The sequence below is a fragment of the Modestobacter sp. I12A-02662 genome, from assembly GCF_041028325.1.
In the GTDB taxonomy this organism is placed as follows: Bacteria; Actinomycetota; Actinomycetes; order Mycobacteriales; family Geodermatophilaceae; genus Modestobacter.
In genome coordinates this window covers 1-56,554 of sequence record NZ_JABGDE010000016.1, presented here as the reverse complement: position 1 = coordinate 56,554, position 56,554 = coordinate 1, and the positions used below count along the sequence as shown (strand labels likewise).

General features: G+C 76.0%; 51 protein-coding genes (1 of these 51 cut by a window edge). 30 read left to right on the top strand and 21 right to left on the bottom strand.

Features of this window, described 5'->3' with window-relative positions; translation table 11 throughout:
- On the bottom strand, positions 1-86 hold the beginning of the coding sequence (locus HL189_RS20935; protein WP_369135667.1) for a hypothetical protein. 343 nt of this gene lie to the left of the window's left edge; 86 of the gene's 429 nt are visible here — the first part of the coding sequence; its start codon is at positions 84-86; its stop codon lies beyond the left edge, outside the window.
- Between the two features lie 163 nt (positions 87-249).
- Complete coding sequence (locus HL189_RS20930; RefSeq protein WP_369135666.1) at positions 250-861, bottom strand: TetR/AcrR family transcriptional regulator; 612 nt, start codon at positions 859-861, stop codon at positions 250-252.
- A 21-nt stretch (positions 862-882) separates the two neighbouring features.
- Between HL189_RS20930 and HL189_RS20925 the strand changes: the two genes are divergently transcribed.
- Positions 883-2,118 carry an MFS transporter gene (locus HL189_RS20925; protein WP_369135665.1) on the top strand — a complete coding sequence of 412 codons (1,236 nt, stop codon included), beginning with the start codon at positions 883-885 and terminating at the stop codon, positions 2,116-2,118.
- Between the two features lie 29 nt (positions 2,119-2,147).
- Here HL189_RS20925 and HL189_RS20920 read toward each other — a convergent pair whose 3' ends face one another.
- Positions 2,148-2,375 carry a hypothetical protein gene (locus HL189_RS20920; RefSeq protein WP_369135664.1) on the bottom strand — a complete coding sequence of 76 codons (228 nt, stop codon included), beginning with the start codon at positions 2,373-2,375 and terminating at the stop codon, positions 2,148-2,150.
- A 5-nt stretch (positions 2,376-2,380) separates the two neighbouring features.
- Here HL189_RS20920 and HL189_RS20915 point away from each other — a divergent pair, with 5 nt between their 5' ends.
- The 4 genes from HL189_RS20915 (at position 2,381) to HL189_RS20900 (ending at position 6,541) form a co-directional block, all read left to right on the top strand.
- Complete coding sequence (locus tag HL189_RS20915; RefSeq protein WP_369135663.1) at positions 2,381-2,635, top strand: hypothetical protein; 255 nt, start codon at positions 2,381-2,383, stop codon at positions 2,633-2,635.
- Positions 2,636-2,676: 41 nt separating this feature from the next.
- Positions 2,677-4,065, top strand: coding sequence for an aspartate aminotransferase family protein (locus HL189_RS20910; protein ID WP_369135662.1), 1,389 nt, complete (start codon positions 2,677-2,679; stop codon positions 4,063-4,065).
- 101 nt (positions 4,066-4,166) lie between these two features.
- Positions 4,167-5,609: an NAD(P)/FAD-dependent oxidoreductase gene (locus tag HL189_RS20905; protein WP_369135661.1), complete on the top strand. Its 1,443-nt coding sequence runs from the start codon at positions 4,167-4,169 to the stop codon at positions 5,607-5,609.
- Positions 5,606-6,541, top strand: coding sequence for an alpha/beta fold hydrolase (locus tag HL189_RS20900; protein ID WP_369135660.1), 936 nt, complete (start codon positions 5,606-5,608; stop codon positions 6,539-6,541). Before HL189_RS20905 ends, HL189_RS20900 begins: the two co-directional genes overlap by 4 nt.
- Before the next feature lie 36 nt (positions 6,542-6,577).
- Here the strand turns inward: HL189_RS20900 and HL189_RS20895 are convergent, their stop codons facing one another.
- The 5 genes from HL189_RS20895 to HL189_RS20875 all read right to left on the bottom strand — a co-directional run bounded on the left by HL189_RS20895 (position 6,578) and on the right by HL189_RS20875 (position 14,117).
- Positions 6,578-7,219 carry a DUF4333 domain-containing protein gene (locus HL189_RS20895; RefSeq protein ID WP_369135659.1) on the bottom strand — a complete coding sequence of 214 codons (642 nt, stop codon included), beginning with the start codon at positions 7,217-7,219 and terminating at the stop codon, positions 6,578-6,580.
- 98 nt (positions 7,220-7,317) lie between these two features.
- Entirely contained in the window at positions 7,318-8,943 is a 1,626-nt protein-coding gene (locus tag HL189_RS20890) for a glycoside hydrolase family 13 protein (protein WP_369135658.1), read from the bottom strand.
- A gap of 156 nt (positions 8,944-9,099) precedes the next feature.
- A complete protein-coding gene (locus HL189_RS20885) occupies positions 9,100-10,095 on the bottom strand; it encodes a DUF4386 domain-containing protein (RefSeq protein ID WP_369135657.1) in 996 nt (331 codons plus the stop codon).
- A gap of 130 nt (positions 10,096-10,225) precedes the next feature.
- On the bottom strand, positions 10,226-12,955 hold the full coding sequence (locus HL189_RS20880) for a LuxR C-terminal-related transcriptional regulator (protein WP_369135656.1): 2,730 nt from the start codon (positions 12,953-12,955) through the stop codon (positions 10,226-10,228).
- Positions 12,956-12,968: 13 nt separating this feature from the next.
- On the bottom strand, positions 12,969-14,117 hold the full coding sequence (locus HL189_RS20875; RefSeq protein ID WP_369135655.1) for a YbhN family protein: 1,149 nt from the start codon (positions 14,115-14,117) through the stop codon (positions 12,969-12,971).
- Between the two features lie 52 nt (positions 14,118-14,169).
- Between HL189_RS20875 and HL189_RS20870 the strand changes: the two genes are divergently transcribed.
- Positions 14,170-14,568: a DUF6221 family protein gene (locus tag HL189_RS20870; RefSeq protein ID WP_369135654.1), complete on the top strand. Its 399-nt coding sequence runs from the start codon at positions 14,170-14,172 to the stop codon at positions 14,566-14,568.
- A 384-nt stretch (positions 14,569-14,952) separates the two neighbouring features.
- Here HL189_RS20870 and HL189_RS20865 read toward each other — a convergent pair whose 3' ends face one another.
- Positions 14,953-15,612 carry a phosphoribosyltransferase gene (locus tag HL189_RS20865; protein WP_369135653.1) on the bottom strand — a complete coding sequence of 220 codons (660 nt, stop codon included), beginning with the start codon at positions 15,610-15,612 and terminating at the stop codon, positions 14,953-14,955.
- Positions 15,613-15,723: 111 nt separating this feature from the next.
- Here HL189_RS20865 and HL189_RS20860 point away from each other — a divergent pair, with 111 nt between their 5' ends.
- The 4 genes from HL189_RS20860 to HL189_RS20845 are packed head-to-tail and all read left to right on the top strand — an operon-like array spanning position 15,724 to position 19,716.
- Positions 15,724-16,383, top strand: a complete 660-nt coding sequence (locus HL189_RS20860) for a dienelactone hydrolase family protein (protein ID WP_369135652.1) — start codon at positions 15,724-15,726, stop codon at positions 16,381-16,383.
- A gap of 42 nt (positions 16,384-16,425) precedes the next feature.
- Positions 16,426-17,397: a Gfo/Idh/MocA family protein gene (locus HL189_RS20855; RefSeq protein ID WP_369135651.1), complete on the top strand. Its 972-nt coding sequence runs from the start codon at positions 16,426-16,428 to the stop codon at positions 17,395-17,397.
- A complete protein-coding gene (locus tag HL189_RS20850; protein WP_369135650.1) occupies positions 17,394-18,503 on the top strand; it encodes a zinc-binding alcohol dehydrogenase in 1,110 nt (369 codons plus the stop codon). Before HL189_RS20855 ends, HL189_RS20850 begins: the two co-directional genes overlap by 4 nt.
- Before the next feature lies 1 nt (position 18,504).
- A complete protein-coding gene (locus tag HL189_RS20845) occupies positions 18,505-19,716 on the top strand; it encodes a glycosyltransferase (RefSeq protein ID WP_369135649.1) in 1,212 nt (403 codons plus the stop codon).
- A gap of 52 nt (positions 19,717-19,768) precedes the next feature.
- On the opposite strand, the gene HL189_RS20840 is transcribed toward HL189_RS20845, so the two are convergent.
- Together HL189_RS20840 and HL189_RS20835 are read right to left on the bottom strand one after the other, a co-directional pair.
- Positions 19,769-21,586, bottom strand: coding sequence for a glycosyltransferase (locus tag HL189_RS20840; protein ID WP_369135648.1), 1,818 nt, complete (start codon positions 21,584-21,586; stop codon positions 19,769-19,771).
- On the bottom strand, positions 21,583-22,818 hold the full coding sequence (locus HL189_RS20835) for a glycosyltransferase family 4 protein (protein ID WP_369135647.1): 1,236 nt from the start codon (positions 22,816-22,818) through the stop codon (positions 21,583-21,585). Before HL189_RS20835 ends, HL189_RS20840 begins: the two co-directional genes overlap by 4 nt.
- 78 nt (positions 22,819-22,896) lie before the next feature.
- On the opposite strand from HL189_RS20835, the gene HL189_RS20830 reads away from it, so the two are divergent.
- Together HL189_RS20830 and HL189_RS20825 are read left to right on the top strand one after the other, a co-directional pair.
- Positions 22,897-23,967 carry a glycosyltransferase family 9 protein gene (locus tag HL189_RS20830; RefSeq protein ID WP_369135646.1) on the top strand — a complete coding sequence of 357 codons (1,071 nt, stop codon included), beginning with the start codon at positions 22,897-22,899 and terminating at the stop codon, positions 23,965-23,967.
- Positions 23,964-25,049, top strand: coding sequence for a glycosyltransferase family 4 protein (locus HL189_RS20825; protein ID WP_369135645.1), 1,086 nt, complete (start codon positions 23,964-23,966; stop codon positions 25,047-25,049). The genes HL189_RS20830 and HL189_RS20825 overlap by 4 nt, the downstream gene beginning before the upstream one ends.
- Before the next feature lie 263 nt (positions 25,050-25,312).
- Here HL189_RS20825 and HL189_RS20820 read toward each other — a convergent pair whose 3' ends face one another.
- Both HL189_RS20820 and HL189_RS20815 read right to left on the bottom strand, forming a co-directional pair.
- Entirely contained in the window at positions 25,313-25,480 is a 168-nt protein-coding gene (locus HL189_RS20820) for a hypothetical protein (protein ID WP_369135644.1), read from the bottom strand.
- 64 nt (positions 25,481-25,544) lie between these two features.
- The gene (locus HL189_RS20815; RefSeq protein ID WP_369135643.1) at positions 25,545-25,778 is read right to left on the bottom strand and encodes a hypothetical protein; all 234 of its coding nucleotides are present in this window, start codon (positions 25,776-25,778) and stop codon (positions 25,545-25,547) included.
- Positions 25,779-26,090: 312 nt separating this feature from the next.
- Between HL189_RS20815 and HL189_RS20810 the strand changes: the two genes are divergently transcribed.
- The 7 genes from HL189_RS20810 (at position 26,091) to HL189_RS20780 (ending at position 34,917) form a co-directional block, all read left to right on the top strand.
- Positions 26,091-27,305, top strand: coding sequence for an ROK family protein (locus HL189_RS20810; RefSeq protein WP_369135642.1), 1,215 nt, complete (start codon positions 26,091-26,093; stop codon positions 27,303-27,305).
- Positions 27,306-27,568: 263 nt separating this feature from the next.
- Entirely contained in the window at positions 27,569-29,128 is a 1,560-nt protein-coding gene (locus HL189_RS20805; protein ID WP_369135641.1) for a sugar ABC transporter ATP-binding protein, read from the top strand.
- Positions 29,125-30,264 carry an ABC transporter permease gene (locus HL189_RS20800; protein WP_369135640.1) on the top strand — a complete coding sequence of 380 codons (1,140 nt, stop codon included), beginning with the start codon at positions 29,125-29,127 and terminating at the stop codon, positions 30,262-30,264. Before HL189_RS20805 ends, HL189_RS20800 begins: the two co-directional genes overlap by 4 nt.
- Before the next feature lie 136 nt (positions 30,265-30,400).
- Positions 30,401-31,468: a substrate-binding domain-containing protein gene (locus tag HL189_RS20795; protein ID WP_369135639.1), complete on the top strand. Its 1,068-nt coding sequence runs from the start codon at positions 30,401-30,403 to the stop codon at positions 31,466-31,468.
- A gap of 70 nt (positions 31,469-31,538) precedes the next feature.
- Positions 31,539-32,720 carry a Gfo/Idh/MocA family protein gene (locus HL189_RS20790; RefSeq protein WP_369135638.1) on the top strand — a complete coding sequence of 394 codons (1,182 nt, stop codon included), beginning with the start codon at positions 31,539-31,541 and terminating at the stop codon, positions 32,718-32,720.
- Positions 32,717-33,880 carry a xylose isomerase gene (gene xylA, locus HL189_RS20785; protein WP_369135637.1) on the top strand — a complete coding sequence of 388 codons (1,164 nt, stop codon included), beginning with the start codon at positions 32,717-32,719 and terminating at the stop codon, positions 33,878-33,880. The genes HL189_RS20790 and xylA (HL189_RS20785) overlap by 4 nt, the downstream gene beginning before the upstream one ends.
- 29 nt (positions 33,881-33,909) lie before the next feature.
- On the top strand, positions 33,910-34,917 hold the full coding sequence (locus HL189_RS20780) for a sugar phosphate isomerase/epimerase family protein (protein ID WP_369135636.1): 1,008 nt from the start codon (positions 33,910-33,912) through the stop codon (positions 34,915-34,917).
- Positions 34,918-34,989: 72 nt separating this feature from the next.
- Here HL189_RS20780 and HL189_RS20775 read toward each other — a convergent pair whose 3' ends face one another.
- The gene (locus HL189_RS20775; protein ID WP_369135635.1) at positions 34,990-36,231 is read right to left on the bottom strand and encodes a PucR family transcriptional regulator; all 1,242 of its coding nucleotides are present in this window, start codon (positions 36,229-36,231) and stop codon (positions 34,990-34,992) included.
- Between the two features lie 90 nt (positions 36,232-36,321).
- Between HL189_RS20775 and HL189_RS20770 the strand changes: the two genes are divergently transcribed.
- Positions 36,322-37,440: a ferredoxin reductase gene (locus tag HL189_RS20770; RefSeq protein ID WP_369135634.1), complete on the top strand. Its 1,119-nt coding sequence runs from the start codon at positions 36,322-36,324 to the stop codon at positions 37,438-37,440.
- A gap of 28 nt (positions 37,441-37,468) precedes the next feature.
- Positions 37,469-38,659 carry a fatty acid desaturase gene (locus HL189_RS20765; protein WP_369135633.1) on the top strand — a complete coding sequence of 397 codons (1,191 nt, stop codon included), beginning with the start codon at positions 37,469-37,471 and terminating at the stop codon, positions 38,657-38,659.
- A 118-nt stretch (positions 38,660-38,777) separates the two neighbouring features.
- On the opposite strand, the gene HL189_RS20760 is transcribed toward HL189_RS20765, so the two are convergent.
- Positions 38,778-39,302 (bottom strand): hypothetical protein, encoded by a 525-nt coding sequence (locus HL189_RS20760; protein ID WP_369135632.1) that lies wholly within the window; start codon positions 39,300-39,302, stop codon positions 38,778-38,780.
- 263 nt (positions 39,303-39,565) lie between these two features.
- Between HL189_RS20760 and HL189_RS20755 the strand changes: the two genes are divergently transcribed.
- Positions 39,566-41,011 (top strand): MFS transporter, encoded by a 1,446-nt coding sequence (locus HL189_RS20755; protein WP_369135631.1) that lies wholly within the window; start codon positions 39,566-39,568, stop codon positions 41,009-41,011.
- Between the two features lie 43 nt (positions 41,012-41,054).
- On the opposite strand, the gene HL189_RS20750 is transcribed toward HL189_RS20755, so the two are convergent.
- The 3 genes from HL189_RS20750 to HL189_RS20740 form a co-directional block, all read right to left on the bottom strand.
- Positions 41,055-41,402: a nuclear transport factor 2 family protein gene (locus HL189_RS20750; protein WP_369135630.1), complete on the bottom strand. Its 348-nt coding sequence runs from the start codon at positions 41,400-41,402 to the stop codon at positions 41,055-41,057.
- Between the two features lie 90 nt (positions 41,403-41,492).
- The gene (locus tag HL189_RS20745) at positions 41,493-42,755 is read right to left on the bottom strand and encodes a D-arabinono-1,4-lactone oxidase (protein WP_369135629.1); all 1,263 of its coding nucleotides are present in this window, start codon (positions 42,753-42,755) and stop codon (positions 41,493-41,495) included.
- Positions 42,756-42,783: 28 nt separating this feature from the next.
- A complete protein-coding gene (locus tag HL189_RS20740; RefSeq protein ID WP_369135628.1) occupies positions 42,784-43,743 on the bottom strand; it encodes a Gfo/Idh/MocA family protein in 960 nt (319 codons plus the stop codon).
- A gap of 201 nt (positions 43,744-43,944) precedes the next feature.
- Here HL189_RS20740 and HL189_RS20735 point away from each other — a divergent pair, with 201 nt between their 5' ends.
- Positions 43,945-45,159: a glycosyltransferase gene (locus HL189_RS20735; RefSeq protein WP_369135627.1), complete on the top strand. Its 1,215-nt coding sequence runs from the start codon at positions 43,945-43,947 to the stop codon at positions 45,157-45,159.
- Between the two features lies 1 nt (position 45,160).
- Here the strand turns inward: HL189_RS20735 and HL189_RS20730 are convergent, their stop codons facing one another.
- Positions 45,161-46,693 carry an ATP-dependent DNA ligase gene (locus tag HL189_RS20730; RefSeq protein WP_369135626.1) on the bottom strand — a complete coding sequence of 511 codons (1,533 nt, stop codon included), beginning with the start codon at positions 46,691-46,693 and terminating at the stop codon, positions 45,161-45,163.
- 126 nt (positions 46,694-46,819) lie between these two features.
- Here HL189_RS20730 and HL189_RS20725 point away from each other — a divergent pair, with 126 nt between their 5' ends.
- Positions 46,820-47,644: a class I SAM-dependent methyltransferase gene (locus tag HL189_RS20725; protein WP_369135625.1), complete on the top strand. Its 825-nt coding sequence runs from the start codon at positions 46,820-46,822 to the stop codon at positions 47,642-47,644.
- A gap of 53 nt (positions 47,645-47,697) precedes the next feature.
- Entirely contained in the window at positions 47,698-49,365 is a 1,668-nt protein-coding gene (locus tag HL189_RS20720) for a LuxR C-terminal-related transcriptional regulator (RefSeq protein ID WP_369135624.1), read from the top strand.
- Positions 49,366-49,369: 4 nt separating this feature from the next.
- Here HL189_RS20720 and HL189_RS20715 read toward each other — a convergent pair whose 3' ends face one another.
- Complete coding sequence (locus HL189_RS20715) at positions 49,370-50,584, bottom strand: lycopene cyclase family protein (RefSeq protein WP_369135623.1); 1,215 nt, start codon at positions 50,582-50,584, stop codon at positions 49,370-49,372.
- Positions 50,585-50,879: 295 nt separating this feature from the next.
- On the opposite strand from HL189_RS20715, the gene HL189_RS20710 reads away from it, so the two are divergent.
- Both HL189_RS20710 and HL189_RS20705 read left to right on the top strand, forming a co-directional pair.
- Positions 50,880-51,449, top strand: a complete 570-nt coding sequence (locus tag HL189_RS20710) for a DoxX family protein (protein ID WP_369135622.1) — start codon at positions 50,880-50,882, stop codon at positions 51,447-51,449.
- A gap of 46 nt (positions 51,450-51,495) precedes the next feature.
- Positions 51,496-52,335, top strand: coding sequence for a pseudouridine synthase (locus tag HL189_RS20705; RefSeq protein ID WP_369135621.1), 840 nt, complete (start codon positions 51,496-51,498; stop codon positions 52,333-52,335).
- A gap of 52 nt (positions 52,336-52,387) precedes the next feature.
- Here HL189_RS20705 and HL189_RS20700 read toward each other — a convergent pair whose 3' ends face one another.
- Complete coding sequence (locus tag HL189_RS20700) at positions 52,388-53,593, bottom strand: ROK family protein (protein WP_369135620.1); 1,206 nt, start codon at positions 53,591-53,593, stop codon at positions 52,388-52,390.
- 93 nt (positions 53,594-53,686) lie between these two features.
- On the opposite strand from HL189_RS20700, the gene xylA (HL189_RS20695) reads away from it, so the two are divergent.
- The 3 genes from xylA (HL189_RS20695) to HL189_RS20685 form a co-directional block, all read left to right on the top strand.
- A complete protein-coding gene (gene xylA / locus HL189_RS20695) occupies positions 53,687-54,874 on the top strand; it encodes a xylose isomerase (RefSeq protein WP_369135619.1) in 1,188 nt (395 codons plus the stop codon).
- A 25-nt stretch (positions 54,875-54,899) separates the two neighbouring features.
- Positions 54,900-56,315 carry a xylulokinase gene (gene xylB / locus HL189_RS20690; protein ID WP_369135618.1) on the top strand — a complete coding sequence of 472 codons (1,416 nt, stop codon included), beginning with the start codon at positions 54,900-54,902 and terminating at the stop codon, positions 56,313-56,315.
- Between the two features lie 96 nt (positions 56,316-56,411).
- Positions 56,412-56,554 (top strand): ATP-binding cassette domain-containing protein (locus HL189_RS20685; RefSeq protein ID WP_369135730.1); only part of this gene is annotated, 143 nt, incomplete at its 3' end.

Here is a 56,554-nt window from a genome sequence, read left to right as displayed (position 1 = left end):
GCCAGGCCGGCAGCGGCCGCGGCGAGAGCGGCCGGCACCGCCGCGTTCTGGGCCAGGCCGCGGCCGCAGGTCTGCTGCTCCTCCACCGTCCGCTCCTCTCGTCCGGCGCCGTGGTCCACGCGCCGGCAGCGTGTCCGCCGGCGCCCCGACGGCATCATCGTCGCGCCGGCCGGAGAACTCCGCTGAGGCCGAGCGGTGACGTTCCCACGGGATCACCGACCCACCGGCCCTGCTGAGGCCCACGGCGGCTCAGCCGGTCGGGCGGGCCTGAGGCATCCGGCCGGCCAGCCATTCCGCGGCCATCTGCCGCGCACGGTCCACGGGGCTCCCGTTGTCCAGCCCGGGGGAGACCGCCTGCCGCGCCATGCGCGCCAGCGCCCCGTCGTAGAACGAGAGGAGGCCGTCCGCGACCTCGGCGGGGTCCTCGACACCGGCCTCGTCGGCCAGCTGGCGGAGGCGTTCGGCCAGCAGGTCGGAGTCGGCGGCCAGCCACTGCTGACCGGGATGGTCCGGCGGCAGCTCGGTGGCCGCGGCGAGGAACGCGCAGCCGCGCCGGTTGCCCTCGACCTCGCGGTACCGGACGACGGCGTCGAAGACCGACAGCAGCCGGTCCAGGGGGTCGGTCCGCTCGGCGAGCACCTCGTCCCAGACCTCCCGCCAGTGCCGGAAGCGGCGCTCCAGGTACGCCGCCACCAGGCCGTCCTTGCCGGCGAAGTGGGCGTACAGGGTCGCGGGTGACACCCGGGCGCGGGTCAGGACGGCGTCCACCCCGGTCGCGGCGATCCCGGACTCGTAGAACAGCTCGCCGGCGGCATCGAGCAGGCGCTCCCGGGCCGGTCGACTCGCGCGGTCAACACCCATGCGCCTAGCATAACGATCGTTATGCTGAAACGATCGTTTCACTCCGAGCCGGCAGACGACACCGCGCACCGGCGGACACCGCGCACCCTGGTGGCCAGCGGGCTGCTGGTCATCGCGGTGACCTACGGGCTGACCCGGTACGGGTTCGGCCTCTACCTGCCCCAGTTCCGGGCGGACCTCGGGCTCTCCTCCGGCGTCGCCGGCGGCATCGCCGCGAGCAGCTACCTCGCCTACTGCGTCGCGGCGGTCGTGGGGCTGCGGCTGGTCGACCGTGGGCGGGCGCGGGCGGCGCTGTGGGTGGCCGGCCTCAGCGCCGCGGCGGGCTCGCTGGTGGTCGCCGGTGCCTGGGCGACGCCCGTGCTGGCGATCGGTGCGCTCGTCGCCGGCAGCGGCGCAGGTGCCGCGAGCCCGGCCCTGGTGGCCGCGGTGGCCGGCACCGTGCCGCCGTCCACCGAGCCGCGCTCCCAAGCGGTGGTGAACAGCGGCACCGGAGCAGGGGTCCTGCTCGGCGGCCTGGTGGTGCTCGCCTGGCCGGCGGAGTGGCGGTCGGCGTGGCTCGGCTTCGCCGGCAGCGCCCTGCTCCTGACCTGGTGGGCCGACCGGTCCACGAGCTGGGGCTCGTCTCCGGACGACGGGGACCGGCCGGGCACCGGGTTCCGGCCGCGGCGCCTCGCCCCGGCGCTGGCCGCCGCGCTGCTCGCCGGAGCCGGGGCCGCCGGGGTGTGGACGTTCGGCCGGGACGTGATGACCGCCAGCGGGCTGCCCGCCCAGGTCACCGCCCTGCTGTGGTGCCTGTTCGGGGGTGCCGCGCTGCTCGGCGGCCTGAGCGGCAGCCTGGTGCGCACCGCCGGCCTCCCCGTCGCCTGGGTGGCCTCGGTCGGGGTCACCGCCGCGGGCACCGCCCTGCTGGCCTGGCGGCCCGGGAGCGCCGTCGTCGCCGCGGCCGCGCTGGCGCTGTTCGGCAGCGGTTTCGTGGCCGTCAGCGGCGTGCTCATCGCCTGGGGCAGCCGGCTGGCGCCGGAGGCGGGAGCGCAGGCCACGGCCGTGCTGTTCGTCGCGCTGACCATCGGCCAGGCCGCCGGCGCGGTGCTCCTGGGCGTCCTCACCGGTGCCGTGGGCACCTCGGCCGCGTTCGTCACGGCCGCGTGCCTGGTGTCGGCAGCCGCGATCGCCGCGCCCCGCCGGGGGAGGCCCCCGGCGCAGGCAAGGCCGTTGGGCGCGCGCAGCCCCGCCCAGCAGTCCCTGCCCGGGCGGTAGCCGGCGTCCCGAGCGCGGCACGCGCCTGCTCAGCCGGCGAGGTAGCCCGTCTCCGGATCGATGTCGGACAAGAAGTCCGCGATGGCGGCACGCATCTCCGGCTCCGTCATGGCCGACCCGTCCGAGCGGGCCGTGCTGAACCCGTACTGCGGGTCGTGGGGATGGCTGACCCAGGTGAAGTCGTGGACGCCCGGCTCGTCGGGCCGCGATCGGACGACGAAGTCCTGCCCCCCGACATGCAGTCGGCGATCGGCCATGCTCCATGGTGACGAGTTGCCCGGGCGCCGTCCAGCACGGCGCCGCGTCCGACGGCACGGCCGCCACCCCACACCGGAGGCCCGTCCCGGTCGCCGTCGCGCTGCTGGGCCGCCGAGCCCGTCGGCGGGGCATCGGCGGGTCGGTGCTGGCGCCGCTGGAGGAGATCTGGGACCCGGTGGCGAACCGCACCAACATCGAGATCCAGGTGCAGGCCGAACGCGCGGCGCCGGCCCCGGCGCCCGGCGACCGCCCGGTCTGAGGAACGCCCGGCACGACGTCCTCCGGTGGGAGCATGCCGGGATGGCCGACTTGCATGCGCTCCTCGCCGACGCGGCGGCCCGGGCCGCTGACCACCGGGCTTCGGTCGCCGACCGGCCCGTGGTGCCCGCCCCGACGGCGGCCGACGCCGTCCGGGCCGCGCTCGGCTCCCTGCGCGACGAGCCCACCGAGCCGGTCGCCGTGGTCGAGGAGCTGTGCCGGGCCGTGGAGCCAGGACTCGTGGCGACCACCGGACCGCGCTACTTCGGCTTCGTCGTCGGCGGGGCGCTGGACGCGGCGACGGCGGCCGACATGCTCGCCGTCGGCTGGGACCAGCCGGCGTTCAACCCGGTGACCTCACCGGCAGCGGCGGTCGTCGAGGACGTCGCCGGCGGCTGGCTCGCCGAGCTGCTGGGCCTGCCGGCCACCGTGTCGGTCGGGTTCGGGACCGGGGCGCAGGGTGCCAACACCGTGTGCCTGGCCGCCGCCCGGCACCGGGTGCTCGCCGACGCCGGCTGGGACGTCGAACGCGACGGGCTCGCCGGCGCACCCAGGATCCGCGTGGTCGCCGGCGAGGAGCGGCACGTGACCATCGACCGCTCGCTGCGGCTGCTCGGGCTCGGTGCCGCCGCCGTGCAGCCGGTCCCCGCCGACGCCCAGGGCCGGATCGACCCGGACGCCCTGGCCGGGACGCTCGCCGCGCTGCCACCCGGCCCGACGGTGGTCTGCCTGCAGGCCGGGAACGTCAACACCGGTGCCTGCGACGACCTCGCGACCGCGGTCGAGCTGGCCCACCGGCGCGGCGCGTGGGTGCACGTCGACGGCGCCTTCGGGCTGTGGGCGGCGGCCAGCCCCCGCACCCGGCACCTGGTCGCCGGCGTCGAGGGCGCGGACTCCTGGACCACCGACGGGCACAAGTGGCTGAACGTGCCCTACGACAGCGGCTACGCCTTCTGCGCCCACCCGCAGGACCACCGCGCGGCCATGGCGTTCACCGCCGCCTACCTCACCGGGCACGGCGAGGAGGGCCTGCGCGCGCCGTCCGACTTCGTCCCCGAGTCCTCCCGCCGGGCGCGCGGCTTCGCGACCTGGGCGGCGCTGCGCGAGCTCGGCCGCACCGGCGTCACCGACCTGGTCGACCGGTGCTGCGCCCTCGCCCGGCGGTTCGCCGACCGCGCGACGGAGCTGGACGGGGTGACCGTCGCGAACGACGTCGTCCTCAACCAGGTCCTGCTCCGCTTCGGGGACGACGACGCGGCCACCGACGCGGTGGTCGCGGCGGTGCAGCGGTCCGGCGAGTGCTGGATGGGCGGCACCACCTGGCACGGGCAGCGGCTGATGCGGGTGTCGGTGTCGAACTGGTCGACGACCGCGGACGACGTCGACCGGTCCGTCGCGGCGGTGACGGCCGCCTGGACCGCGCTGCGCTGATCCCCTGGCGTGGCGTGCGCGGGGGTCTTGTGATCTCCCGCGCCGCGGGGACACGGTGGACGTGCCCGTCCCCTGACCGGACTTCCCCCGCAGGAGCGACCATGGCCGGAACACCGTCCTCGACCGGGCGCGCCGTGGTGATCGGCGCCAGCGTCGCCGGGCTGCTGGCCGCCCGGGTCCTCGCCGACCACGTCGAGCAGGTCGTCGTCGTGGAGCGCGACGTCCTGCCGGCCGGTGCGGAGCACCGCCGCGGTGTGCCGCAGGACCGGCTGCTCCACGTGCTGCTGGCGCGCGGCCGCGCCGTCGCCGACGACCTCCTCCCGGGCTTCAGCGCCGAACTGGAAGCCGCCGGCGGCGTGCCGGTGCGGGTCCCGCGGGACCAGCTGCTGCTCGGCTCGGCCGGCTGGATGGACCGGAGGCCGGTGGCCTGGGAGGTGGTGTCGTCCACCCGGCCGCTGATGGAGGCCGTGCTGCGCCGCCGGGTGCTCGAGCTCCCCGGGGTGACCGTCCTGCAGGGCTCCGAGGCCGCGGCGCTGACCACCTCGCCGGACGCCCGGTCGGTGACCGGGGTGACCGTGCGCCGGGTCGACGACGGCGGCACGACGGACCTGGCAGCCGACCTGGTGGTCGACGCCGCGGGCCGGGGGTCGCGCGCCCCGGCTTGGCTGGCCGAGCTGGGGTACCCGGCGCCGGTCCTCGAGCAGGTCGACCCGAAGGTCGCCTACGCCGCCCGGCTGTTCCGCATCCCGGACGGCTTCGACGCGGACTGGACGGCGGTGATGCTGACCGCCGGCCCGCCCACCAACCCGCGCACCGGCTACCTGTTCCCGGTCGAGGACGGGCAGTGGATCGTCTCGCTGATGGGCGCCGCCGGCGAGCACCCGCCGACGGACGAGGAGGGCTGGTGGGCGTTCGTCCGCCGCCTACGCTCCCCGGTGATCGCCGAGGCGGTCACCGGCGCCGAGCCGACGTCCCCCATCCGGGGGCACCGCGGCACGGCCAACCGGCGGTGGCGCTTCGACCGGATGCCGCGCTGGCCCGAGGGGTTCGTCGTGGTCGGCGACGCGGTCGCCGCCTTCAACCCGGTCTACGGGCAGGGCATGAGCGTGGCCGGGATGGCCGCGGAGGCGCTCGACGCCTGCCTCCGGGCCCACCGGGCGACGCACCACCCCGGGGACCTGGGCGACGGGCTGGCGGCCCGGTTCCAGCGGGCGCAGGCCCGTGCCGACGCCGCCGCCTGGATGATCTCGACCGGGGAGGACCTGCGCTTCCCGACGACGACCGGGATGCCGGTGACCCGGGTGCTGCGGGCGCAGCACCGCTACCTGGACCGCGTGGCCGCCGCCGCCACCACCGATCCCACCGTCACCACGGCGTACGCCCGGGTGCTCGGCATGCTCGACCCGCCGACCGCGCTGTTCCGGCCGCGCGTGCTGGCCGCCGTGCTCCGCGCCGGCGGCGGCGCCGGGGTGGACGCCCCGCCGCCGCCGCGTCCACCCGAGCAGACCCCGGTCGGGGCAGGAGTCGGAAGGGGAGTGCAGTGACCTCCGGCATCGGGACCGACCGGCTGGCCCCGGTGGGCCGGTCGGCGGTGGACGTCGACGGCGTCCGCACGTCGTACCTGCAGGCGGGGCCACCCGAGGCCGAGGAGGCGGTGGTGCTCGTCCACGGCAACCCCGGCCCGGCGGAGGACTGGCGCAGGCTGGTGTCCCGGGTGGGCGCGTTCGCCCGGGCCGTCGCCCCGGACATGCCCGGCTACGGCGAGTCGGACAAGCCCGACCGGTTCGTGTACACCGTGGACGGCTACGCGCGGCACCTCGACGCCCTGCTGGACCGGCTCGCCGTCCGGCGCGCGCACCTGGTGCTGCACGACTTCGGTGGCCCCTGGGGCCTGACCTGGGCCGCCGACCACCCGGACCGCGTCGCGAGCGTGGTGCTCGTGAACGTGGGGGTGCTTCGGGACTACCCCTGGCACTCGCTGGCCCGGATCTGGCGCACCAGCGGCCTGGGCGAGGTGTCCCTGCGCACGACCACGCTCCGCGGCCTGCGGCTGGCCATGCGCCAGGGGAGCCCGCGGGGGCTGCCGCTGGAGGCGCTGGAACGGATGCACCGGGCCTCGCGCGACCCCGCGGCCCGGCGCGCCGTCCTCCGGCTGTACCGGGCCACGGACATGGCCGCGGTCGCCGACGACCTGCACCGCCGGCTGCCGGGGGACCGCTGGCCGGTGCTGGTGGTCTGGGGGGCGCGGGACCCCTACGTCCCGGTGCGCTGGGCGGACCGGCAGCGGGAGACCTTCCCGCGGGCCGAGGTCCGGGTGCTCGCGGACAGCGGGCACTGGCCGATGCTGGACTCGCCGGTGGCGCTCGAGCTGCCGGTGCTGGCCTTCCTGCGGGCGTCGATCGGGGCGGCGTCCGGGACGGCCGTCCCCGGGCCGCGGGACCCGGTGGCCGGGCCGGTCCGGACGACGCCGCGCTGACCCGGCGCCGGGCGGCGCCGGGTCAACGTGCGGCGGTCACGCCTCGGTGTAGCTGACGCTGCCGTCGGCCGCCACGTCGGCGGTCACGTCCAGCGTGTCGGCGGGGTCGTCGACGTTGGTCACCGTGCACGGCACCGAGGTGGGCATGTCCTGGACCAGCACCCGGTGCTCGCCGTTGTCGCAGACCGTGGACACGGTCAGGCCGTAGTCGGCGGCCACCAGCTCGGCGACGGCCTGCTCCACCTTCCCCACGAGCACGATCTCGTCGTCCAGCTCGAACTGCACGGTGCCCTCGTCGTCGGTCTGCCGGACGCTGTAGGTGACCGGCTGGCCGTCGATCCGGGCGGTGCAGGAGAACCCGGTGCCGGTTGCGATCTCGACGTCGTCGGGACAGCTCACGTCGGTGGCCGGGACGCCGATCTGGGTCTGGGTGTCCGCCGCGATCCGGTCGGCCACCTCAGCGGTGTCCAGCATCGGCGTGCCGAACAGCACGAGCGCGCCGCCGGCCAGGCCGAGGGTGGCCAGGCCGCCGGTGACCGCGGCGATCAGGCCGGTGCGGCGCCGGCGGCCGGGCGGCGGGGCCGGCGCGAAGGCGGCCGGCGCGGGGTGGGTCGGCGCGGGGTGGGTCGGCGCGGGGTAGGCCGGCGGGGCGTAGGTCGGGGGCAGCTGCTGGGTCATGGTGGGCTCCTCGGGTCGGGGTGTCACCGACACGGTGGACGGGAGCGCTTGAAGTCCACTGAGAGCCGACTTGAGCCCGGGTTGAGCCCGGGCCGGGCTCAGTCCTCCGCGAGCCAGATCGCGGTGTCCGCGGGCAGTGCCACGCTGCCGGCCGACCGCCGCACGCCGGTCGTCGACGCCAGCAGCACCGTGCCGCGGGTGCGCACCAGCGCCGTCCCCGAGCCCATGTTGACCACGCACCGGACGGCGGACCCGTCCGCCGCGGTGCACCGCACGGTGAGCACGTCGCCGCGCCGGCTCACGGTCGCGTCGCCGGACCCGAGGGCCGGGTGGGCGTCGCGCAGGGCCAGCGCCCGCCGGTACAGGGTGAGCACCGAGCCGCCGTCCCGCGCCTGGCGGGAGACCGCGTACCGGTCCCAGTCGGCGGGGATCGGCAGCCACGGGCTCGCCGCGTCGTCGGGGGAGAAGCCCACCCCCCGGTCGGCGTTCCACGGCATCGGCACCCGGCAGCCGTCCCGGCCGGAGCGGGCGCCGCCGCTGCGGAAGAAGATCGGGTCGAGCTTCGCCTCGTCCGGCACCTCCGCCTGCGGCAGGCCGAGCTCGTCGCCGGCGTACAGGTAGGCCGAGCCGGGCAGGGCCAGGACGAGCAGCGCGGCCGCGCGGGACCGGGCGGTGCCGACCGCGCCCCCGCCGAACCGGGTGACCTGCCGGTCCTTGTCGTGGTTGCCCAGCACCCAGGAGACGGGCGCGCCGACCGCGCCGAACGCGTCCAGCGCCGTCCGCACGCCGTCGGCGAACGCCTCCGCCGACCACGGCGACTTCAGCAGCCGGAACGAGAACGACTGGTGCATCTCGTCCGGGCGCGAGTACAGCGCCACCTGCTCCAGGTCGGCCAGGCAGACCTCGCCGACCAGCATGGTGCCGGGGTACTCGTCGCAGATCGACCGCCAGCGGCGCCAGACGTCGTGCACCTCGGGCTGGTTCCAGGTCATCGCCTGCTCCGGCCCGTGGCCGAACAGGGTGGGGGCGTAGGCGCCCGGGTTGTCCCGCAGCCCGGCGTCCTTGAACAGGCCGTAGGCCACGTCCACCCGGAAGCCGCTCACCCCGCGGTCCAGCCAGAAGCGCAGCGTCCGCTCGAAGTCGGCGGCGACGGCGGGGTCCCGCCAGTTCAGGTCGGGCTGCTCGGGGGCGAACAGGTGCAGGTACCAGCGGCCGTCCGGGGCCCGGGACCACGCCGGGCCGCCGAACAGCGACTGCCAGTTGTTCGGCGGCTCCTCCGACGGCGGGGCGAAGTGGTAGCGGGCGGCCTCGGGGGAGCCGGGATCGGCCAGCGCGGCCTGGAACCAGGGGTGGCGGTCGGAGGTGTGGTTGGGGACGACGTCCAGCACGACCCGCAGCCCCAGCCGGCGGGCGTCGTCCACCAGCGCCTCGAGGTCGGCGACGTCGCCGTAGTCCGGGTCGACCGCCCGGTAGTCGGTGATGTCGTAGCCGCCGTCCGCGCCGCCGGACGGGTAGTGCGGGTTGATCCACAGCGCGTCGACGCCCAGCCAGGACAGGTACGGCAGCCGGGAGCGCAGGCCGGCCAGGTCCCCGATGCCGTCGCCGTTGCCGTCGGCGAAGGAGCGCAGGTAGACCTGGTAGACCACGGCACTGCGCCACCAGGGGGCGTCGTCGGTGACCTGCGGGTCCGGAGAGGTCCGCACCGTTGCGAGCCGGGTTGCCATGCGGAGTAGATCGGCAGTCGGCGTCCCTGGTCGTGTGCCGTGGATCACGAACCGCGGCTCGCGTGTTCGGCGACAGTCGCCAACCTGACACGGGTCGATCGCCTCCCGCACGACGACGGCCGGACCCCGGTGGGGTCCGGCCGTCGGAGCCTGCGGTCAGACGGAGACGGAGACGGTGCGGTCGGCGGCCGGGGCCGGGACGGCGGTGGCCGAGAAGCCCTTGACCACCAGCCAGACGCCGAGGGAGAGCTCCCAGGTCGCGATCGGCAGGGCCAGGCCCATCGCCAGGGGCGACACCTGCTCCCAGAGGCCGAACACCGTCGCCGTCGAGGAGGCCAGCAGCAGCGGCGCACCGACCAGCCCGATCAGCGGGAGGACCCGGGGCACCAGGCCGGACCGGTACAGCACCGAGCCCAGCAGCAGCGCGTTGAAGGCCGGCATGAAGCCCGGGCCGAACACGAACGTCCAGTCGTGGACGGCGACGAGCGACTGCCCGGCGACCACCAGCGCCGCGGCGTCCGCGCCGGCCGCCTCCTGCCGCAGAGTCACGACCGCGCACAGGGCGATCACGCCGACCATGATCGTCGCCCCCTCGATGACCCGGGTGGTGACGAACCCCAGCGCCGCGCCCTCGCTGTACCGCCGCAACACCCGGTACAGCACCACGGCGGTGGCGATGCCGGTCAGGGCGGTGACCACGTCGAGGAGCCCGGACATCAGCACCGCGGTGACCGGCCCCGAGCCCAGGACCCACTCCGGGTCGGACAGCACCGGGCTCCTGAGCACGAGGGCGGGGATGGAGGCGGCGAAGGTGAGCAGGTAGAACACGCCCGCCCAGAACGCGGTCCTCCGCATCGGGTCGATCGGCGCCCTGGTCGTTCCTGCGGTGCTGGTCATGTCGGTCTCCTCTGGACGGGTCGCGTCGGGGCGGGGGATCAGGGGTCGGCTGCGGGTGACCGGGAGGACCGAGACCAGCGGCAGGCCGAGGTCGCGCACCCGTCGCAGCAGGCCGTGCAGCGCGGCCTGGTCGGTCACCGGGCCGGTGAGGACGGTCGTGCCGTCGCTCTCGGTGGTGAGGCTCATCCCGTCGAACCAGGCGGCCCAGCGGTGGTCGAGGTGCCCGGTGAGGCGGATCTCGTACTGCTCGCTCATCGGTGCTCCTCCGCCGTCGGCCGCCGCGGCGGTCGTTCTCCGGTACGCCCGAAAGCTAGGAGCGGAGGTGGTGAGCGGGGATCACCACGTCTGGTGATCCGGGTGGTGAACCGGGCCGCGCCCGGGGCGGCTACCGGTCGCGGACGGCGGAGGGCGGAGAGCGGTGGCCGGGGTCGCGCGCGGTCAGGCCGAGCTCCGCGGCCCGCCGGACGGCCGCCCGGCGGTTGTTCACGCCGAGCTTGGCGTAGACGGCCTTGGTGTGCGTCCGCACGGTGTTGAGGGACACGAACAGCTCGCGGGCGATGCCGGGGCCGTCCAGGTCCGAGGCGAGCAGGCGCAGCACGTCCAGCTCCCGGCTGCTCAGCGGGTCGACCAGGCCGGGCCGGGCGGGCCGGACGGACCCGGTGCCGTCGAGGGCGGCCAGGACCCGGCGGGCGTGCGCGCGGACGTCGCCCCGGTCGGCGACCGACCTCAGCAGCGCGGCCAGGGGGCGGCCCTCGTCGGCGAACAGCCGGACGAAGCCCTCCGGCTCGGCCAGGGACAGCGCGCGGCGCAGCGGGGCCGGCGCGGCGGGGGAGGCGCCGCGCGCCTGCGCGAGGAGCGTCTGCAGCACCAGCACCTCGATCACGCTGCCCGTCCGCTGCCCCTCCTCGGCCGCGCGCAGGAGGCGGTCCAGCAGCCGGGCCACCCCCGCGAGGTCGCGTTCCGCGTCGGGCCGGGCCAACAGCACCCGGACGAGCGTGAGGTGCTCGAACTCGCGCAGGTAGCCGGGGTCGTCGTCGACGGACAGCCCCCGCTGCCGCGCCCAGCCCAGCGCCCACCCCAGGTTCCCCCGGGCCACCTCCACCCGGGCCCGGACCGCCGCGACCGGCCGCACGTCGGGGAAGAAGTCGCCGGCGTAGCAGCGTTCCGCCTCCTCCAGCAGCTCGACGGCGCCCGCGAGGTCCCCGTCGGCCTGCCGGAGCCGGGCCGCCGCGACCCGCGACCGGTACCGGTGCTGCGGCAGGCCGACGTGCTCGCCCAGCTCGGCGCTGGTCTCCAGGTGCCGCCGCGCGGCGGCCCGGTCGTCGCGCTCGCGGAGCACCTCGCTCAGCCCGACGTGCATGTCCGCCGCTCCGCGCAGCGCCGGCCCGCCCGCGCTCGTCGACAGCCGCAGGCCGTGCTCGTAGGTGTCCACCGCGTCGGAGAGCCGGCCCTGCGCGAGCCGGATGTCGGCCAGGGCGATCGCGCAGCCGAGCACGTCGGAGAGGTGCCCCGCACGCTCCAGCTCCGCCGCTCCCGCGGCGTACCAGCGGTGCGCCGCATCGAGGTCCCCGGTCCGCCAGTACGCCAGGGCCAGCAGCGCGGACGCCGCTCCCCGCCCGACCGCGTCGTCCTCCCCGGCGAGCTCGAGCGCCCGCCGGGCATGGGCCATGGTGCCCGCCACGTCCTCGCGCACGAGGGCCTGACCGGCGCGGTACACGGCGATCGCGCTCGGCAGGGCGCGGAACGCCGCCTCGTCCACGACGACCATCTCTGGGTCCCCGCCGGCCGCCAGCCAGCGCTCGGCGTCCCGCAGGCGGGCCTCCACCCCGGCGACCTCGCCCCGCACCATCAGCGCGCTGGCGTACCCGACGCTCAGCACCGGCCGGGCCCGGACCACCTCGTCGGGCAGGGCCGCCAGCCAGCGGGACAGCGTGACCTCCTGCCGGCTGCGGCGCAGCGCGGGGAGCGCGAGCTCCACGAGGTCCGCCGCCCGCGCGACGTCCCCCGCCGCCAGCGCGTGGGAGACCGCCTCGGCCCGGTCGCCGGCCCGCTCGAACCAGTCGGCGGCGCGCCGGTGCAGCGCGGGGACGGCGTCGGGCTGCTCGTCGCGCAGGTGCGCCTGCAGGACGTCGGCGAACAGGTGGTGGTAGCGGTACCACCGGCGGCGGTCGTCGAGCGGGACCAGGAACAGGTTGCCGCGGTCCAGCGCCTCCAGCGTGGCCCGGCCGCCGTCCTGGCCGGTGACGGCGTCGCAGAGCGGGCCGGTGAGCCGGCCCAGCACCGAGGTCCGCAGCAGGAACTCCCGGACGGGCGCGGGCTGGCGCTGCAGCACCTCCTCGGCCAGGTAGTCCAGGACGTAGCGGTCGTCCCCGGCGAAGCCCGCGATGAAGCCGGCGACGTCGTCCCGGCCCTGCAGCGACAGCGCCGCCAGCTGCAGCGCGGCGATCCACCCCTCGGTCCGCTCCTCCAGCGCGGCGACGTCGGCGGCCGTCAGCACCGGTCCCAGCACCTCGCCGAGGTAGGCCGCGGCCTCCTCGGGGGTGAACCGCAGGTCGGCGGCGCGGAGCTCGACGAGCTCGCCGCGGACCCGCCACCGCGCCAGCGGCAGCGCCGGGTCGGCGCGGGTGGCGATGACCAGGTGCAGCCGCGGCGGCAGGTGCTCGAGCAGGAAGGTCATGCCCTCCTCGATCGGGGCGGCCTCGATGACGTGGAAGTCGTCGAGCACGAGGACGACGTCGTCCGGAACGGCGCCGAGGTCGTTGAGCACCGTGGCGAGGACCGCCTCGACCGGCGGCTCCGCCGACTGCAGGAGCGCGAGCGCGCGTGCGCCGACCCCGGGCACGGCGGCGTCCAGCGCGGTGACGAGGTAGGTCCAGAACAGCACGGGGTCGTCGTCCCGGGCGTCCAGCGACAGCCACGCCGTGGACCGCCCCCCGGGGGCGGTGGCCAGCCAGTCGGTGAGCAGGGTCGTCTTGCCGAACCCGGCCGGGGCCGAGAGCAGGGTCAGGGCCGCGTCCCGGCTGCGGCCCAGGCGCTCGACCAGCCGCCGGCGCGCCACCCAGCCGGGCCGGCGGCGGGGGACGTGCAGCTTGGTCGCGAGCAGCGGGCCAGCCATGGAGGACCTCCGCTCAGCAGGAGGAGCCCGGCTCGCCGGTCCCGGGGCCGGGGTGCTCCGACGGTAGAGGGCGGCCGCTGCCGGCGGCGGGTTCCCCGTCGCCGGCGGCGGACGCGTCCGCAGGACGGAGGGGCGTCGCCAGGAGGAACAGCGCCCCGATCCCCACGAGCAGCCAGAGGCTGGCCAGCCGGTAGACCACCGCGGCGGGCACCGCCGAGCTGGCGGGCAGGCCTGCGGCCACCAGCGCGGAGGCCAGCGCCGCCTCGACCACGCCGATCCCGGCGGGGCTGACCCGGCTGGCCGACGCCAGCGCCCCGGCCGCCCACACCAGCAGCAGCGCCTGCCAGGGGACGGCGGCGCCCACCGCCGTGATCGCCAGCGCCAGGGTCGCCGCGTCCAGCAGCCAGTTGAGCAGCGACCACCCGCCGGCCCCGGCCGCGCCCGCCACGCCGAGCCGGAAGGAGCCCAGCGACACCAGCAGCCCGTCGACCCGGCTGCGCACCTCCGCCCCGCGCAGGGCGGGCACCCACCGGGCGAGCACCCGGACCGTCGTGTGCAGCAGGCGGAGCAGCAGGTCGCGGGTCCGCCCGTGCCGGAGGGCGAGCACCAGCACCACGACCGGCACCACCGCGGCCGCGGTGGCCACGAAGGCGCCGACCGCCCCGGCCACCGAGCCGGTGACCGCCGAGCCGACGGCGAGCACCGCGGCCAGGCTCACCGTGGACGCCACCCCGGAGACGGTCAGCACCCAGCCGACCAGGGCCCGGCCGTTGCCGAGGTCGCGCAGCCGCCGGTAGGTGTAGGCAGCGCCGGCGGCCGCGCCGGCCACCGGCACCCCGACCGACAGCGCGTTGCCGACGTAGGCGGCCGAGGTGAGGGCCGGCAGCGGGGCGCGGCCCCCGCCCACCCGCAACAGCACCTGCTGCTGCAGCACCAGGCACTGCATGGACGCGAGCTGGACGACGGCGGCCAGCGCCAGCCACCGCCAGCGGACCCCGAGGAGGGTGTCCCACCACTCTGCGAGCCGGTGCCGGGCGAGGACCGCGGCGACGAGGAGGGCGCCGGCGGCGACGGCTGCGACCAGCGGGCGGACCCAGCGCCGTCGCTGACCCGGCGAGGAGACCTCTGGTGCCGTCTCCCGGATGGTCCTGGCGCGCCGCACCCGACCATCGTCCCCGAGACGCGGGAGCGGCTGCGGCGGGAGGATGGCCGGCATGGACGTCGAGTCAGGCCTCGAGCCGAACCTGGACCAGTTCCTGCTCGCCCGGATCGCCGAGGACAAGCGGATCGCCACCGACGCGGCGGGCGCGATCGGGCGCGGGGACTGGACCCCCGCGGACGTGCCCGAGGAGAGCGGACTGGCCGGCGCCGCCGAGCTCGTCGCCCGGTACGACCCCGCCCGGGTGCTCGCCGAGTGCGCGGCGAAGCGGAAGCTCGTGATGGCCTGCCGGGACGCCCGGCCCGACCTGGCCTTCCTCGGCACCCGGCCCCGCGGCATGGCCGACTTCCCGCTGTCACCCAGCGGACCGCACCAGCTGGCCGCCTTCACCCTGGCCGTCCTGGCGATGCCCTACGCCGGCCACCCGGACTACCGCGACGAGTGGCGCCCCTGACGGTGCGGCGCCGCCCGCCCCTCGTTGCAGCTCCCGGGCGACCCCGTTGAGATCACGTGACGGTCCCGCGACCAGCGCGGTGTCGACCGTGCAGCGGGGCGCCCCGACCGGCACCCTCCGGCCATCGAGTGGTGGGGGCGGGCCCCCGCCGGACCCTGGAGGTCTCCGTGGCCGATGTCCTGCTCCGCCCGGCAGCCCGGTCGGCCAGCGCGCTCGCGAGGATGGCGCAGTGCCCCTCCTGTGCGGCACGGCAGGTCGACGACCGCCCCGGCGAGTTCGACCCCCGTGACTGGTGGGCGGCGCTGGTCTGCCGGGTCTGCGGTCACCAGTGGTCGGTCTGCTGCTGAGCCGTTCCAGGACCGGGCCCGACCCGACTCCGGGGAGTCAACCGGTGGCCGCGGCGAGCGCCTCGCGGACCTCCTCGTCCGTCGTGGCCCGGAAGTCGTCGTACGCCTGGCCCACCGCGACGAGGTCCGGCGGCGCCCACAGGCAGACGACGTCGTCCACCTCGGCGGCGATCCGCGCGCACACGGTCGGCGCGGCCACGGGCACGGCCACGGTGAGCCGCGCCGGTGCCTGCCGGCGGACGGCAGCGAGCGCGGCGCGCATGGTGGACCCGGTGGCCAGGCCGTCGTCGACCACGACGACCGGACGCCCGGCCAGGCGGGTGGGCGGCCGGCCCTGCCGGTACGCCGCCTCCCGGCGGTGCAGCTCGGCGGTCTCCCGCGCCCGCGCCCGGTCGAAGGCGTCCTCGCCGAGCTGCAGGCGCCCGAGGACGTGCTCGTCGCGGACCGTCTCGATCTCCTCGTCGACCGCGGCGATGGCACCCATCGCGAGCTCCGGCTGCCAGGGCACGCCGACCTTGCGGACGACGACGACGTCCAGCGTCCCGGCCAGGGCCCGGGCCACCTCCGCGGCGACCACCACCCCGCCCCGCGGGAGCCCGAGGACGACGAGCTCCGGGGCGGCGTGCCCGGCGAGCGCTGCCGCCAGGGCGCGGCCTGCCTCGGTCCGGTCGGCGAACGGCGCGGTGCTCGCGGACATCGGGACCTCCTGGCGGCGGCTGCCCCCGTGCGGACCCCCGGCTCCTACCCGGTCCGGGGCTGACCGACCGCCCGCCGGGGTACGGACCGGGCAGCCTGGAGGTGATCCGCGATGCCGGCCGACCACCGCACCGTCCGGCTCCCCGCCGGAACGGTGGAGCTCACCGGTGACCTCACCGTGCCGCGGCAGGCCGCGGGCACGGTGCTCTTCGCGCACGGCAGCGGCAGCAGCCGGCACAGCCCGCGCAACCAGCGGGTCGCCGCGGCCCTGCAGCAGGCCGGGTTCGGAACGCTCCTGCTGGACCTGCTGACCGCCGACGAGGAACGGATCGACGAGCGCACCCGGGAGCTCCGCTTCGACATCCCGCTGCTGGCCGGGCGGCTGACCGCCGCCGCCGACTGGCTCGGTGCCGAGGAGGCGGCCGGGCTGCCGCTGGCCGCCTTCGGCGCCAGCACCGGTGCCGCCGCCGCCCTCATCACCGCCGCCGACCGGCCGGACGTCGTCCGCGCGGTCGTCTCCCGCGGCGGCCGGCCGGACCTCGCCGGGGAGGCGCTGGCCCGGGTGCGGGCGCCGGCCCTGCTGCTCGTGGGCGGCGCCGACGAGCAGGTGCTCGCCCTCAACCGGGCTTCGGCCGCCCGGCTGCCCGGCGTGTCCGAGGTGAGCGTGGTGCCCGGCGCCACCCATCTCTTCCCGGAGCCCGGCGCGCTCGAGCAGGTGGTCGAGCAGACGATCGCCTGGCTGCGCCGCTGGCTGCCGCCGCCGGCCGGCTGACCCGGTGGTTGCGACCGGCCGGCGCGGGGAACCCGGCGGCTCGTGATCACCCGCATCGGACTGGTCGGCGCCGGGTTCATCGGCGGTCGGCACCTGGACTCGCTGACCGCCCAGGACGGCGTCGCCGTCGTCGGGATCGCCGATCCGCAGGTGGAGCGGGCGCGCCGGCTCGCCGACCGGGCCGGCGCCCGGGCGTACGCCGGCTGGGAGGAGCTGCTGGACGGCGAGGAGCTCGACGCGCTCTACGTCTGCGTCCCGCCGCACCGGCACGGCGCGGTGGAGGAGGCCGCGATCGACCGTGGGCTGCCGCTGTTCGTGGAGAAGCCGCTGTCGGCCGACCTGGCCACCGCCGAGCGGCTCGCGATGCGGATCGAACGGACGGGGCTGCTGACCGCCGTGGGCTACCACTGGCGCTACCTCGACACCCTCGAGCAGGCCCGCGACCTGCTGGCCGGCACCCCGGCGCGGCTCCTGCGCGCGGCCTGGCTGGACAAGGCCCCCCGGGTCGACTGGTGGGCCCGCCAGGAGCAGTCGGGCGGGCAGACCGTCGAGCAGGCGACCCACCTGTTCGACGTGGCCCGGGTGCTGGTCGGCGAGCCGACCGGCGGGTCCGCGGTCGGATCCCGGTCCCCGGACGGCCCCGGCGACATCCACGACGTCAGCACCGCCACGCTGCGGTTCGCCTCCGGCGCGGTCGGGACGTTCTCCGTCAGCTGCCTGCTGCCGCGCAGCTACCGGATCGGGGTGGAGCTGGTCGCGCCCGGGCTGGGGCTCTGGCTCACCGAGCACGAGCTGGTCGTCTCCGACCGGGACGGCGAGCGCACCGTCCACCGGCGGGTCGACCCGATCGAGGCGGAGGACCGGGCGTTCGTGGCCGCCGTCCGCGGCGAGGGGGACGACGTCCGCGCCCCCTACGCCGAGGCGCTGCGCACCCACCGGCTGGTCACCGCGGTGGCGGCGGCCGCCGGGGGCAACGGGGTCGTCGACGTCCCGGCTCCGGCGGTGGCCCGATGAGCGACCGCGCGGTGCGCACGATCGGGGTCGCCGGTCCCGGGCGTCCGGCGATGCTCGACGACGTCGAGCCGGAGCCGGGACCGGGCCAGGCGTGGGTGCACACCCTCTGGAGCGGCGTCAGCGCCGGCACCGAGGTGGCCCTGGTCCGGGGCACGGACCCGCACCACCGGATCGGCTGGGACGCCGAGCGGCGCTCCTTCGACGCGGGCGGTCCGCCGGCCGGCTACCCGGTGCTCGGGCTGGGCTACATGGAGGTCGGGCGGGTCACCGAGAGCCGGACCGACCAGCTGGCCGGGGGTCAGCTGGTCGCCATGGCCTACGGGCACCGCACCGGCCGGTGCGCCGACCCGGCGCAGCGCCCGGTCATCCCGGTCCCCGACGACCTCGACCCGCTGCTGGGCGTCTACCTGGCCCAGATGGGCCCCATCTGCGTCAACGGGCTGCTGCACGCGGCGGCCACGCTCGCCGGACCGGGCGCGCCGCTGGACGCCGGGGTGCGCGGCCGGCGGGTGCTGGTGACCGGTGCCGGGGTCATCGGGCTGCTCACCGCGCTTCTGGCGGTCCGGCACGGCGCGGCCGAGGTGCTGGTGGCAGAGCCGTCCGCCGAGCGCCGGGCGGTCGCCGGGGCGCTGGGCCTGGACACGGTGGACGACGCCGGCGAGGCCTGGCGCACGGTCAAGGAGCGCTGGCGCAACGGGCCGGGGGACCACGGCGCCGACGTCGTCCTCCAGTGCCGCGGGCACGACGCCGCCCTGGCCACCGCGCTCAAGGCGCTGCGCCCGCAGGGCGTCGTCGTCGACCTGGGCTTCTACCAGGCCGGCGCCGAGCAGGTCCGGCTCGGCGAGGAGTTCCACCACAACGGGCTCAGCGTCGTGTGCGCGCAGATCTCCCGGGTGCCGCGGGGCATGGCCGACGCCTGGCCGCGGACGGCGCTGGCCGCGGTCACCCTGGACCTGCTGCGGGAGCGGGGGGACGACGTCCGCCGGCACCTGGTCACCGACGTCCTGCCGTTCGAGGACGGGCCGGCGCTGCTGGCCGACCTGGCCGGCCGCCGGCTGCCCAGCCCGCCGCTGCAGGCGGTGCTCCGCTTCGACGGGCCCCGCTGACGTGCGCGTCCTGCTGGTCGGCAACCACTGGACCGACGGGCCGGGCGGCGCGGAGACGGTGCTCGCGCTCACCGCGGACCTGCTGCGCCGCGCAGGTCACGAGGTGGTCCCGTTCGCGGTGGCCGAGGACCGCACCCTGCCCACCCCGGTGCGTGACCGGCTGCCGGTCGCCGCGGGCAGCGGCGCGCGCACCCGGTTCGGCGAGGCCTGGGCCGGCACCTGGTCGGCGCGCGCCTACCGGGCGCTGGCCCGGGTCGTCGACGAGGTCCGGCCGGACGTCGCGCACGTCCACCACGTGTTCGAGCGGCTGACGACCTCGGTGCTCGACGCGCTGCGCCGACGCGGCGTGCCCACGGTGATGACGCTGCACGACTACAAGCCGGTCTGCCCCAACTACCGGCTCTTCACCGATGGGGCACCCTGCACGCGCTGCCTGTCCGGGCACTACGTCGAGGTCGTGCGGCACCGCTGCCTGGAGGGCTCGCGCTGGCGCTCGGTCGCGGCGGCCGCCGACGCCTACGTCTCGCGGGCCCGCGGGGTCTACGACCGGGTCGACCTCTTCGTCGCCCCGAGCGCCTTCCTGCGGGACCGGGTCGTCGCCGGCGGCCTGCCCGCCGACCGGGTACGGGTGCTGCCCAACCCGGTGCCCGCCGCCGATGAGCCGCGGCGGGCGCGGGAGGAACCCCCGTACGTGCTCTACGCGAGCAGGCTGGTCCCGGAGAAGGGGGTCGGCACGCTGCTGGACACCGCCGCCCGGCTGCCCGACGGGGTCCGGCTGCGGATCGCCGGCTCCGGGCGGATGGAGCGGCAGGTCCGCGCGCGGGTGGCCGCGCAGGACCTGCCGGTGGACGTGCTGGGGCCCCGACCGGCGGCGGAGGTCACGGCGCTGCTGCGCGGCGCGGCGGTCGCGGTGCTGCCGGCGCTGTGGTGGGAGAACTGCCCGATGGCCGTGCTGGAGGCGGCCGCCCAGGGCGTGCCGGTGGTGGCCTCCGCGGTCGGCGGCATCCCGGAGCTGGTGGACGACGGCGCCACCGGCCTGCTCGCGCCGCCCGGGGACCCGGCTGCCCTCGCCGCGGCGCTGACCCGGTTGCTGGACGACCCCGCGGACGCCGCCGCGATCGGCCGGGCGGGCTGGGCGCGGGTGCGCGAGCGGCACGACCCCGCCGGCCACGTCGCCGCCCTCCTGGACCTCTACGCCACCGCCGCCCGCTGACCAGCGGCCGAAGTCGCCACCACGGTCGCCCGGGGAGCGGCCGAAGTCGCGCCTATGGCCGCTGGCGGGTGAGGGAGCGGAAGAGGTCGACCAGGCGGTCGGCGTGCGCGTCGAAGGTGTGCCGCTCCCGGACCGCCAGCGCCGCGGCGGCGCCGTGGCGCCCGGCGAGCTCCTCGGCCAGCACCGCGGCCACGTCGTCGGGATCCCGGTAGAACAGGCCGGTGCCCTCGGCGCGCAGCACCCGCTCGACGCTGACCAGCGAGCCGGGGTTGGCCTGCTGCAGCAGGGGCAGGCCGGCGGCCAGCAGCACCGGCAGCCGAGCGGGGGAGTTGAGGTCGTCCCAGGTGGCCCGCCGCAGCTCGCCGCCGTTGGAACTGGAGAACCGGTGCAGCCAGCCGGCGTCGTACCGGGACAGCTCCGGCACCCAGTCCTCCGGGCCCACGGCCGGGTGCAGGTGCACGTACCCGGGTGCGGCGGACAGCGCCTCGTCCAGCCAGGTCGTCCAGGCGCCCTTCGGGCCCGGGGCGCGCACCTGGCCGTACAGGTGGGTGTGGACCCCGCGCCGGGCCAGCCCGACCACCCACGAGGCGTCGAGCCCGGCCGGGCGGCCGAGGACGACGGTGTGCGGCTCCCCGTCGGTGTCGGACAGCTTCGGGCTCCGCGGGGCGTCCAGCCACTCGCGCTTGGGCAGGTCGCCGTCCAGCACGCCGAGCCGGGCGGGGTCCACGCGGCCTCGCAGCGCGGTGGCGAACCAGTCGCGCTCCTCGTCGGTGGCGAGCAGGCAGGCGTCGGCCCGGACGACGAGGTCGGCGAGCAGCGGCCACTCGCCGCGGACGGTGCTGCGCTGCGGCGCCTCCTTGAAGTGCCACACGAACGGCACGCCGGGGAACGCTTCCCGCACCGCGTGCGCGAAGGGGACGGCGCGCCAGTTCAGCTGCGCCCACACGACGTCCGGAACCAGCTCCCGCACCGCCTCGCGCCACCGGGTCCGGTCCAGGTCCGGGACGTGCCCGAAGGGGAGCGGGCCCACCGTGGCGTCGCCCAGCCCGTCGGGGGACCACAGCCCGGTCAGCCGGTGGCCGCGCTCGCGAAGCGCGAGCACCCGCTCCGGGTTGAACGCCAGCTCGCCGACCAGCAGCACGTTGAGCCCGTCCGGCGTCGTGGGGTACCGGGCCGCCCGGAACCGGGCGTAGCGGGCGACCTCGTCGACCTCCCCGCTGTCGGTCGAGGCGAACCGCAGCGGCCCGGCCACCCGGTACCGGCTCCGGAAGACGTTGAGGCCGCCGTCGGAGGACTCGCGGATGGCCCGGGACCGCTGCCCGGGGTGCCGGGTCCAGGCGCACGTCACCACCCCGGTCCCGGCGGTCCGGCCGACGACCGCGAGCCGGGACCAGAACAGCCGGTCCAGGTCGTCGCTCTCCAGCTCGGCTCGCTCGGTCCACCGGTGCACGGTGCGGCGGTGCGCGACCTGGACGAGCTGCGCGTAGGCGGTCCCGGCCGGATCGGCCAGCCCGGTCCGGGCGAGCACGACCCCCGGGTCGTCGAGGCAGCCGAGCAGCCGGGACAGGTGGTCGGCGAACCAGACGTCGTCGGCGGGCAGGTACGCGACCACCGGCGTGGTCGTCGCGTCCAGCCCGGCGTTCAGCGTCGCCCCGAGTCCGCGGTTGTCCGCCGAGCGCACCAGGCGGAGACGGTCGTCGGCCATCGCCCGCACGGCCGCGGCGACCGCGTCGGGGTCGGGTGACCCGTCGTCGACGACCACTGCCTCCCAGTCGGTCACCGACTGGGCCAGCAGGCCGTCCAGCGCCCGCGGCAGGAACGCAGCCTGGTCGTGGACCGGGACGAGGGCGGCGACCCGCGCCGTCCTCATGCCGCGGTGATGCGCACGGCGTCCCGGTCCTGGACCTGCCGGTACACGTCCGCGATCCGGGCGGCCAGGGACGCCCAGGAGTAGTCGCGCGACAGCGCCCGCGCCCCGGCGGCCAGCCGGGAGCGCAGCTCCGGGTCGGCTACCAGCCGGTCCAGCGCGCCGGCCAGCGCCGCGACGTCGCCGGGCGGGACCAGCAGGCCGGTCTCGCCGTCGCGCACGACCTCGGGGATCCCGCCGACGTCGCTGGCGACCACCGGCAGCCCGGCGACCATCGCCTCGACCAGCACCGAGCCCATCTCCTCGTACGCCGACGGCAGCACCAGCACGTCCAGGGACGCCAGCACGCCGGGGACGACGGAGTGCTCGACGAACCCCCGGGAGGTGATCCGCTCGGCCGCTGGACTGCGCTGCACCAGCCGTTCCACCCGGGCCCGCTCGGGACCGTCGCCGACGATGACCAGGTGGGCCGGCTCGCGCATCCGCCCGAACGCCTGGACCAGCAGGTCGGCGCGCTTCTGCGGCGCGAGCCGGCCCACGTAGCCGATCCGGGGGCGGCCCGCGGCCGGGAACACGTCGTCCCGTTCCGTCTCGAACAGCGACGGTTCGAACCCGGAGGGGATCGTGTGCACCCGGCCCGGGTCGACCCCGTCGTCCCGGAGGGCTGCCGCGGCGCGCGCGGTGAGCACGACCACCGCGTCGGCCCGGCGCAGCGTGCTGCGTTCCACACGGCCGCCGAGGGAGCGCAGCAACCGGTCCCGCGGCGCGTTCCCGCGGAGCGTGTGCCCGACGCTGCAGTGCACGGTGACGACGAGCGGGCAGTGGTGCCGGCGGGCGGCCAGCCGGGCCAGGAGGAGGGTCGCGAGGTCCTCGCCCTGGTGGGCGTGGACGACGTCCACCGGTGCGCCGGGCCGGAGCACGGACGGCAGCGACGCCAGCGCCCACAGCTGGCGGAACCGGCGCAGGGGCAGTCCCGACCGGCGGACCCGGGCGCGCCGGCCGAGGGACTGGGTGCCCGGTTCGGCGGCGAGCCGGGAGGTGAGGACCGTCTGCCGGTGCCCCTGGACGTCGAGGGCGCGGGTCAGCGCGGCCGTGTGGTTCTGCATGCCGCCGATCGGGTCGAACCGGGCGGCCCGGGGATCGAGCCCGCCCGCCGGCCACGTCGCGGTGTGCGCCGGCTCGAAGACGCTGCACAGCCGCAGCACGTGCACTCCCGCGGGGTCCCAGCGTGGCACGCGCGCACCTCTTCCTCGCAGCGGAACGGCAGTACAGCAGAACGTCCTCCCCGGCGGGGAGCGCGGCAGGATGGCCCGGTGCCCGCTCCCCTCGCCGATCCCGCCGTCCGGCGGGTGGCGCTGGTGCGGTTGCGGGTGGGGCTCGGTGACCTGCTGTGCTCGCTGCCCGCCCTGCGCCGGCTCCGGGAGCACCGGCCGGACCTGCGGGTCAGCCTCGTCACCTGGCCGGAGATGGCGCCGGTGGTCGAGCGGATGGGCGACGCCGTCGACGAGCTCCTGGCCTTCCCCGGGGCCCAGGGGATCCCGGAACGGGCCCCGGACGCCGACGGGTGGGCGCCCTTCGTCGCTGCGGCCGCCGCGCGGCGTTTCGATCTCGCGCTGCAGGTCTACGGCGACCGGCCCGCCGCCAACCGGGTCGCCGCGGCGCTCGGGGCGCCGCTCGTGGGCGGCTTCGCGCCGACCGGGTGGGAGGCCCCGGCGGCCCGGGCGTCACTGCACCTCCGCTATCCGCGGCACCTGCACGAGGTGGAGCGGCACCTGCGGCTGTTCGAGCACCTCGGCCTGCCGGCGGGTCCGTCACCCGCGATGAGCTTCCCGATCACCGCGGACGACGATGCCGAGCACGCCGCCACGCTCGCCCGCGCGGGGCTGGGCGCCGGCGGGTACGTCGTGCTGCACCCGGGAGCCTCCTCCCCGACCCGCCGCTGGCCGGTGGAGCGGTACGCGGCGGTCGGCGACGTGCTGGCCGCCGACGGCTGGGACGTCGTCCTCAGCGGCGTCCCGGCGGAGCGGGACCTCGCCGGTGCGGTGGCGGCGCGGATGACCTCACCGGTCACCGACCTCACCGGGGCGACCAGCCTCGGCGGGCTGGCCGCGTTGCTGCGGGACAGCGCGGTGCTCATCGGCAACGACACCGGCTCGGCGCACCTGGCCGCCGCCGTGGGCGCGCGGAGCGTGACGGTGTTCCTGCCCGGGGACCCGGTCCGCTGGGCGCACCGCGGTGCCCGGCACCGGGCGGTCGTCGCGGACGTCGCCTGCGCGCCGTGCCCCCACCTGGTGTGCCCGATCGACTTCCGGTGCGCGGCCTCGGTGCGGACCGGGGACGTCGTGGCAGCGGCCCGCCAGCTCCTGGCCCAGGGGAGCCGATGAGGGTCACGTTCGTCGCGGACTCCGACGCGTGGGGCGGCGCGGAGGTGTACCTGACGCACCTGCTCCGCCGGGCGCCGGCGAACGGCTGGTCGGCGTCCCTGGTCTGCGCGGAGCCGGTCGCCGCGCGGTTCGCCGCCGCCGTCCCCGGGGCGCCGCGGACCGACGTCCCGCTGGCCCGCCACCGGGAGGCCGCGCCCGAGCTGCGGGACGCGGTCGCCGCCCACCGTCCGGATGTCGTCGTGGTCAACCTCGTCGACCCGGGCTCGAACACCGCAGCCGTCGCCGCCGCCCTGCAGGTGGCCCCGACGGCCGCCGTCCTGCACCTGGCCGGGGACGCCGGCACCGGCGAGGCGCACCGCCGGCTCGCCGCTCTGTACGCGCGCCTCGCCCTGGTGCTCACGCCGTCGGCCGACGGGCGGAACCAGGTGGCCGGGGAGCTGGGCGTGCCGGCGGACCGGGTGCAGGTCGTCCCCAACGGTGTCGACCTCCCGGCGGTCGCCAGCGGGCCGGCCGGCCGGGTACCACCGCGGGTGGGCGCGCTGGGCCGGCTGACCGCGCAGAAGGGCATCGACGTGCTGCTCCGGGCCGTTGCCCGGCTCGTCGCCGAGGGGACCCCCGTCGAGGTGGTCATCGGAGGCAGCGGGCGTGATGAGCGGGAGCTGCGTCGCGCCGCAGCCGGCCTGCCCGTCACCTTCCGCGGGTTCGTCGAGGACGTGCCCGGCTTCCTGACCGGGCTGGACGTCTTCTGCCTGTCCTCCCGGCGGGAGGCGCTGCCGCTGGTGCTGCTGGAGGCGATGGCGGCCGGCCTGCCGTGCGTGACGACCGACGTCGGCGGGGTGGCGGCGGCGGTGGGGGAGGACGCGCTCGTGGTGCCCGCCGAGGACGACGCCGCCCTCGCCACCGCGCTGGGCAGCCTGCTGCGCGACCCCGTCGACGCTGTGGACCTGGGCGCCCGGGCGCGCCGGCGGGCGGTGCGCGAGATGAGCGCGGACCTCATGGCCCGGCGCACGTTCGCGCTGCTCGACCGGCTGGCGGGCCGGCCCCGGTCAGTCGCCGCGGACGACGTGCCGCGCGGCGCGTAGCGGCTCCGGGGTGCGTCCCCGGGCCGTCGTGGCGAGCACCAGGCCAACGTCTCCGGCCGGGCCGGTGCCGGCAGCAGCAGGCGGACGAGTCGCGCCGAAGGCACGGAGCCAGTCAGGCGAAGGGTCACACCCGCTGCTACCGGCCATCAGCCCATCACCGATGAACCGACCCGGCCAGCCTGACAGTCATCGGAGCGGACCCAGCAGCTCGCGGCAGGCCTGCTCGCAGCGGCGGCAGGCCTCCGCGCCGGCGCGCGCCCGGCTCAGGAGGAACGGCCACCCTGGTCGGGTCCCGGGTCCTCCTCGGGCTCGAACGTGCTCCCGGCCTCCTCCGACATGCCCAGCTCCGCGCCGGGCGCGCCCCCCGGCTCCGGCGACGCCGCGTCGGGGCGCTGGCCGTCGTCCGGGACGGGCGCATCCGGTGTCGTCATGGCGCCTCCCCATGCGGACCGCGGTTCCAGCCGCGGTGATCGGGCTGACACTCCCAGGGGCACGCTACCCGGTGGTGACACCGGGCACGCCTCCGTCGTCGGTGGGGTCAGCCGTCGCCCCGGCGGCCCGCCGCGCCAGGTCCTCGGAGGCACCGGGGTCGTCGGAGTCGACCACCGGGTAGCCGTCCTGCTCGTCCCGGTGCAGGGCGATGCCGGGGTCGTGCACGTCGCTGCCGTCGGCCAGGAAGAAGTGCGGGCTGCCCTGGACATCGTCCTGGCTGGTCCCTCGGCCTGCCACGGGCTCATCCCGAGCCGGGCTCCAGCTGGCCGACCACCGGGATCTCCGCATCCACCGTGCGCCGGGGAAGGGCGAAGCGGTTGACGCCCTCCAGGAGAAGAGCCGCAGGTCCACCCGGAGGTCGTCGTCGAGCCCGAGTCGTGACCGGGCAGCGTGGCAGCGGTGCAGCGCCACGGTGGGCCAGGCGCAGACCACGTCGGTGCAGAGGGCCACGGTGCCCGGCCGGACGTCGATGCTCACGGCCGCGCGGTACCCGGTCGGGTGACGTGCCAGCCGTCCCGCCCGGTCCGGTCGGCGTGCCACTATTGCGGCGTGGCGCACCCCTCCGCTTCGGCCAGCGCACTGCTGCGGCATGTGCGCACCGGCCGCGCCCGCAGCCGGGCGGAGCTGGTGGCCCTCACCGGCGCGTCCCGCAACACGGTGAGCGCGCGGGTGGACCAGCTGATCGCCGCCAACCTGCTGGAGGAGGGTGGCCGGGGCTGGAGCACCGGTGGTCGGCCGCCCACGCTGCTGCGCTTCAACAGCCGGGCGGGCTGCGTGCTGGCCGTGGACCTCGGTGTGACCAGCGTCGACGTCGCGGTGACCGACCTCTCCGCGCAGATCATCGAGACGATCGGCCATCCGATCGACATCGGCGAAGGGCCCGACGTGGTGCTCGCCGAGGTCGACCGGCTGGCACAGGAGGCGCTGGCCGCGGCCGGGCTCACCCCCGCCGACGTGTGCGCCGTGGGCGTGGGCGTGCCCGGCCCGGTGGAGTTCTCCACCGGGCGGCCGTTCCACCCGCCGATCATGCCCGGCTGGCACGACTACCCGATCCCCAGCGCGTTCGGCCGGTACGAGTGCCAGGTCTACGCCGACAACGACGTCAACGTCATGGCCCTGGGCGAGATGGGCATCGCCGGGTCCGACGAGGACGTGCTCGTCGTGAAGGTCGGCACGGGCATCGGCTGCGGGATCATCGTCGACGGCCGGGTCTACCGCGGCGCCCAGGGCAGCGCCGGGGACATCGGGCACATCTCCGTGACGCCGCCGGGCGGGCAGACCGTGATCTGCCGGTGCGGCAACGAGAACTGCCTGGAGGCCATCGCCGGCGGTGGCGCGCTGCTGCGCGACGCCCGGGCGGCCGGGGTGCCGGTGAGCACGACGCGCGAGCTGGTCGAGCTGGCGGTGCGCGGCGACGGCTCGGTCCTCGAGCTGGTCCGGAACTCGGGCCGGACCATCGGCACGGTCCTGGCCAGCCTGGTCAACTTCTTCAACCCCCACCGCATCGTCATGACCGGTGGCGTGGCCCAGGCCGGCGCGCCGCTGCTCGCCGGCATCCGCGAGGCGGTCTACGGCCGCTCCATGCCCCTGGCCGCGCGGGCGCTGGACATCACCGTCAGCGACGCGCCGGACCTCTCCGGGCGGCTCGGCGCGGCGCTGATGGCGATCGAGGGCTTCCTCGACGAGGACTCCGTGCACCAGCTGGCCCGTGCCGACGAGCAGGTCACCGGCGCGTCGCCGGCCGGCACCCGGACCGGCCGCTGATCATGGACACCCTCCGCCCGTCCCGTTCCTGACGGGGCGGGCCCCGGCGCGCGCCCGCCGGGAGCTCCCGGGAGGGGGGCGGTCGCGCAGGGCCACCTCTCACCCGATGGGAGGTTGCGGTTCTGTAACCGTCCAGGACGGCCCTTGACCGGCTGTGGCGCGGGACATAGTGTCCGGCCTCACGAACTTCTGTTCAGTGCTGAGCATAAGTAGGAGATGGTCACAGTGTCCGAAGCCTCGACTCCCGTCGGCGGAGCGGCTGCGTGAGCGCGCAGTCCGCCGCGTCGCCGACGCTGCTCGAGATGCACGGGATCGTGAAGCAGTTCCCCGGCGTCCGGGCCCTCGACGGTGTGGACCTGGAGGTCCGCGCGGGGGAGGTCCACTGCCTGCTCGGCCAGAACGGCGCGGGCAAGTCCACCCTGATCAAGGTCCTCGCCGGCGCGCACCAGCCCGACGACGGCCACATCACCTGGGACGGCGCCCCGGTCACCCTCGGCGACCCGCAGGCGGCCATGACCCTCGGGATCGCGACCATCTACCAGGAGCTCGACCTGGTCTCCGGGCTCACCGTCGCGGACAACGTCTTCCTCGGCCGGGAGCGCAGCCGGCTCGGCCTGACCCGGCCCGCGCAGGCCAACAAGGCGGCCGGTGAGCTGCTCACCCGGCTCGGGCACCCGGAGATCCGGCCCACCGCCGAGGTCGGCTCGCTGTCGGCGGCGCAGCAGCAGATGGTCAGCATGGCGCGCGCCCTGTCGCAGAACGCCCGGCTGATCGTGATGGACGAGCCCTCCGCGGTGCTGGACAGCGAAGAGGTGGACCACCTCTTCCAGGTCATCCGCGACCTCACCGACGAGGGCGTGGCCGTCGTCTACATCTCCCACCGGCTGGAGGAGATCCGCCAGGTCGGCGACCGGATCACCGTCCTCAAGGACGGCCGCACGGTCGCCACCGGCCTGCCGGTCCAGGACACCCCGACCCGCGAGGTCATCACGCTGATGACCGGCCGGACGATCGAGTACGTCTTCCCGCCCCGCCGCGCGCTGCCCGAGCAGGAGGCCGCGCCGCTGCTGGAGGTGGCCGGCCTCTCCCTGGCCGGCAGCTTCAGCGGGGTGGAGTTCGACGTGCGGCCGGGCGAGGTCGTGGGCCTGGCCGGCCTGGTCGGCTCCGGCCGCTCCGAGATCCTCGAGACCATCTACGGCGCCCGGAAGGCCACCACGGGCACGGTCAAGGTGGGCGGCCGCAAGCTGCGCTCCGGCGACGTGGCGGCGGCCGTGTCCGCCGGGGTCGGCCTGGCGCCCGAGGAGCGCAAGAGCCAGGGCCTGCTGCTCGGCGACCCCGTCTACCAGAACATCAGCATCTCCAGCCTCTCCCGGTTCACCCGGGGCGGCTTCCTCACCGGCGGGCCGGAGAAGGCCGCGGCCCGCGAGCAGGTGCGGGCCCTCGACGTCCGGCCGCCGGACGTCGACCGCGAGGTCCGCACCCTCTCCGGCGGCAACCAGCAGAAGGTCGTGCTCGCCCGCTGGCTGCTGCGCGACTGCCGGGTGCTGCTGCTGGACGAGCCGACCCGTGGTGTCGACGTGGGCGCCCGATCGGAGATCTACGCCCTGATCCGGGCGCTGGCCGACCGCGGCGTGGCCGTCGTGGTCGTGTCCAGCGAGATCCCGGAGGTGCTGGGCCTGGCCGACCGCGTCCTCGTGGTGGCCGACGGCGCCGTGGTCACCAGTGCCCCGGCGGACGAACTCGACGAGCACAAGGTGCTCGACCTCGTGATGCAGGGAGCGGTCTCCACCTCGGGAGCCGCACGAGAAGGGGACGTGGCATGAGCGACACCGCGACGACGACGCGGGCCGACGGCACGGCCGACGGCACTCCGACGCGACGGCACCGGGGAGGCGGTGGCGGGCTCATGGCCGGTCCCCTGGGACGCAACCTCGGCCTGGTGGTCGCCCTGGTGCTGCTGTGCATCGCCGGGCTGGTCACCGCCGGCGACCGGTTCGCCGACGTGGACAACGTGCTGACCATCCTGCGACTGGCCGCGGTCATCGGCGTGGTGAGCGTCGGCATGACCTTCGTCATCATCGGCGGCGGCATCGACCTGTCGGTGGGGGCCATCGTGGCCCTCTCCTCGATCTGGGCCACCACGCTGGCCACCCAGGCGATGGCCGCCGACTTCCACTGGATCGTCATGGTCGGGACCGCGATCCTGGTCGGCGCCGCCTGCGGCCTGGTCAACGGCGTGGTCATCGCCTACGGCAAGCTGGTCGCCTTCATCGCCACCCTCGCCATGCTCGCCGCCGCCCGCGGCCTCGCCGAGATCATCGCCAACCGGCGCACCCAGATCGTGCAGGACCAGAGCTTCATCCGGTTCTTCTCCGGGGACGTGCTCGGCATCCCCACCCTGGTGATCATCTTCGCCCTGGTGGCGGTCCTCGGCTGGGTGCTGCTCAACCGGACCAGGTTCGGCCGGCACACCTTCGCCGTCGGCGGCAACGCCGAGGCCGCCCGCCTGGCCGGCATCCGGGTCCAGCGCCACACCGTGTACCTCTACGTCCTCTCCGGCGTGGCCTGCGGCATCGCCGCGGTCATGCTGATGGCCCGGACGACGACCGGCAGCTCGACCCACGGCACCCTCTACGAGCTCGACGCCATCGCCGCGGTCGTCATCGGCGGCACGCTGCTCATCGGAGGCCGCGGCACGATCGTCGGCACCGTGCTCGGCGTGCTGATCTTCACCACGCTGAGCAACGTCTTCACGCTCAACAACCTGTCCAGCTCCGCGCAGGCGGTGGCGAAGGGCGTGATCATCGTCCTCGCCGTCCTGCTGCAGCAGCGGGTGGCCAACCGCAACCCCCGCCGGCGCGGGCTCCGCGGCGGCACCCCGGAGGCGGCGGGCACGAGCATCCCCGGCAGCCCCTCCGGCACCCCCACGCCCGGCGCAGCCGCCGGCCCCACGACCTGATCCCGGCGCGGCGCCGCCCGCCGCGCGGGGATCAGCACCACCAGCGGACCGCTGGTCCGTTGTCGCACCACCCCGACCAGCCCACCACGACGACCTGGCCATCGGCGCCAGGGAGGCGATCCGCGAGGAGAAGCACATGTCTGCGACGAGGCAGCGCCGTTTTCGCCGCCTGATGACCACCGCCGTCTGCGCGGTCGGGGCCACCGCCCTGGTCACCGGGTGCACCAGCAACACCCCCGAGAGCGAGAGCAGCAGCGGCGGCGGGGGTGGCGGCAGCAACAACGCCGCCAGCGCCAACGACGACCCGGGCGACACCGTCCGCATCGGGTTCTCGGCGCCCGCCGCCGACCACGGCTGGATGGCCGGCATCACCGAGGCCGCCCGGGCCGAGGCGGAGAACTACGAGGACGTCGAGCTCATCGTCGCCGAGGGCACCAACGACGTCAGCGCGCAGATCAGCCAGGTCGAGACCTTCATCAACGACGGCGTCGACGCGATCGTGCTGCTGCCCTTCGACGGCGCCGCGCTGACCCCGGTCGCGCTCGAGGCGATGGAGGCCGGCATCCCGGTCATCAACGTCGACCGCGAGTTCGACAGCCCGTTCGCTGCCCGCGCCACGATCCTGGGCGACAACTACGGCATGGGCGTCTCGGCCGGCACCTACGTCTGCTCGCAGCTGGGCAGCCAGCCCGGCGCGATCGTCGCCGAGATCGCCGGCATCGACTCCCTGCCGCTGACCCAGGACCGCAGCCAGGGCTTCGCCGACGCGCTGGCCGACTGCGGTCTCACGGTCAGCAACCGGGTGGCGGCGGACTTCACCGTCGAGGGCGGCGAGGAGGCGGCGGCGAACCTGCTGCAGGCCGCGCCGCAGATCGACGCCCTGTGGAACCACGACGACGACCAGGGCGTCGGCGTCCTGGCCGCGATCAACAACGCCGGCCGTGACGAGTTCATCATGGTCGGTGGCGCCGGCTCGGCGAACGCGATGCGCAGCATCCAGGCCGACGACTCGGTGCTGAAGGCCACCGTCATCTACCCGCACACCCAGGCAGCGGACGGCGTGAAGCTCGCCCGGCTGATCGCCCAGGACAAGAGCCTGTCCGACCTGGCCTCCCAGGGCGTGCCGCGGCGGACCGTGCTCGACGCCCCCGTCGTGACCGCCGACAACGTCGACCAGTACATCGACGCCGCGTTCGAGTCCTGACCGGCCGACCGGGGTCGCCGGTGACCTGACCAGGTCACCGGCGACCCCGGTCCTCTTCCTGGAGCCCAGCATGTCCTCAGCAGTCCGGCCGGCGCTGCGTGTCGGCCAGATCGGGTACGCCTTCATGGGCGTCGCCCACTCCCACGCGTGGCGGACCGCGCCGCGCTTCTTCGACCTCCCGCTCCATCCCGAGCTGACCGTGCTGGCCGGCCGGGACGCCGCCGCGGTGACCGCCGCCGCCGACCGGCTGGGCTGGGCGGGCACCGAGACCGACTGGCGCCGGGTCCTCGAGCGGGACGACGTCGACCTGGTCGACATCTGCACCCCCGGCCACACCCACGCCGAGATCGCCATCGCCGCGCTCGAGGCCGGCAAGCACGTGCTCTGCGAGAAGCCGCTGGCCAACACCGTCGCCGAGGCCGAGGCAATGGCCGCGGCCGCCGAGCGCGCGGCCGGCGCCGGCGTGCGGGCCATGGTCGGCTTCACCTACCGGCGGGTGCCGGCCATCGCGCTGGCCCGCCGGCTGGTCGCCGAGGGCCGGATCGGGCAGGTCCGGCACGTCCGCGCGCAGTACCTGCAGGACTGGATCGCCGACCCCGCCGCCCCCATGTCGTGGCGGCTGGAGCGGGACAAGGCGGGCTCCGGCGCGCTCGGCGACATCGGGGCGCACATCGTCGACCTCACCCAGTTCATCACCGGGGAGACCCTCACCGGGGTCAGCGCCCTGGTGGAGACCTTCGTCAAGAAGCGGCCGCTGCCGGCCAGCAGTGGCAAGCTCGGCGGCGTCGGCGGCGAGGGCATGGGCGAGGTGACGGTGGACGACGCCGCGGTGTTCCTCGGCCGCTTCACCGACGGCGCCCTGGCCACCTTCGAGGCCACCCGCTTCGCCCTGGGCCGCAAGAACGCGATCCGGATCGAGGTCAACGGTTCGGCGGGCAGCCTGGCCTTCGACTTCGAGGACATGAACGTGCTGGAGTTCTTCGACGGCGCCGAGCCGGCCGCGACCGCCGGCTTCCGGCGGATCATCGTCACCGAGCCGGAGCACCCCTACGTCGAGGCATGGTGGCCGGCCGGGCACGGCCTCGGCTACGAGCACGGCTTCACCCACCAGGTCGTGGACCTGGTGGAGGCACTCGCCGCCGGCGAGCAGCCCACCCCCTCCTTCGCCGACGGGCTCCAGGTCCAGCGCGTGCTGGACGCCGTCGAGCGCAGCGCCGCCGACCGATCCACCTGGACGGAGATCCCCGCATGAGCGAGCGCTTCACCCCGACCAAGGACGACAAGTTCAGCTTCGGGCTGTGGACCGTCGGCTGGCAGGGGGTCGACGTCTTCGGCGGCGCCGTCCGCGAGCCGGTGGACCCGGTGGAGGCGGTGCACCGGCTCGCCGAGCTCGGCGCGGCCGCCGTCACCTTCCACGACGACGACCTGGTGCCCGACGACGCCACCCGGCAGGCCACCCTCGACCGGTTCACCGCGGCGCTGGCCGAGACCGGGCTGGGCGTGGAGATGGCCACGACCAACCTCTTCGGGCACGCGGTGTTCAAGGACGGTGGCCTGACCGCCAACGACCGCGAGGTCCGCCGGTACGCGCTGGCCAAGGTGCTGCGCAACATCGACCTGGCGGCCGAGCTGGGTGCGAAGACCTACGTGCTGTGGGGCGGGCGCGAGGGTGCCGAGTCCGGGGCCAGCAAGGACGTCTCGGCGGCGCTGGACCGCTACAAGGAGTCGATGGACCTGCTCTGCGGCTACGTCCGGGACAAGGGCTACGACATCCGCTTCGCGCTGGAGCCCAAGCCCAACGAGCCCCGCGGCGACATCCTGCTGCCCACCATCGGGCACGCGCTGGCCTTCATCAACGACCTGGAGGAGCCCGACCGGGTCGGCCTCAACCCCGAGGTCGGGCACGAGGAGATGGCCGGGCTCAACTACGCCCAGGGCATCGCCCAGGCGCTCTGGCACGGCAAGCTCTTCCACATCGACCTCAACGGCCAGCACGGCCCGCGCTACGACCAGGACCTCCGCTTCGGCGCGGGCAACCTGCGCGGGGCGTTCTGGACCGTCGACGTACTGGAGGGCGCCGGCACCGGCCGGCGCTACGACAGCTACGTGCACTTCGACTACAAGCCGGCGCGCACCGAGGACCCCGAGGACGTCTGGGGCACCGCCGCGGCGTGCATGCGGAACTACCTGATCCTGCGGGAGAAGGTGCGGGCCTTCCGCGCCGACCCGGAGGTCGTCGAGGCGCTGGCGGCCGCCCGGGTCGACCAGCTGGCCCTCCCGACCCTGGGGGAGGGGGAGTCGCTGGACGCGCTGCGCGCCGAGCGGCACGACCCCGACGAACTCGCCAAGCGCGGCATGCACTTCGAGCACCTGGACCAGCTCGCCATGGAGCACCTGTTCGGCGTGCGCTGACGCGCCCCACCCCTTCCGAGAGGAGAGACATGCCCCGCCCTGTCACCCTGTTCACCGGCCAGTGGGCCGACCTGCCGTTCGAGGAGGTCTGCCGGCTGGCCTCCGACTGGGGGTACGACGGCCTGGAGATCGCCTGCTGGGGTGACCACCTGGACGTCGAGCGCGCCGCCGGCGACGACTCCTACGTCGCCGACCGCAAGGCCCTGCTGGAGAAGTACGGCCTGGCGGTCTACGCCATCTCCAACCACCTCAACGGCCAGGCCGTCTGCGACGACCCGATCGACGAGCGGCACCGCGGCATGGTCCACCCGCGGGTGTGGGGCGACGGGGACCCCGAGGGCGTCCGGCAGCGGGCGGCCGAGGAGATGAAGCTGACCGCCCGCGCGGCGGCGAAGCTGGGCGTGGACGTCGTCGTCGGCTTCACCGGGTCGAAGATCTGGAAGACCGTGGCGATGTTCCCGCCGGTGCCCGAGTCGATGATCGAGGACGGCTACGCGGACTTCGCCGCCCGCTGGAACCCGATCCTGGACGTCTTCGACGAGGTGGGGGTGCGCTTCGCGCACGAGGTGCACCCGTCGGAGATCGCCTACGACTACTGGACGACGGTGCGCACCCTCGAGGCCATCGGGCACCGGGAGGCGTTCGGGCTGAACTGGGACCCGAGCCACTTCGTCTGGCAGGACCTGGACCCGGTCGGCTTCCTCTGGGACTTCAAGGACCGGATCTACCACGTCGACTGCAAGGACGCGAAGCGTCAGGTGGGCAACGGCCGCAACGGCCGGATGGGGTCGCACCTGCCGTGGGCCGACCCGCGGCGCGGCTGGGACTTCGTCTCCACCGGGCACGGCGACGTCCCGTGGGAGGCCTGCTTCCGCATGCTGAACACGATCGGCTACGCCGGCCCCATCTCGGTGGAGTGGGAGGACGCCGGGATGGACCGCCTGGTCGGTGCGCCCGAGGCGCTGGAGTTCGTCCGGCGGCTGGCGTTCGACCCGCCGGCGGCCGCGTTCGACGCCGCCTTCTCCAGCGGCAACTGATCCACCCAGGACAGGGCTGACGAGTCGGGGGGCTCGGCAGCCCGTCCCCACCGTCGCGCGCTCGGCGGTGCCTCAGCTCCGGCGAGGCGCCGCTGGGCGCGCGACGGTGCCGGCCACCCCGGGGTCGGGGCGGCTGCCCAGCGCGAGGGTCAGCGCGAGGACGGTCTGCGGGTCGTCCAGCCGGTTCCCGTAGAGGTCGCGCAGCTGCCCCATCCGGTACCGGACGGTCTGCGGGTGCACGAACAGCGCGGCCGCGATCTGCTCCCGCCGTCCGTGGTGCAGCAGCCACGCGCGCAGGGTCGCGGTCAGCTTCTCCTGCACGCCGGGGCTGAGCTCGGTGAGCGGGGCCAGCGCGGCGGCCCGCAGGTCGGCCAGGGCGTCGGGATCGGCCCGCAGGACCAGGTCGGCCAGCCGCTGCTCGGTGTCCAGCGGGGCCGGCGCAGGGGCGGTCATCCCCAGGCGCATCGCCCGGAGCACCCGCTCGTAGGACGCGGCCACCTGCACCCACGGCCGGGGCGGGCCGACGGCGGCCGACCGGCCCTCCAGCGCGCGCAGCAGCGTGGGCCGGGCCCGCTCGCCCGCGTCGGGCACCAGCAGCACGGCCAGGTCGGCCGCCGGGTCAAGGCCGGGCGCGTCGTCGGAGACCTGCAGGGTGCGCGGGTCCAGCAGCGCGCGGGCGCCGCGGGCCCGGTCCTCCGGCAGGACGACGGCGGTCAGCGTCCGCGGCGGCGGCCAGTCGGCCCGCTGCGCGGCGACCACGAGGTCGTGCGGCGGCCGCCCGGCCAGCAGCAGCGCGCCGAGCCGCTCCAGGTGGTGCCGGCGGGCCCGACCGGTGGTCTCCAGCTCGTCGGTGTGCCCGGCCACGCTGGAGGCCGACAGCTGGTCGATGTAGGCGAACACCAGCTCGGCGAACCGGGCCACGGCGCCGACCTCCAGCCCCGCCGCCACCGCCGTCTCGCTCATGTGGCGCCACGCCACCCGGGCGCCGACCCGGTAGGCGGCCAGCAGCGCGTCCATCGCCCGCCCGCTGCGCGCCTCGCCGCGGCCCAGCGCGTACGCGCCCTCCAGCGCCGGGCCGATCGGCCGGCTGGGGTCCGCGCCGCCGGGCCGCGACGCCAGCTCCAGGAACCCGCCGAGGGCCAGCTGCACGGCCCGGCGGATCGCCTGGCCCATCTCGCCGCCGAAGGCGTCGGCGTAGCTGGGGACCTCCACCACGATGGTCGCCACGGTGCGCTCGGCGACGGCGGGGAGCTGCGCCTGCATCGCAGCCACCACCGCGGGCGGGAAGACGATCGGATCGCTCGCCGTAATCACCTCTTCCTTGTTCGCTCGGAACAGAACCTACCGTCCGATTCACGTCGTGAGCACAGTGGATTGCGCTCGGCGTCGGGAAGACTCAAGGGCATGACCGCCACCGTCCCGCGTCCCTCTCGGGGCCGCCCGGCCCTGAGCGCGCTGCGCGACCGGGTGCTCAAGGTGGCCGAGCTGATCACCACCCCGCTGCTGCCGGCCGACTACCTGGACCTGCTCGACCCGCTGAGGTCCGGCGCGGCGCTGCGCGGCCGGATCGAGGCGGTGCAGCACGAGACGCGGGATGCCGCGACGGTCGTCATCCGCCCGGGCCGCGACTGGCGGCCGCACGCCCCCGGCCAGTACGTCCGCATCGGCATCGACGTCGACGGCGTCCGGCTGTGGCGCGCCTACTCGATCACCTCGGTCCTGGGCCGCCCCGACGGCTGCTTCACCATCACGGTCAAGGCCATCCCGGACGGGAAGGTCAGCAACCACCTCGTGCACCGGACGCGGCCGGGCACCGTCGTCCAGCTCGACCAGGCCACCGGCGAGTTCGTCCTCCCCGAGCAGCGGCCGGCCAAGGCGCTGTTCGTCACCGCCGGCTCGGGCATCACCCCGGTGATGGGCATCCTGCGCAACCAGGTCCACGAGGCCCGGTCGACGTCCGGCATGGACGTCGTCGTCGTGCACTCGGCGCCCACCGCCGACGACGTCATCTTCGGCGCCGAGCTGCGGGCGCTGGCCGCCGCGGGCAGCATCCGCCTGGTGGAGCGCCACACGGCGGCCCAGGGGCTGCTCGACGGCGCTGCCCTTGCCGAGCTGGTGCCCGACCTCGCCGAGCGCACCACCTGGGCATGCGGCCCGGTCGGGCTGCTGGAGAGCCTCGAGCGGCACTGGGAGGGCGAGGGGATCGCCGACCGGCTGCACACCGAGCGGTTCCGGCCCCGCGTGCTGGTCACCGGGGAGGGCGGGACCGTCACCTTCGGCAGGTCCGGCCGCACCCTCGACGTCGACGGTGCCACCCCGATCCTCGACGCCGCGGAGGACGCCGGGCTGCTCATGCCCAGCGGCTGCCGGATGGGCATCTGCTACGGCTGCGTCCTCCCGCTGCGCGAGGGGGCGGTCCGCGACCTGCGCAACGGCGAGGTCACCACCGCCGCGCCCGGGGACGGCGTCCTCGTCCAGACCTGCATCAGCGCCGCCGCCGGCGCCTGCGACATCGACCACTGACCCGCTTCGACCCGAGGAGAGCCCGTCCATGACCGTGCTGCAGAAGAAGTCCGACAACCCGGTCGCCCACCTGACCCCGGAGGACATCGAGGCGATCGGCTTCGAGCTCGACGCGATCCGCCAGGACGTCATGGACAGCCGTGGTGAGGCCGACGCCGACTACATCCGCCGGGTCATCGACGTCCAGCGCAAGCTGGAGCTCGGCAGCCGCGCCGTGCTGCTGCTCTCCAAGTTCCCGCCGGCCTGGGTGCTGGGCACCGCGGGGCTCTCGATCGCCAAGATCTTGGAGAACATGGAGATCGGGCACAACATCCTGCACGGGCAGTGGGACTGGATGCGCGACCCGAAGATCCACTCCACGACGTGGGAGTGGGACATGGCCAGCCCGGCCGAGCAGTGGAAGCACTCGCACAACGAGCTGCACCACACGTACACGAACGTGATCGGCAAGGACAACGACCTCGGCTACGGCATCATGCGCGTCGACGAGGACCAGCGCTGGGTGCCGATGTACCTGCTGCAGCCGGTGTGGAACTTCGTCAACGCCTGCTTCTTCGAGTACGGCATCGCCGCGTACGACCTGGAGCTGGGCAAGAACCTGGCGACCCCCGAGCGCCGCAACGACCCGGCGTTCCGCGCCCGCGGCAAGGCGGTGCTCAAGAAGATCGGCAAGCAGATGACCAAGGACTACGTCGTCCACCCGCTGCTGTCCGGCCCGTCGTTCCTGCCCACCCTGGCCGCCAACTTCACCGCCAACGTGGTGCGCAACCTGTGGTCGCACTCGGTGATCATGTGCGGGCACTTCCCCGAGGGCGTGGAGACCTTCGAGAAGAGGTCCATCGACGGGGAGACCCGCGGCGAGTGGTACCTGCGCCAGATGCTCGGCTCGGCCAACATCTCCGGCAGCAAGGCCATGCACGTCATGACCGGCAACCTCTCGCACCAGGTCGAGCACCACCTGTTCCCGGACCTGCCGAGCAACCGGTACGGCGAGATCGCCCCCAAGGTCAAGGACCTGTTCGACAAGTACGGGCTGCGGTACCACACCGCGCCGCTGCCCCAGCAGGTCGCGTCCGCCTGGCACAAGGTGGTGCGGCTCTCACTGCCCAACGGCTGGCTGGCCGAGACCACCCCGAGGAACGCCCCGGCGCAGCTGGCCAAGCTCTGGAAGATGACGACCGGCGGGCCGAAGGTCCGCCGGCAGCTGCAGTCCGCCTGACGACGGCCGCGGGAGCATCGCAGGGAGCGCCACCGACCGAGGAGCGGACCGCGGCGCCCATGGCCGGTCGCCCTCGAGGCGGCCTTGCGTGGGCCGATCAGGGACACCAGGCCGGGCGTCAGGTCAGGATGTCGTCCGCATCCGGGCTGGACCTCGGGCTGAGCTGCCGGCTGGGGTCACCGCCGTCTGCCCGGACCAACCCGACCCTGCCCAGGACGAACAGTGCCACCAGCGAGACCGCGACGCCGAGCAGTCCGGCCGTGGCGTCGGCGAGGTCGGGGACGTTGAGGAAGGTCACCGCCGACTCGGTGACCACGTTGGCGACGCCCACCGCCGCAGCCCACGCCCACAGCTGCCGGCGTGGCTTGCGCTCGTGCAGCACGTGCCCGCCCGCCGTGAGCAGCAGCATGCTGGACAGGGCGAAGTTGCTGACGTGGGTGCGGACGACGTCCCCGGCCGGCACCGCCTGCCACAGGTCCGGGCTCGCCGTGCGGGCCACGACGCACAGGCCCATGAGCACCGTCCAGCCGAGCACGGCCAGTTGCGCCGGGCCGGTGTAGCGGAGCTCGGTGGGGGCCGGCCGGAGCCGGGCCGCGAGGCGGTCGACGATCCCGCGCGGGTCCTCGCTGGCGGTCTCGGGCATGAGTGGTCACTTCCCGTCGCATCTGGGCTGGCCGTGCGGGTGGCGGTCGCAGGCACGTGCTGCGTGTCCCGGCGCCGGCACCCGTCCGGCGGTCTCGCCGGAGAGCATCGGCGCTCCGGGAGCGGAACTGCACGGTCGGCCCGGCTCGCGGGTCGGGCCGGCACCTGCGTTCGCTCGGCGATGAGTTGCGGCCGGCCGTCCGGTCAACACTGCAGCCGGGTTCGTCCGTGGGGCCGGTGACCGACAGGAGAGGACGGCGAGCCGTGGACGACCCGACGACGACGAGCTCGAACGCCACGCGGCTGGACCTGCGCAGCGGCACGCAGCGCACGTTCGCCCACGTGCTGGTCAACGCGCTGCTGGTCTCCGTCGTGAACTACACCCTCTGGTTCGCGGTGACGTTCTGGGTCTACCTGCAGACCCGCTCGGTCTTCGCCACCGGGGTCATCGCCGGCATCTTCCTGGTGGCGACGGCGTCCACCGGCATCTGGTTCGGCAGCATCGTCGACCACCACCAGAAGCAGCGGGTGCTGCAGGCGTCGGCGGCGACGTCGCTGGTGATCTACCTGGTCTGCCTGGCCGGCTACCTGGTCACCCCGGCCGAGGTTTTCCGCGACCCGTCGAGTCCGCGGCTGTGGGTCTTCGTGGTGCTGCTCATGCTCGGCGTCATCGCCGGCAACCTGCGCACGATCGCGCTGCCCACCCTGGTCACCCTGCTCGTGCCCGAGGGCCTGCGGGACCGGGCCAACGGGCTGGTCGGCACCACGTCGGGGGTGTCGTTCCTGGTCACCTCGGTCATCAGCGGCCTGCTGGTGGCGGCCGGGGGCATGCGGTACGTGCTGCTGCTCGCCGTCGCCGTCCTGACCGGCTCGCTGCTCCACCTGGCCCGGGTGCGGATCCCGGAGCGTCGCGTCCCCGTCCCGGCGACCGCCGCGGGCGGTGCCGTGGACCCCGGGCGCGGCGTGGACGTCCGGGGGACGCTGCGCCTGGTCCGCGGCGTCCCCGGCCTGGTCGCGCTGATCGCCTTCTCCTGCTTCAACAACTTCCTCGGCGGGACCTTCATGGCGCTGATGGACGCGTACGGCCTGTCCCTGGTGTCCGTCCAGGTGTGGGGCCTGCTGTGGGGGGCGCTGAGCGCGGCGATGATCCTCGGCGGTCTGGCCGTCGCCCGGTTCGGGCTGGGCAGCAACCCGGTCCGCACCCTGCTGCTGGTCAACGTCGCGCTGTGGCTGGCGACGGCGGTCTTCCCGCTGCGGTCCTCGATCGTGCTGCTGGCGGTCGGGATGACCGTCTTCCTGTTCCTCATGCCGTTCGCGGAGGCATCCGAGCAGACCGTGCTGCAGCGGGTGGTCCCCTACGAGCGGCAGGGCCGGGTGTTCGGCTTCGCGCAGAGCGTGGAGCAGGCCGCGTCCCCGCTGACCGCCTTCCTCATCAGCCCGGTCGCGCAGTTCGTCGTCATCCCGTCCATGACCGACGGCGCCGGCGCCCGCGCGATCGGCGGCTGGTTCGGCACCGGCTCCGACCGCGGCCTCGCCCTGGTGTTCGTGGTGACCGCCCTGATCGGACTGCTCGTCACCCTGCTCGCCCTGGCCAGCCGTCCCTACCGGCGGCTGTCCGCCGCCTACCGCACCCCGGTCGCGCCGGCGGTCACCGAGCACCGCCCGGCGGTCGCGGCGGTCGTGGGATGCCCCGCCCCGGAGGCCGCCTGACGCCGGCGTGAAGGGCGAGGTCAGCTGCCGGTGCCGCGCGGTGTCAGCTCGTCTTCTCCAGCGTGTAGCGGACCGTCTGCACCCTGATGGCGTCGCCGGCGAAGACGAAGGTGTCCACGCCGTCGGTCACCCGGCTGGACCCGGCGACGGCCGACCACTCGATGAACAGGACGTCGCCCTCGTAGATCTGCGTCGGCACGTCCCAGCTCGCCTCGGGCAGTGCGGCGAGCAACCCCGTGAAGGCCTCCCGGACGCCGTCCCGGCCGCGGAGCACGCGCTCCGAGGTGATGAAGACCGCGTCCTCGGCGTAGTCGGCGACGATCTCCTCGACGTCACCGGCCATCAGCGCGCTCGCGTGGTGGGCGAAGATCTCCCGCGGGGTGCGGGGCATGGCCACCTCCCTGGAACCGGACGTCGGTGACGCCGTCGCCGCCGAACCTAGTCCGCCGTCCGGGTCGGTGGGTCCCTCGCCGGACCGCCACTAGCCGAGGACGTGGGTCTCCAGCCACTCGTTGCGGAACGCGCCGCGCGGGTCCAGCCGCTGCACCAGGGCGGCGAAGTCGGCGTGCCGCGGATAGCGCGGGGCCAACGCCGCCGCGTCGGCCAGGAACACCTTGCCCCAGTGCGGGCGGGCGCCGAACGGCGCCAGGGCGTCCTCCAGGTCGCCGAGCACCGCGAGGACCCCTCCGGTGTCCGGCCGCCAGGTGAAGTGCACCGCGACGCTGGGCCCCCCGGACGCGGTGCTCATCCAGAGCTCGTCGCCGGCCACCGTGCGGACCTCGCAGATCTGCAGCAGCGGCTGGATCCGCGGGGCCAGCGCGCGCACCGCCTCGATAGCCTCGACCGCCCAGCGGCGCGGCACCAGGTACTCCGACTGCAGCTCGTCGCCGTTGCTCGGCGTGAAGCCCATCCGGAAGTGCGGCAGGCGGTCCGACCAGGGCCCCGGCCGGCCGAGCTGCCCGGTCGTGGGCGTCGGGTCCAGCCCCGGGATGGGGTGCCGCTCGGCGCCGGCCTCCTGCGCGCCGAACAGGTCCCCCTCCGGCGCCCCGGGCCGGTCGGTGCGGGACTTCACCCACACCATGTCCACGTCCGCGCCGAGCAGGGTGAACAGGCTGACGCTGTAGCCGGCGGCGGTCACCTCGTCGAAGCGGTCGTACAGGGTCGCCCACGGCAGGTCCTCGAACACCCGCTGGGCGACCTCGTAGGCGGGCTCCACGTCGAGGGTGACCCGGGTGACCGCGCCCAGGGCGCCGAGGCCGACGACCAGGCCGTCGAACCCGGCGTCCCCGCGGGCGGCCCGGACCACCTCACCGCCGGAGGTCACCAGCTCCAGCCCGGCGACCGCCGTCGCCAGGTTGCCGTTGCCGACGCCGGAGCCGTGGGTCGCCGTGGCGACCGCGCCGGCCACGGAGATGTGCGGCAGCGAGGCGAGGTTGTGCAGGGCCAGGCCCTCGCCCCGCAGGACGTCGGCCACCTGCCCGTACCGCAGCGCGGCGCTGACGGTGACCGTGCGCCGGTCGGGCGCGACGACCGCCTCGGCCGGCAGCCCCTCGAGGGAGACCAGCTCGGGGGAGTCGCCGATCGAGGTGAACGAGTGCCGGGAGCCCAGCACGCGCAGCCGCGGCGCCGCGGCGACGAACTCCTGCAGCTGCTCCAGGCTCGTCGGCCGGTGCAGCACGGTGGCGCGGTAGCGGTAGTTGCCGGCCCAGTTCGTCGCTGACTGCCCCAGCGCCACGTCGGTCACGCCCGCAGTCTCGCACCGGCCGCCGGCGTCAGGCCCCGGGCACCCGGACGGTGGTCCCGGTCCGCGCCGCCTCGGTGACGGCCCAGGCGAGCCGGTGGGTGCGCAGCGCCTCCCCGACGTCCACCAGGCCGGGCGGCGGAGCGCCGCCGGCCAGCACGTCGACGAAGGCCCGGTCGACCGCGTGCCGGCCGTCCACGGCCGGCGTGGCCTGCTGCTCGCCGTCCCGGGTCCGCACCCGCAGCGAGGTCTCGGTCAGCTCCACGGCGATCCCGTCGGCGGCCACGTCGATCCCCGCGGCCACGGCGGCGGGCAGCACGCACGAGGTGCTCACCGTGCCCACCGCGCCCGATTCATGCCGCAGCACCGCGGCGACCGCGTCGGGCACGTCCCGCCCCGCGGCCGTGGACGGCGCGGCGAGCCCGCCCACCTCGGCGACCTCACCGGCCAGGACGCGGACCAGGTCGAGCACGTGGGTGGCCTGCTCGACGACCTGCCCGCCGGAGGACTCCGAGCGGCTCCACCAGGCGGGTGGCGGCGTGCTGCCCCACCAGCGGGCGGCGACCAGCCGGACCGGGACGCCGGACAGCACGGTGCGCGCCCGCTCCACGGTGTCCAGGTGCCGCCAGTGGTAGCCGGTGGCGGTGGGCAGCCCCGCGGCGGCGACGGCGGCGGCGACCTGCTCGGCGACGGCGAGGTCGGCGGCCAGCGGCTTCTCCACGAAGAACGGGATCCCGGCGCGGACCACGGTCTCCTCCAGCGGGCCGTGCGCGAACGGCGGGACGCACAGCCACACCGCGTCCAGCCCGGAGCGCAGCAGCCGTTCGACGTCGTCCTCGACGGCGCAGCCGACCGCGTCGGCGAGCGAACGCGCGGCCGCGGGCACCGGGTCGCTGACCGCCACCAGCTCGACGTCGTCGAAGCCGGCCAGCGTGCGCGCGTGCCGGGCACCGACACCGCCGGCGCCCGCCAGCCCGACACGGAGGGTCACCTGTGCTCCCCGGGGGAGGGGGTCGTCGTCACCGGGGGATCGTGCCCGCTCCACCGGCCGCGCGCGAACTCGCGTGCGCCCCGACGTGCACGAGAGCCGTCGTGTGTGCTGTCCTGCACGTCGTCCCGGGCCGTCGACGAGGCCGGCACCCGACAGCGAGGAGTGAGCTGTGCTCCCAGACCTGAGCGGACCCCGTCCGGCATGAAGGTCCTCATGGACGCCGGGCCGTGGCTGCCCGTCCCCCCGGTGGGTTACGGCGGGCTGGAGAACGTCGTCGCGACCTTGACCACCGAGCTGCGCCGCCGCGGGCACACCGTGGTCCTGGCGACCGTGGGGGAGAGCCGGCAGCCCGCGGACGGGCACGTGTCCGCGTTCGAGCGCGGGCAGTTCCCGCGCCTGGCCGCGCCGTACCCCGAGGTGGTGGGGGCGGCGCACGCGCACATGGGCGCCGTGGTGCGGGCGCTGCGGCAGCACGCCGCCGCCGGGGAGCCGTTCGACCTGGTGCACAGCCACCTGGAGGTGGTCGGCGCGGCGGCGCTGGCGACCCTGGGGGAGTCCGCGCCCCCGGTCCTGCAGACGCTGCACTGGGACCTGCGGCGCAACGCGGACTTCTACGCGACCTTCGACGGCGGGGGGCGGGTCTTCTTCGCGGGGGTGTCGGAGTCCCAGGTCGCGCGGGGGCCGGCCCGGCTGCGCCGGCAGACCCTCGGCGCCGTCCCGCTCGCCGTTCCGCTGCCGGAGACCCCACCGGCGCGGCCCTCCGAGCGGCTGGACTCGGTGCTGGTGCTCTCCCGGCTGTGCGAGTTGAAGGGGATCGACGTCGCCCTGCGCGCCTGCCGCGCGGCCGGGGTGCCCCTCGTGCTGGCCGGCCCGCTCGCCGGCCAACCCGACCGGGCCTCCCTGGACGACGCCCTCGCCGATCCGGGGCACCCGGTGCACAGCCACCCCGACCTCCGCTGGGCCACCGAGCACGTGCTGCCCGCCCTCGACGGCGACCGGGCGCGTTGGATCGGCAGCGTGGCCGGTGAGGACAAGGCCGACCTGCTGCGGCGGTCCCGCGCGGTGCTGTTCCCGGTCCGCTGGGACGAACCGGGCGGGACCGCCGTCTGCGAGGCGCTGGCCGCCGGCACCCCGGTCGTGGCGATGGCCCGCGGCTGCCTGCCGTCGCTGGTCGACCCCGGCCGGACCGGCTTCCTCGCCGACGACGAGGCCGGCTTCGCCGCGGCGGTGGGCCGGGTGGCCGAGCTCGACCCGCACGCCTGCCGGGCGGTCGCCGAGCGCCGGTTCGCCCCGGCGGTGATGGCCGCCGCCTACGAGGAGCTCTACGCCGAGGTGCTGCACCGCAGCTCGGGCCGGCCGCGGAGCCGGCCCGTGCACCCGGCGGTCGTGCCACCGCAGCGGTTCGCGGCGCGCTAGGTCACTCGCCGGCCAGCAGCGCGCGGACGGCGTCCAGGGCGTCCGCGTCGGCCGGGGTCTTGTCCGGCCGGTACCGCAGCACGCGGGCGAAGCGCAGGGCGACCCCGCCGGGGTAGCGGGGGCTGCGCTGCGCGCCGTCCACGGCGATCTCGACGACCAGCTCCGGCCGCAGCAGCACGCCCCAGTCGGGCTGCTCGCGGGCCAGCGCGGGGAACGTGGCGGTCTGCCAGTCGAGCAGCTCGTCGGTCATGCCCTTGAAGGTCTTGCCGACCATGACCGGCTCGCCGCCGTCGGGGTCACGGGCGCCGAGGTGGATGTTCGACAGCTTCCCGGTCCGCCGGCCGTACCCCCACTCCGCGCCGAGGACGACGAGGTCCAGGGTGTGCACCGGCTTGACCTTCTGCCACGCCCGGCCGCGCCGTCCGGCCGCGTAGGGCGCGTCGAGCGCCTTCACCACCACCCCCTCGTGCCCGGCGGACAGGGCGTCGTCGAGCACCCCGGCCGCCTCGTCGGGCCGCGGGCGGCGGACGCCGGGCATCCGGAGCACGGCGTGCTCGTCGGCGGACAGCAGCCCCGCGAGGGCGTCGAGCCGGACCGACAGCGGCTCGTCGAGCAGGTCCTGCCCGTCCAGGTGCAGCAGGTCGAAGAAGAACGGGCTGAGCAGCACCCCGGCGTCGGCCGTGTCGCTGCCGAAGCGGCTCATGGTGTCCTGGAACGCCCGGGGCCGGCCGTCGTCGTCGAGCGCGAGGGTCTCCCCGTCGAGCACCGCGGTGGTGCACGGCAGGGCACGCACCCGGTCGACGAGCTCGGGGACGCCGTCGGTCACCTCGCGGAGGGTGCGCGTCCACACCCGGACGTCGTCCCCCCGGCGGTGCACCTGGATGCGGGCGCCGTCGAGCTTGAACTCCACGGTGACCTCGCAGCCCAGGTCGGCCAGCGCCGCGTCCAGGGAGGAGCCGGGGCTGGCGAGCATCGGGCGGACCGGGCGACCGACCCGCAGGCGCACCGCATCCAGGGCGACGGCCCCGCCGGTGAGCGCCGTCGCGGCGGTCGCGGGCAGGCTGCCGGCGAGCATGAAGGCACGGCGGACGGCCCCGGCGGGCACGTCGGCGGCGGCGGCGACGGCGTCGAGCACGACGCCCTCCAGGGCGCCCTGCCGCAGCTCGCCGCTGAGCAGCCGCACCAGGAACTGCTGCTCCTCGGCGGTGGCCGCGGCCAGCAGGGCACCGAGCGCGTCGTCCCGCCGGGCGCCCGACCCCGGGCCGGCGGTGGCCGCCAGCCCGGTCAGGGCCCGGTCGACCCCGGCGACGGTCAGCGACGCCGTCCCGGCCGGCGGCCCGCTCAGCCGGGACAGGGTGCGCCAGCCCACCCCGAGCCGGCCCTGGCGCGGTTCCCCGGCCAGCCAGGCGGTGACCGGCTCGACCTCGTCCGGCTCGGCCCGGCGGAGCAGGGCGGCGATCGCCGCGGCCTTCGCCGTCCGGGACCGGGTGGCCGCCACGGCGGTCGAGGTGACGACGACGTCGGCGAGCAGCACCGCGCCATGGTGACAGGGCGGATGGGCAGCCGGATGGGCAGCGGATGGGCAGATCGACCGATGTGCCCACCTCCGGTCCACCCCGACCCTGGGGAGCGTCAACACCGACGACGGAGAGGGACCACGATGACGGCTGTGGTGGAGGACAAGGAGCTCAAGGCCCGGCACCGCAAGATGTGGGCCTCGGGTGACTACCCGCGGATGGTGACCAGCTGGCTCGAGCCGATCGGGCAGCGGCTCGTGGAGGCGGCCGGCATCCAGCCCGGGCAGCGGGTGCTCGACGTCGCGGCGGGCACCGGCAACGCCTCACTGCCGGCGGCGGCCCGCGGCGCGCTGGTCACGGCGAGCGACCTGACCCCCGAGCTGCTGGAGGACGGCCGGCGCCGCGCGGAGGCCCAGGGTCTGCAGCTGGAGTGGCGGGAGGCGGATGCGGAGCACCTGCCCTTCGACGACGGGTCATTCGACGTCGTGATGTCGGCGATCGGCGTCATGTTCGCGCCGCACCACCAGGAGGCCGCCGACGAGCTGGTCCGGGTGTGCCGGCCCGGCGGCAGGATCGCGCTGCTGTGCTGGACGCCGGAGGGCATGCTCGGCGCGTTCTTCCGCACGATGAAGCCGTTCGCTCCGCCGCCGCCGCCCGGCGCCCAGCCGCCGCCGCTGTGGGGGAGCGAGGAGCACCTGCAGGCGCTGATGGGGGGCCGGGTGGAGTTCGACACCCTGCGCCGCGAGTCCCTGGAGATCACCGTCTTCGAGGACCGCTACGAGTACGCCCGGCACATGACGTCGTTCTACGGGCCGACGATCGCCGTGCGCGCGAACGCGGCTCGCGAGGGACGGGAGCAGGAGTTCGACGAGGCGCTGGCCCGGTTCTGCGACGAGTGGGACCGCGGCGAACCGGGCCGGGCCCGGTTCGAGAAGGAGTACCTCGTGGCCGTCGGCACCCGGCGGTGACCGCACACGCGGGGGGTGCCCACCGCGCCCCCCGCGTGGGACCCTTCTGGGCCATGGGCAGGCCGCTGCTGGCCGAGCTGCTCGACGACGGCAGGCGCGCGCTCGAACGGGCGGACTGGGAGTCCGCCCGCTCGGCGTTCGCCGCCGCGTCCGCCTCCGCGGACGGCGGTGAGCACGGGGCCGAGGCCGGCGACGGGCTGGCCCAGGCGCTGTGGTTCCAGGGGTCGGTGGCCGAGGCCATCGCCCTGCGCGAGCACACCTTCGACCGGTACGCCCGCGCCGGGCGGTGCGACGACGCGGCGCGGGTCGCCGTGTGGGTGGCCCACCAGCACGCGCTCGGCGGGCGGGCGTCGGCGGCCCGGGGGTGGCTGGCCCGGGCGGAGCGGGCGCTGTCCGACCTGCCGACCTGTGCCGGCCACGGCTGGGTGGCCGTCGAGCGCGCCCGCCAGGCGGCGCGGGTCGAGGAGCAGCTGAGCCAGGCGGCCCGCGCCGTCGAGGTCGCGCGGGCCGTGGGGTCCGGCGACCTGGAGGTGCTGGCGGTCAGCCTGCTGGGGCGGGCCGAGGTGCGCGCGGGGCACCGGGAGGCCGGGCTGCGCCTGCTGGAGGAGGCCATGGCGGCGGCGTCGGCCGGCCGCGTGCGCAGCGTGCACACCCTGGGCGAGGCGTACTGCAACCTCGTGCTGGCCTGCTCCGGCGCAGGGGAGTGGGAGCGGGCCACCGAGTGGTGCGAGCTGGTCGAGGGCTTCGCCGAGGCGCACCGGGTGGCGCCCCTGTTCGGCGCCTGCCGCACCGTGCACGCCGACCTGCTGATCGTCAACGGCCGCTGGACCGAGGCCGAGGACGCCCTGCGGGACGCGCTGGCCACCCACTCCCGGCACCTCCCGGAGGTGAGCGCCCCCACGGTGGCCTCCCTCGCCGAGCTGCGCGTCCAGCAGGGCCGGCTCGGTGAGGCGGAGGAGCTGCTGGCGGGCCGGGAGGAGCACCCCGCCGCGCTGCGGGCGCTGGCCCTGCTGCGGATCGCCGCCGGCCGTCCGCACCAGGCCGTGACGCTGCTCGAGCGCGGGCTGGGCAGCACCGGGGACGACGTCGTCGCCGCGACCCGGCTGCTGGCCCCGCTGGTCGACGCCCGCCTGGCGCTCGGGGACCTGGCCGGCGCCCGGTCGGCGGCCGCCGGGCTGGCCCGCCGGGCGGAGGAGTCCGGCATCCGGCTGCTCGCGGCCCGGGCCGACCTCGCCGCGGCCCAGGTCGTCCTCGGTGCCGGCGGCGCGGCCGAGGCGGTAGAGCCGGCCCGCCGGGCCCTGGCCTCGTTCCGCGGCCTGCTCATGCCGCTGGACGCCGGGATGGCCCGGCTGGCCCTGGCCCGGGCGGTCGCCGGGACCGACCCGGACTCCGCCCGCGAGGAGGCGCGCGCCGCGCTGGGCGCCTTCCGCCGCCTGGGCGCCGCCCGGGCCGCGGACACGGCCACCGGCCTGCTGCGGCAGCTCGGCGAGGCCCCCGGCGGCCGCCCTCGCGCGGCGGGCTCGCTCACCGCCCGGGAGCAGGAGGTCCTCGAACTGATCGCCGAGGGCCTGTCCAACGCCGGCATCGCGCACGCCCTGGTGATCAGCGAGCGGACCGTCGGGCACCACGTCAGCCACATCTTGGCCAAGCTCGGCGCGCGCAACCGGGCGGAGGCCGCCGTCTACGCGGTCCGGACCGGGAGCCGCGGGCGCGCCTCCTGACCGGTCAGGAGCGCCCCGGGCGCCCGGTCAGCGCGCGGAGCCGGCCGGCCGCCCCCGCGCCACCGAGGCGGGCCACGGTGCGGAGCAGGGAGCGGCGCTGCGCGGCGGGCAGCACCGCCAGCGTCCGGGACATGGCGGCGGCGACCTCCCCGGGAGCCGACTCGGTGCTCAGGTAGGCGCCCCAGGAGCCCTCGGGGAGGGTGAAGAACGCGGCGAAGAACGCGTCGGTGGCGGCCGCGTCCAGCGGGAGCAGGACCTCCAGGCCGACGCCCAGCAGCCCCGCGGTGGCCCGGCGGCGGGCCGTGAGCACCGCGCGGCGGGCCGCACCCGCGCCCCCGCCCGCGGCCAGGACGGCGGCCACCCGCGGCCCCAGCTGCAGCGAGGCGCCGACGCTGTAGCCGGTGGCCGGGTGCACCATCCCGGCCGCGGCGCCCAGCGGCGTCCCGGGTCCGGCCCGGCGGGGGCGGGCGTCGAGGGGGATGGCCACCCGCTCGGGCCGGCCGACCGGGCGCAGTCCGGCGGACCCGAGCAGGACGGCGAGCCGGGCCCGCAGGTCGGCGAGGGGCACCGGTGGGCGGCCGGCGAGCGAGGTGGCCTCCAGCAGGGTGGTGCCGTCGTCGAGCGGCAGGCCGTAGAGGAACGCCGGTGGCCCCCCGCCGGCCAGCGCCGTCCAGTCCATGAGCAGCGCCGAGCCGGGCGGCACCAGGGAGTCGACCGGCCCGGCCACCACCTCGCCCCACGCCCGCTGCTGGGCGGTGCCGGGTCCGGCGCCGCGCGCGTCGAGCACCGCGCCGGCCCGCAGCTCGGTGCCGTCGCCGAGCACCGCCACCTCGCCGCCGCCCTCCGCGCGCAGGTCGTCCACCCGGCCGTCGACCAGGCGCGCGCCGTGCTCGCGGGCCCGGTCCAGGAGGGCGGCGTGCAGCACGTCGTTGCGCAGCCGGGCGTACCGCCGTCCCAGCCGCTGCTCCCCGCCGGCGGCCGTGCGCACGACGACCGTGGGATGGACCGCGGCGACCGCGCCGGGGTCGATGCCGAGCGCCCCGGCCGCCGCCGTCAGCTCCTCCGCCCACAGGCAGTAGGTGTGCGGCCAGGGCCGCAGGGCCGGCGCGACGAGGGCGGTCCGGAGGCCGGCCGCGGCGCAGGCCGCCGCCGCGGACAGCCCCGCCGGACCGGCGCCCGCGACGACGACGTCGAGGGCGGGGGGCCGGCCGGGCTGCACCGCGGCAGCCGACCACACCGGGGACCGCCCGGCACCCCGGGGGTCCGGGCGGGCCGGAGGATCGGCTGACCCGGCCACCGGAGGTGCTCTTCCGGACGCTCGTGCTCTGGGTGCAGGGGGCACTCAGAGCACGAGCGTCCGCAGACGGGGAGTGCTCCGGGCGGCGGGGGTCCGCGACCCGGTGACACCGCCGGCGGCTGGCCCTCGTCCCGTTCACCCCGGCACCGGAACGGGTACCGGCGACGGGTCGGTGCGGGCAGCAGCCCCGCGCCGGCCACTGCCCGAGGAGGTCGCAATGGAGCCACGATCGCGCCGCCCGGACCTAGGACTCCTGGCGCTCCGGCTCGGCGTCGGTTCGACGCTGGCCGCGCACGGGGCGCAGAAGCTGTTCGGCTGGTTCGGCGGTGGGGGCATCGAGGGGACGGCCGCGGGGATGGAGGCCATGGGCTTCCACCCGTCCCGGCAGAGCGCCGTGCTGGCCGGGCTGGGGGAGACCGGCGGCGGGGTCCTGCTGGCCCTCGGCCTGGCCACGCCCGTCGGCGGAGCGGCCGCCGCCTCCACCATGGTCGCCGCCGGCGCCGTGCACCGGCCGGCCGGCTTCTTCGCCACCGCGGGCGGCTACGAGTACACCGGCGTCCTCGGGCTGGCCGGCACCGCGCTCGCGATCGCCGGGCCGGGCCGCTACTCGGTCGACCACCTGCTGGCCGACCGGTTCAACCGGCCCTGGATGGCCACCGCGGCGCTGGCCCTGCTCGGCGGCGCGGCGGTCGCCGTGGTGGCCCGGCGGGAGCAGGCGATCGCCGCGCCCGACGGGGAGCCGGCCGGCGACCCGGTCGGTGAGAACTCGGAGGCCGCCGGCGCCTGAGGGAACGACCGGGAGCCCGGCGCGCGCGGGTGGGACACTGGCGGGGATGAACACGTTCCCGAACGACGAGTCCCTGACCGAGGGTGGCGAGGGCTGGTCCGAGGACATGGAGCTCGCCCCGGTCCACCCCGGTGACCGCGAGGAGCCCGAGTCCGACGACCGGCCGGGGGAGCGGCTGCAGAAGGTGCTCGCGCGGGCGGGCATCGGATCCCGCCGGGTCTCCGAGGAGATGATCGAGGCCGGCCGGATCAGCGTGAACGGCGCGGTGGTCCGCACGCAGGGCATGCGGGTCGACCCGCAGACCGCGGTGATCGCGGTCGACGGACGGCGCATCGACGTCCGCAACGACAAGATCACTTACGCGCTGAACAAGCCCTTCGGCGTCATCACCGCGATGAGCGACGACCGGGGCCGCCCCACTGTCGGCGACATGATGGGCGACCTGGCCCCCGGCCTGGTGCACGTGGGCCGGCTGGACCAGGACACCGAGGGCCTGCTGCTGCTCACCACCGACGGGGAGCTGGCCCACCGGCTGGCCCACCCGTCCTTCGAGGTGCGCAAGTCCTACCTGGCCCAGGTCAGCGGGTCGGTGTCCCGGGACATCGCCCGCCGGCTGCGGTCGGGCGTCGAGCTGGAGGACGGCCCGGCCAAGGTCGACTCCTTCCAGGTGGTCGACACCCACGCCGGCCAGTCCGTGGTGGAGGTCGTGCTGCACGAGGGCCGCAAGCACATCGTGCGCCGGCTGCTCGCCGAGGTCGGGCTGCCGGTGTCCCGCCTCACCCGCACCGCCGTCGGTCCCGTCGAGCTGGCCCGGATGCGCACCGGCACGATCCGCCGGCTCACCCGCCAGGAGGTCGGCGCCCTGCACGAGCTCGTCGGCCTCTGACAGTTCCCCCGCGGTCAGCGCGGCGGGGTCGCGGTCGAGGGGCGGGGCGCCGTCAGTCGAGCCAGCGGGCCGGGTGCGCGAGCACCTCGTCCAGGGCCCGCAGCGCAGCGCCGCTGGCACCGGCGGCCGACGGTCCCTGCGCGCCGAGGATCCGGGGCCGTTGCCACCGGGCGGACAGCACGCGTCGGGCGAGGTGCTCCTCGAGCGGGGGACGCAGCAGGTCGGCCAGCTCGGCGAGGTGCCCGCCGAGGACGACGGTCGGGATCCCCACGACGTTGACCACCCCGGCCAGGGCCACGCCGAGGGCCCAGGCGCCGGTGTCGACCGCGCCCGCGGCGGCCGGGTCACCGGCCCGGGCCAGTTCCGCCAGCTCGCCGGAGGCCGCCTCCAGCGGCAGCCCTGCGGCGCGGAGGAAGGCGTGCCGGCCGGCGTAGAGCTCCAGGCACCCGGTCGACCCGCAGCTGCAGGCCGGCCCGCCGGGGTCGACGCAGACGTGCCCCACCTCGCCGGCCCAGCCCGAGCTGCCGGTGACGACCCGGCCGTCCAGCACGACGGCGCCACCGATCCCGATCTGCCCGGACAGGTACAGGAAGTCGCGGTGCGGTCCGGCCCGCCCGGGTGCCTCGTCGGCGACGGTGCGCGCGGCCAGGTCCGCCTCGTTGCCCAGGACGACCTCGAGTCCGCCGGGTACGCACGCGTGGAGGAGTTCCGCCGTGTCCAGATCGGACCAGCCAAGGTTCGGTGCGCGCAGCAGCACCCCCGCGGCCTCGTCCACCACGCCGGGCACGGCCAGTCCCGCCCCCACCAGCCGGAGCGCGGCCGGCAGGTCGTCGAGCAGCTCCGCGGTCAGCGTGCCGAGCCGGGCGAACGTGCCGGTCGGGTCGCTGCCGCGCAGGTCGCGCTGCTCGACGCGCTCGCCGACCACCCGACCGCGCAGGTCGAGGACCCGGGCCGCCAGCAGCCCGGCGTCGACCTGCAGCCCGAGGGCTCCGAGCCGCGCGCCCGGCAGCAGCGGCGTGGCCGGCCGTCCGCGGCGGGGCAGCGGATCGCGCTCGACCTCGTCCAGGAGCGCGCCGGCCACCAGCTCGTCGACCAGGCGGGCCGCCGTCGCCCGGGTCATGCCGGTGGCCGCGGCGACGTCCGACCGCGACAGGGGCCGGGCCGAGGCGCAGACGGTGTGCAGCACGAGGGCGAGGTTGGTCGTGCGCAGCGTCGACTGCCGGGCTCCGCTGGGCGCGTCGGTCGAAGGCTGGCTCACCCCTTGAGGTTAGCGACGTCTTGCCTTATGTTTCGAGGGAAAACAAAAGACGACCCGAACGGGTCGCACGTCCCCCTTGAGAGGAACCCACCGATGAGCGATCTGCAGCCCACCCGCGAGGACCGGTTCTCCTTCGGGCTGTGGACGGTCGGCTGGCCGGCCCGTGACCCGTTCGGCGACGCGACCCGGACGGCGCCCTCCGCCGTCGAGTCGGTGCACGCGCTGGCGGAGATGGGTGCCTACGGCGTCACCTTCCACGACGACGACCTGATCCCGTTCGGCAGCGACACCACCGCCCGCGAGCGGCACGTCAAGGAGTTCCGCGCGGCCCTGGAGGAGACCGGTCTGGTCGTCCCCATGGTGACCACCAACCTGTTCACCCACCCGGTGTTCAAGGAGGGCGGCCTGACGGCCAACGACCGCGGGGTCCGCCGGTTCGCGATGCGCAAGGTCATGCGGAACATGGACCTGGCGGCCGAGCTCGGCGCGCAGGTGTACGTGCTGTGGGGCGGGCGCGAGGGCACCGAGGTCGACGTCGCCAAGGACCTGGACGCCGCGCTGGACCGCTACGCCGAGGCGATCGACACCCTGGCGCAGTACTCGATCGACCGCGGCTACGGGCTGCGGTTCGCCCTGGAGCCCAAGCCGAACGAGCCCCGCGGCGACATCTTCCTGCCGACCATCGGCCACGCCATCGCCTTCATCAGCAAGCTCGAGCACGCCGACCTGGTGGGCGTCAACCCGGAGGTGGGTCACGAGCAGATGGCCAACCTCAACTACACGCACGGCATCGCCCAGGCGCTGTGGAACGGCAAGCTGTTCCACATCGACCTCAACGGCCAGCACGGCCCGAAGTACGACCAGGACCTGGTCTTCGGCCACGGTGACCTGATCCAGGCGTTCAGCACCGTGGACCTGCTGGAGAACGGCGGCCTGACCGGCGGCCCGACCTACGACGGCCCCCGCCACTTCGACTACAAGCCGCTGCGCACCGAGGACATGGACGGCGTCTGGGCCTCGGCCGCGGCCAACATGCGCACCTACCTGCTGCTGAAGGAGCGGGCGGCCGCGTTCCGCGCCGACCCGGAGGTGCAGGAGGCGATGGCGGCCGCCAAGGTCGACGAGCTGCGCGTGCCCACCGTGGGCGAGGGCGGCTACGAGGAGCTGCTGGCCGACCGGTCGGCCTTCGAGAACTTCGACGCCGATACGGTCGCGCAGCGCGGGGCCGGGGTGACCCGCCTCGACCAGCTGGCGCTCGAGCACCTGCTCGGCGCCCGCTGACCGATCCGAGGAGCGGAGGACGTCGATGACGCTGGTGGCCGGGGTCGACTCGTCGACCCAGTCGTGCAAGGTCGTGGTGCGGGACGCCGGGAGCGGCCGTCTGGTCCGTGAGGGCCGGGCGGCGCACCCCGACGGCACCGAGGTCGACCCGGCCGCCTGGACCTCCGCACTGCGGGCGGCGCTCACCGAGGCCGGCGGGCTCGACGACGTCGCCGCCGTCGCCGTCGGCGGCCAGCAGCACGGCATGGTCTGCCTCGACGAGGACGGCGAGGTGGTGCGCCCGGCGCTGCTGTGGAACGACACCCGGTCCGCCGGTGCCGCGGCCGACCTCGTGACCGAGCTCGGCGGCCCCGTGACCGGCGGGAAGGCGTGGGCGGACGCCGTGGGCCTGGTCCCGGTGGCCTCGTTCACGGTCGCCAAGCTGCGCTGGCTGGCCTCGCACGAGCCGGAGAACGCCGCCCGGACGGCCGCGGTCTGCCTGCCGCACGACTGGCTGACCTGGCAGCTGGCCGGTACCCCGGGCCTGGACGCGCTGGTCACCGACCGGTCCGACGCCAGCGGCACCGGGTACTGGTCGACGACCACCGGGGAGTACCGCCCGGACCTGCTGGAGCGGGCCTTCGGCCGGACCCCGGTGGTCCCCACGGTGCTCGGCCCGGCTCAGCAGGCCGGGGTCGTCGTCGGGCCCGGGGGAGCGGTGCTCGGCCCCGGCGCGGGGGACAACGCCGCGGCCGCGCTGGGCATCAACGCCGAGCCGGGCGACGTCGTGGTCTCCATCGGCACCTCCGGCGTCGTCTCGACCGTGTCGACCGTCCCGATGGCCGACCCGACGGGCACGGTCGCGGGCTTCGCCGACGCCACCGGCCACTTCCTCCCGCTGGTCACCACGCTCAACGCCGCCCGGGTGCTCGACGCCACCGCGCGGCTGCTCGGCGTCGACCACGCCGAGCTGTCCCGGCTGGCGCTGTCGGCGCCGCCCGGGGCCGGCGGGCTGGTGATGGTGCCCTACCTGGAGGGGGAACGGACCCCGAACCGGCCGCACGCCACCGGGGCGCTGCACGGGCTGACCCTGGCCACCTCCGACCCGGCGCACCTGGCCCGCGCCGCCGTCGAGGGCCTGCTGTGCGGGCTGGCCGACGGGCTGGCGGCCGTCGCCGCCGGCGGGACCCCGGTCCGGCGGGTGTTCCTCGTCGGGGGCGGGGCCCGGTCGGAGGCGGTGCGCCGGATCGCCCCCGCCGTCCTGGGCGTGCCGGTGCTCGTGCCACCACCGGGGGAGTACGTCGCCGACGGCGCGGCCCGGCAGGCCGCCTGGGTGCTCACCGGCGGAGACACCGCGCCGGTGTGGCCGGCCGCCAGCACCGAGACCTACGAGGCCGATCCGGTGCCGTTCGTGCGGGAGCGCTACGCCGCGGTCCGCGACCTCACCGCCGAGCGTTCCTGAGCCGGCGTCTGCACCCCTGATCACCACCCGGCTCGACGGAGCCGGGACCACGGCCACCCGCGACGGTGCGGGCGGCCCGGAACGAGAGGCCCACCCATGGCGAGCGTCACCTACGAGTCCGCGACCCGCCGCTACCCCGGCTCGGAGCGGCCCGCCGTCGACGCACTGGACCTGGAGATCGCCGATGGCGAGTTCCTGGTGCTGGTCGGCCCGTCGGGGTGCGGGAAGTCCACCTCGCT

Excerpts from the sequence above, each read along its gene's own strand:
- HL189_RS20930 (WP_369135666.1), bottom strand. The coding sequence starts at position 861 with ATGGGTGTTGACCGCGCGAGTCGACCGGCCCGGGAGCGCCTGCTCGAT.
- HL189_RS20925 (WP_369135665.1), top strand. The coding sequence starts at position 883 with ATGCTGAAACGATCGTTTCACTCCGAGCCGGCAGACGACACCGCGCAC.
- HL189_RS20920 (WP_369135664.1), bottom strand. The coding sequence starts at position 2,375 with ATGGCCGATCGCCGACTGCATGTCGGGGGGCAGGACTTCGTCGTCCGA.
- HL189_RS20915 (WP_369135663.1), top strand. The coding sequence starts at position 2,381 with ATGGTGACGAGTTGCCCGGGCGCCGTCCAGCACGGCGCCGCGTCCGAC.
- HL189_RS20910 (WP_369135662.1), top strand. The coding sequence starts at position 2,677 with ATGGCCGACTTGCATGCGCTCCTCGCCGACGCGGCGGCCCGGGCCGCT.
- HL189_RS20905 (WP_369135661.1), top strand. The coding sequence starts at position 4,167 with ATGGCCGGAACACCGTCCTCGACCGGGCGCGCCGTGGTGATCGGCGCC.
- HL189_RS20895 (WP_369135659.1), bottom strand. The coding sequence starts at position 7,219 with ATGACCCAGCAGCTGCCCCCGACCTACGCCCCGCCGGCCTACCCCGCG.
- HL189_RS20890 (WP_369135658.1), bottom strand. The coding sequence starts at position 8,943 with ATGGCAACCCGGCTCGCAACGGTGCGGACCTCTCCGGACCCGCAGGTC.
- HL189_RS20885 (WP_369135657.1), bottom strand. The coding sequence starts at position 10,095 with ATGAGCGAGCAGTACGAGATCCGCCTCACCGGGCACCTCGACCACCGC.
- HL189_RS20880 (WP_369135656.1), bottom strand. The coding sequence starts at position 12,955 with ATGGCTGGCCCGCTGCTCGCGACCAAGCTGCACGTCCCCCGCCGCCGG.
- HL189_RS20870 (WP_369135654.1), top strand. The coding sequence starts at position 14,170 with ATGGACGTCGAGTCAGGCCTCGAGCCGAACCTGGACCAGTTCCTGCTC.
- HL189_RS20865 (WP_369135653.1), bottom strand. The coding sequence starts at position 15,612 with ATGTCCGCGAGCACCGCGCCGTTCGCCGACCGGACCGAGGCAGGCCGC.
- HL189_RS20860 (WP_369135652.1), top strand. The coding sequence starts at position 15,724 with ATGCCGGCCGACCACCGCACCGTCCGGCTCCCCGCCGGAACGGTGGAG.
- HL189_RS20850 (WP_369135650.1), top strand. The coding sequence starts at position 17,394 with ATGAGCGACCGCGCGGTGCGCACGATCGGGGTCGCCGGTCCCGGGCGT.
- HL189_RS20840 (WP_369135648.1), bottom strand. The coding sequence starts at position 21,586 with ATGAGGACGGCGCGGGTCGCCGCCCTCGTCCCGGTCCACGACCAGGCT.
- HL189_RS20825 (WP_369135645.1), top strand. The coding sequence starts at position 23,964 with ATGAGGGTCACGTTCGTCGCGGACTCCGACGCGTGGGGCGGCGCGGAG.
- HL189_RS20820 (WP_369135644.1), bottom strand. The coding sequence starts at position 25,480 with ATGACGACACCGGATGCGCCCGTCCCGGACGACGGCCAGCGCCCCGAC.
- HL189_RS20800 (WP_369135640.1), top strand. The coding sequence starts at position 29,125 with ATGAGCGACACCGCGACGACGACGCGGGCCGACGGCACGGCCGACGGC.
- HL189_RS20795 (WP_369135639.1), top strand. The coding sequence starts at position 30,401 with ATGTCTGCGACGAGGCAGCGCCGTTTTCGCCGCCTGATGACCACCGCC.
- HL189_RS20790 (WP_369135638.1), top strand. The coding sequence starts at position 31,539 with ATGTCCTCAGCAGTCCGGCCGGCGCTGCGTGTCGGCCAGATCGGGTAC.
- xylA (WP_369135637.1), top strand. The coding sequence starts at position 32,717 with ATGAGCGAGCGCTTCACCCCGACCAAGGACGACAAGTTCAGCTTCGGG.
- HL189_RS20780 (WP_369135636.1), top strand. The coding sequence starts at position 33,910 with ATGCCCCGCCCTGTCACCCTGTTCACCGGCCAGTGGGCCGACCTGCCG.
- HL189_RS20770 (WP_369135634.1), top strand. The coding sequence starts at position 36,322 with ATGACCGCCACCGTCCCGCGTCCCTCTCGGGGCCGCCCGGCCCTGAGC.
- HL189_RS20765 (WP_369135633.1), top strand. The coding sequence starts at position 37,469 with ATGACCGTGCTGCAGAAGAAGTCCGACAACCCGGTCGCCCACCTGACC.
- HL189_RS20760 (WP_369135632.1), bottom strand. The coding sequence starts at position 39,302 with ATGCCCGAGACCGCCAGCGAGGACCCGCGCGGGATCGTCGACCGCCTC.
- HL189_RS20750 (WP_369135630.1), bottom strand. The coding sequence starts at position 41,402 with ATGCCCCGCACCCCGCGGGAGATCTTCGCCCACCACGCGAGCGCGCTG.
- HL189_RS20735 (WP_369135627.1), top strand. The coding sequence starts at position 43,945 with ATGAAGGTCCTCATGGACGCCGGGCCGTGGCTGCCCGTCCCCCCGGTG.
- HL189_RS20725 (WP_369135625.1), top strand. The coding sequence starts at position 46,820 with ATGACGGCTGTGGTGGAGGACAAGGAGCTCAAGGCCCGGCACCGCAAG.
- HL189_RS20720 (WP_369135624.1), top strand. The coding sequence starts at position 47,698 with ATGGGCAGGCCGCTGCTGGCCGAGCTGCTCGACGACGGCAGGCGCGCG.
- HL189_RS20710 (WP_369135622.1), top strand. The coding sequence starts at position 50,880 with ATGGAGCCACGATCGCGCCGCCCGGACCTAGGACTCCTGGCGCTCCGG.
- HL189_RS20705 (WP_369135621.1), top strand. The coding sequence starts at position 51,496 with ATGAACACGTTCCCGAACGACGAGTCCCTGACCGAGGGTGGCGAGGGC.
- xylA (WP_369135619.1), top strand. The coding sequence starts at position 53,687 with ATGAGCGATCTGCAGCCCACCCGCGAGGACCGGTTCTCCTTCGGGCTG.
- xylB (WP_369135618.1), top strand. The coding sequence starts at position 54,900 with ATGACGCTGGTGGCCGGGGTCGACTCGTCGACCCAGTCGTGCAAGGTC.